The organism is Variovorax robiniae (assembly GCF_037889955.1).
Taxonomy (GTDB): Bacteria; Pseudomonadota; Gammaproteobacteria; order Burkholderiales; family Burkholderiaceae_C; genus Variovorax; species Variovorax robiniae.
In genome coordinates, this window is record NZ_JBBKZS010000031.1 from 1 (window position 1) to 50,818 (window position 50,818).

The following is a 50,818-nucleotide window of genomic DNA, read 5'->3' on the forward strand; positions in this document are numbered from 1 at the left end:
GGGCGCTTCGTATGACTTCGGGATCGTGAAGCTGTTCGGTGAAATCTCGCGCGTGAAGAACGTGTTCGACTACGTCAACCCGCCGCCCATCGGCACGGGTGACTTCAAGGGCGACGGCACGCTCCTCGGCGCGACCATCCCGGTCGGTCCGGCCCTGATCCGCATGGCCTGGTCGCGCGTCAAGCTGAACTACACCTCGGCACCCACGGTCGCTGCTGCGTTGATTCCGCCGGACCCGAAGGCCGACAAGTTCGCCCTCAGCGGTGTCTACAACCTGTCCCGGCGCACCGCGCTGTACGCCACCGCGGCCTTGATCAAGAACAAGAACGGCGCCAACTTCAACGCCAACAGCACCTTCGTGGCCGGCACGCCGGGCTTCACGAATACCTTCCTGACGACCGGGCAGGGCTACGAGGCGAAGAACGCGATGGGCTACGACTTCGGCATCCGCCACGCGTTCTAAGCGCGCGCGGGCTTTTGAGGTCTGTCGAATGATCGCCGACTTGCTGGCGTTGCGGTCGTGGGGCGACAGGTGCCCCGACATTGAGTTGCATTATTTCCGCGTTGCATGACGCGCAACGCTGCCTCTCCGTCGACTGGACCGAAGGGCAGCCATCTGGCCACGAGAGCCAAGGAGACAAGGATGAGCACTGCCGACGATAGCCGTATCCCCGCGGCTGCAACACCCATCAGCGGCCGCGCGCGCACGATGCGTGTCGAAACGCTGACTCCCACCATCGGTGCCGAGTTGCATGAGGTCGACCTGGCCGACGCGGTGCACGATGACGCCTTGTTCGCCGAGATCCGGGCGTTGCTGCTCACGCACAAGGTGCTGTTCCTGCGCGATCAGCATTTCACGCGCGAAGAGCATGTGGCCTTCGCCCGACGCTTCGGGCCTCTGGAAGACCATCCCGTGGTCGGCAGCGACCCCGATCACCCCGGGCTGGTTCGCATTTACAAGGGGCCTGACAGCCGACAGGAGCAGTACGAGAACGCCTGGCACTGCGACACCACCTGGCGCGAGTGCCCGCAGATGGGCGCAGTGCTGCGCTGCGTGGAAGGCCCGGAAGTCGGTGGCGACATGTTGTGGGCCAACATGGGCGAGGCCTACCGGCGCCTGCCCGGGCATGTCAAGGCACAGATCGCGCCCCTGCGCGCGCGCCACAGCATCGAGGCCAGCTTCGGCGCGGCCATGCCGATCGACAAGCGTCTGGCGCTGCATGCCCAGTTCCCCGATGCCGAGCATCCGGTGGTGCGCACGCACCCGGAGACCGGCGAGAAGATCCTGTTCGTGAACGCGTTCACCACGCATTTCACGAACTTCCACACGCCTGACAACGTGCGCTTCGGCCTGGACCACGCCCCCGGCGCCGGCCTGCTCCTGCACTATCTGATGAGCCAGGCCAGCGTACCCGAATACCAGGTCCGATTCCGCTGGAGGAAGAACAGCGTCGCGATCTGGGACAACCGTTGCACGCAACACTATGCGGCACAAGACTTCTGGCCGGCGGTACGCAAGCTCGAACGTGCGGGAATCGTTGGCGACAGGCCCTGCTGAGGAACCCGACGGGTCCCGCCTGCGGCGAGTCACCGGTCGTGGAAACGCCGCTGGCGCGGCGCTGCATGTCGCGGATCGTGGGCTCCTGCGGCGCGAGGTGGCTCGCGCGCAGATGATGACGCGCATGTGCGCCGGCGCCGGAATGTTCCGGCAGCGGCCAGGTGCGCCGGCTTGCCCCAGACAGCGACGTCGGCCGAACCCGAGGCCCGGACCCTGTGGCTGCTGGTAATGGCAGAGGATCCGAAGCACCTCGCGCTGTCGATCGCCGACCTGGGGGCCGCAAGCCTTCATGCTGGGGCGTTCAGGTCGAAGGCCTACTTCCGCGTTCGCGGCCAACCTGTGGACGCCAGCGGGACGCCAGCGGGCCGGGCGTGGTGTTCGGCAACGGCACCGCGCCCAACCTGGGCAAGGGCGTGAAGGTCAACGTCCACGGCGACGAAGTCGTCAACGGCGTGTTGACGGCATCGGAGGTGGTGTTTCAATGATGGGCGCCTGCGCCCCGGCAAAGCGATCGCCTGCTTCGAGCTGATCACGATCAGTGATGCGCAGAGCCGATGCCGACGGGACGGTGCTCGCGCGTGTCATCAGCGCGGAAGGCCGATCACGGTGCCTTCGCGCCGACTGTCGGCCGCCCCATACTGCTTGCCCGTGTGCGCGTCGACAATCACCGCCTGGACTGAGCCGATTTCGCCACCCGGCGCCGTGATGCCAACGGTGTAGCCCATGCCCCCCAGCCCGATGATCGTGGCCTGGGGGAATCCTGGCTCCATGCTCACGGTGCTACCGGTACTGGTCACCGAAAGCCGGGGCGCGTCGATGGCCTCCTGCAGCGACATCTTGTGGTCGATGAGATTGATCGTCACATTGAGCACCGAATTGATGATCGATGCGCCGCCCGGCGATCCGTAGGCCACCAGTGGTGTGCCGTCCGGTGAGAAGATCATCGTCGGATTCATGCTGCTGCGAGGCCGCTTGTTGGGCTGCACGTCGTTGAAGCCAGCACTTCCGGTGTACGGATTGGTACTGGGCGTGGTGTTGAAGTCGGTCAACTCGTTGTTGAGCAGGAAGCCGTGGTTTCTGAATGACCCATCGCTGCGTTTGTATCCCGCGAACACGCCAATGCCATGCGAAGACTCGATGGTGTTGGTGTAGGTGACCATGTTGCCCCACTTGTCGACCACCGAAAAGTGGGTTGTCGTCTCTCCGGGGCCCGTGACAGGCTCGGCCACCGCCAGGCGCCGCGTGGCTCTGATGCCTGCGATGTCATAAGGTCTCGGGTCACCTGCGGTCGGATTCGGTGACAGCCGCAGCCCCGGTACGATCGCCGCGCCGCGCAGGCTCACATAGCCCGGGGCGAGCAGCCCCTTGGCAGGCACCGGCACAAAATCGGCATCGCCCATCCACTGCGAGCGATCGGCGAATCCGATCCGCATCGCATCGATCATCACGTTGGTTGTCTTGAGAGAGCCGAAGCCGTAGCCCTGGCTCGCGTCGCCGATGGGAAAGCGTTCCAGCATCTTGAGCATCTGCAACATCGTCAGCCCGCCGGAACTGGGTGGCGACATGGCCTTGATCGTATAGCCGCGATAGGTCGCGACCACGGGCTGACGAACGTTGGCCTGGTAGTTCTCAAGATCAGCCAGCGTCATGCTGCCGCCCTTGCCATTGGGTGCCTGCGGCCGGTTGAACTTCTGACCTTCGACGATGCCGGCGGCGATGTCACAGCCTTTCTCGGGCATGAGCTTGTAGAAGCAGTCCGGCCCATTGGCCGCCAAGAGCCGGAAGGTATCCGCGAGGGGCTTGTTCTGCACCAGCGAGCCTAACGGCACCGGCTGTCCGCCGGGGCAGAAGTAGGCGGCCGATTCTGGCGAGTTCGTGGAGCGGCCTCCGTTGTTGCAACTGACCGCCGTATACCGCGGCGTTGCCGCAAAGCCCTCGTCGGCCAACTTGATGGCCGGCTGTATCACCTCGGCCAGCGCGAGGTTGCCGAAGCGTTCGAGAGCCATAGAAGTACCGCGCACCATGCCTGGCACGCCCACCGCGACGCCCTGCAATGTCGAACTTGGCACGCCGACGAACATGTTTGCGGTCGCAGCACCAGGTGCCTTCTCCCGGGTCTCGATCACGAACGTCTGGCCCATCCTGGCCATGTGAATCATCATGAATCCCCCGCCGCCGATGCCTGCCGACTGGGGTTCGACGACATTGAGCGCATAGGCGATGGCCACCGCTGCGTCGATGGCGTTGCCGCCTTGCTCGAGGATCTGGGCGCCGGCCTCGGCGCCATAAGGGTTGGCCACAGCGACCACACCCTGCCGGAAGGCCTTGCCTGCCCAGGAGGGGGGATGGCCCTTGGCTTGCGGCGGTCGTGGGACAGAGCTCTCGACCCCGGGTGTCTGGTCACCGCCCTCGTCAGCGTGGACGAAGGTGAACGCACTGCACGCAAGCACGGCGGCAATGCGGATGGCGATGCGGGTCGGGATCAAGTTGTATTCAGCCATGAACGAGTTCTCCACAGTCCAATTGCACTTCTCGACCAAAACAGGGCTTGCGCCGTCGCGCCATGCCGACTCGACCTTTGCGAGTCCGAAGCAACGAAGCTACAAGCAATGCTAGCCTGCCGGCCTGAATCTCGGTGCTTCTTTTGACCATCGATGCGCGAACGCTTTCATGCAGGGTCAGCGTTCTCCCTTCGGCATGCCTGACAAAATGTGGGGGACGCCCTGTGCGAGCTTCTCGTCAAAGTGCACGATGCAGCATGAACGATGAAGACGGATTGCGGTTGCTTCCTACATCTTGCCTTTGACCGGCGCGTACATTCAGTGAGCCAAATATCCAATGGCGATGGAGAGGGTCATGGGTGCATCGCTTCAGAAAGAGATAACAGGTTCGTCGGGCGTGGAGTTCGGGAAGCTTGGCGTTGTCTTGGAGATGATGTGGCGCGGCGAGCAAGGAGGATTGAAGAGGTGCGCGTTCTGTCGGACCCTGAATCACCACCGCGCCCTGCGTTGCTCGGTTTGTTCGTGCGCGCTTGTTCAGCAGGGCAGGAGTGATTCGCGAATCGTGTCGCGTGGACGGGAGGTCAGCGCCGGCAAGACAAGGTCTGGCAGCTCGATTCGACGCGTTCGCCGAGAGTTCTTGAATACGCTTTTATGGACTCTGGCCATGCCGCTTGTCCTGAGCGTCGGCTTTCTCTGTTGGTACGCGTACCGTGGCGTGCGCACGGCGCCGCCGTCGCAGTTCATCATGAAGGATGCCTCCGCGGAGCTTTTGCGCTCGAAAGCGCCTGTGGCCACGCGCGCTCCGGAAGTTCCTCAAGGTCTCGACCACCGCGCGTCCGCTGCGGGTCTTGACGATGGTGTCATCCTCCGGGGTGAGGTGCTTCCGCTCGATCCGGGACCGGCACATCCTTCCGTCCCACCGCGTTCGGCTCGAAAGCCGCAACCCAGGGCGGTGACGGCGCATTCGGCACCGACATTGGACAGGGATTCTCGCCGCAGAGGTGAAGCTCCAAGCAAAGCTTCTCCGCCAGACGTCACCGCATCCTGCCAAGGCGAAATGTTCCTCTTGCGAGCGGTGTGCATCAACGAACTGTGTGCAAAGAGCCAGAACGCCGGGCATCCGAGTTGCGCGGACGCTATCAGGCAGAGACGTATCGACGAGGCTCGACGTAATCCGATGCTCGCAGGGTGAACGCCGTCGCTCGAGTTTGTGATTGCGGCTCGAAGCTCGCTGGCGCGCACTTGAGCATGCCACGCCAGGATGCCTCTCGACGGAAGTCGGCCGAGCCGGCAGTGTCGTGCCCGATGGCCTCGTCACGAACGACGCATTCCTTACGACTACGGCGCCGCACAGGCCGTGCCCGGTCCCCCGTTTCACCTTCGCGGCTTTCCTCGAGGCGGTGATGACAGGCCCGCTGGGGGCTGGAGCGGTGGGCTGATCATTCTCGTCGCGATCCTTGTTCCCGGATTTCTGATCATCGTCGGTGCGCTGCCGTTCCGTCGGAATGTGCAATCTGGCAGACGCCGTGAGGGCATTGGGCCCGACGATTGCAGAACAGGTTGAACTGCCTACACTACCCTCATGACCAACCCCCTCATTTGCACATCCGTTGCCTTGGCTGCGCTGCACCTTGCGGCGCCCTCTGCAATTGCGGCTGCTGTGAAGGCGCGTCGTCAGCTGACGCCAGCACATTCCTAAGCCCGGCGGTCCGCTCTTTCCCTTCAGCGCAACCATCCACCGCCGGGCACAAACGGCGCGCGTAACGGATGCCGTTCTCACACGGTGTTCGCATCAGATGGAGTGCAGCTATGCATACAGTTGTTCACGGCGAGCGCACGCTTACCGACCTTGATTTCGCCCGTCTGACGAAGCTTTCAAGCCGGCAGGTTCCGCCCACTCTCGCGGATTTGCTCGCAAGCGCGGAGGTCACGAAGTCCCGTGCAATCGACACCGATGTCGTCACGATGTATTCGCGCGTCGAGATGGTCGACGTGCGCACGCGCAGGCGCCAGGTGCTCACGATCTGCTATCCCCAAGACGCGGCGCCCGCTGCCGGCTGCATCTCGGTGCTTTCGCCAGCTGGTGTCGGCATCCTCGGCCTGAGAACGGGCGACATCGCCAGATGGCTCACGCCCGCTGGCGAACAGTGCGCTGCAGAAATCGCTGCCATCCAGTACCAGCCTGAGGCTGCAGGCGACTATTCCCGGTAGCCCGTCGACCACCAGGTCGCACCCATGGCTCTCGATCGGGCCTTCCTTAGCAGCAACCCACACCCCTTGGCCGCGATCTCGCGCATTGATGGTTGGCACTCGCCGTGTCGAAAGGTTTTGCCTTGACCCCTCACTCCATTCTTGCTGTCACCGATTTCTCTGCCCAGGGGAACCACGCGCTTGCTCGCGCAGCCCTTCTTTGCGCAGAGCACGGCGCGAAGCTCAAGCTGGTCTGCCTTGCCTACCCTGGTGAGGCTGCGCCAGCAGATGCTGCCACCCGGCTAGCGCACCACGCTCTGCAGCTCAGCGAGCGCCATGGCATCCAAGTGCATGCAGCAAGTCGGCTCGCCTTCACCGTCGAGGACGTCCTGTCCGAGGTGATCTGCGCAGACCTCGTTGCCTGGGGTACAGCCCCGGTGCAGAGCTTGCGGTCCTTTTTTCTGGGGCAGCCGGTTGAAGAGCTGCTGCGAAGGGCCCGCCGGCCCGTTCTTGTCGTGCGACGTGAGGCCGAGCACAACTACCGCAGCCTGATAGTCGCCGTCGACTTCACAGAGGTGTCGGCCGGACTTGTGGACATTGGCTTTGCTCTGAGCAAGTCGGCACAGGTCGAGCTCTTCCATGCGGTGAGCTCAGTCATCGAGGGCAAGCTTCGGTACGCCGAGGTCTCAGATCACGCGATCAAGGTCTACCGCAGCGAGTGCCGGCGCTACGCGCAGGACAGGATTTTCTGGCTGACGGACTCGTATGACACGAGGCGCAATCGTGTCTCGTCCGCCGTCGGCCACGGTGACGCGGCCCGACAGACGGTCGTGCAACAGCAAACCCGTGGCGCCGAGCTCATCGTCGTCGGCAGGCACCCCTCGTCACGACTGAGCGACTTCTTCTTCGACAGTACGGCGAATCGGATTCTCGACTACTCGCACACCGACGTCCTCGTGGTACCCCACGACCACCAGCCGGCTTCCAGCGCCGTCGCCATGAAAAGGCTTTCAATGGAAGCGCCCGCAGTGCGCCGGGTGAGAGCCGGCGCACCAAATCCACCACACTTTCCCAATCCAGCAGCAGTGCTTGGCGGATCAAAGAAACCTCAGCCGAATCGGTCAGCTTCGGATAGCTGCGACTTGCCGATTCGAGTCCCGTAGAGAAGGTCGCCCGGCTCCGGGGCGCTGCTCTGGCCGATCAAGGTCTGCCATGCAATGCGCCACAGCTTCTTTGTCGCTCGCTTCGCGTTCTTCGCGACAGCTGACACGGCGTTGCGACACCGCAGGAGTGCGGTGGACGAACTTTTTCCAATGCCCAGCCGAACCAGTGCCTCACGAAGGCCAGGCTTTCGATGGGCAAGTCCCTCCTCACTCTCGGCGTTGCTGGCTTTGACGACGCTTGATTTGCAGAAGTCAACTTTCCAGTTGTCCCCTTGGGCGATGCATGGCTATGTGGATGACCAACAGGGACAACCCGCCGCAGCCGCGCCCCGCCTCGCGTTCGACAAGATGCCCGGCGAATGAGCAAGCGTGTTCGATCGCCAACACATTTGCAGAGGGCTACTTCTCGCGCCAGCTCCGCAAGTGCCGCGCGGCGGGTCACCGGTTCAGCGGCCCACGAACTCTCAGCGGCGCTTCACGTAGTACGTCTACCGTCCATGGAGGAAGCAGACTCGTAGCACCGCGCACGGGCAATGCAATAGGACCAATTCGCCAGGTGGTCGAACGTGTTGTCTTGCTTGATTGCGACAGCCAAGCCAAACCTCGCCTTGCATTCGGGGCGACGATCGACGAGTCACCGGATCACTGCGTGTGGAGCTTCCCGGTCTCGAAACCGCGGCCTGATGTCGGCGCCCTCCATTCAAGGCCGGCCGTTCTCACAACCGGAATCACTGGAATATCTCGACCAAAGCCAAGCCGTTGCCGCGCGATCCTCCCACGGCCAGCACTCGGCCGTCAGGAAGCAGCGTGACCGTGTGATCGAACCGCGCCCGCTTCAGGCTGCTGGTAGTCGACCACGCCCCCGTTGTACGGTCCCAGATCTCTGTGGATGAGAGCCGACGGTTGCGCTTGCCCAGCCCTCCGACCTCCATCAACCTGCCATCGGCCAACAGCGTGGCGCTGTGCTTGGAGCGTTCCCGGCTCAGCGTGCCGGTGGACGCCCATGCGTTGGCGGTTGGGTCGTAGAGCTCCGCGCTCGGCAGGTTGACACTCCCATTGTTGCCGCCGACCACCAGCACGCGGCCGTCCGGCAGCGCAGTGGCACTGAACGCCGTGCGGCCAGCGCCCAGGGTGCCGGTCGCTGACCACGTGCCTGTTGCCGGGTCGTACAACTCGGCAGTGGCGAGGCCGCCCCGGCCGTCGGCGGTGCTCGAGCCTCCCATGACCAGCACCTTGCCGTTCGGAAGCAGTGCTGCCCCGTGGTACACGCGTGGCTGGCCGAGGTCGCCAGTCGGGACCCAGGTGCCTGAGGACGGGTTGTACAGTTCGGCCGTCGACACGACCGTGCTGCCGACCGCGCCGCCGGTCACCAGCACCCGACCATCGAGCAGCCGCGTGGCCGTGTGACTGACACGGGCCTGGGCCAGATTCCCCCGCGACGACCAGCCGCTGGTCGCCGGGTCGTAGAGTTCGGTGGCGACTACCCCGCCTCCTGCAATGAGCACACGGCCGTCGGCCATCAGCGTTGCAGAGGCCCCTTCGTGACTCGAGCTGGTGCTGCCGGTGGAAGACCACTCTCCCGTGGCCGGTTCGAACAGGACGGCCGTGGTGAGGTTCCGGCTCCCGCCTGCGACCAGAACCTTGCCGTTGAGCAGCAAGGTGGCTGTATGGCGTGCACGTGCCTGCTTGAGCGAGTTGGCAGGCCGCCATCTGCCGGCCAGCTCGTCGTACACGGCGATGGTCACCTGTGTCGAGACGCTGCCGCCGCCGTTGCTGGCCGTAATCGTGTGGACGGTTGCTGCCTGGATCGCGGAGGGTGTGCCGCTGATCACGCCGGTGAGCGAGTCGATGCTCAAGCCAGCGGGCAAGGGTGGCGCCACCGAGAACTGCGTGACCTCTCCGTCGGAATACTCCGGCACGTTGGGCGCAATCGGATCGCCCACCGTGTAGACGACCGATTCATCTTCGAACTCGAGGCCTACGGGTGCCGACACTTGTGCGCGGACCTCGATGCTGATCTGCGCAATGGCAGCTCCCTCGGCGTTGGTGCCAGTGACTGTGTAGATCGCCTGCGGCGCCGGGTCACTCGGTAGCCCGCTGATCACGCCGGTCAGTGAATCCATGCTCAAACCCGTGGGCAGCGGCGGCGACACGACGTAGTGGGTGATGGCCCCGCCCGAACTGGCGGGCGTGTTCGGCGTGATCGCCTCATGGGTTGTGTAGACCACTGCGGGATCAAGGTAGTGAAGATCGGACGGCTCGAAAATCGTGGGCTCGACCTCGATCTGCAGGCGCGCTGTCGCGCTGCCAGCCGCGTTGCGGCCGGTCACCGCGTAGACCGTGGCGCGCGTGACAGCGGTGGGCATGCCGCTGATCACGCCAGTCGACGCGTCGAGGCTCAGGCCCGCCGGCAGCCCGGGGGACACCGAGAACAGCGTGATCTCGCCGCCGGAATAGTGAGGCAGGTCACTCACGATCGCTTCGCCGACGGTGTAGATGACGCTCGCGTCGGCATAGGTGAGCGCCGCGGGCGGCAGCACTTGCGCACGCACCTCGATGCGAAGCAGCGCGTGTGCCGCGCCGGCGCTGTTGCGGCCGGTGACGGTGTAGGTCGCCTGGGCTGGCGCGACCAGCGGGGTGCCACTGATGGCACCCGTTTGCACATCCATGCTCAGTCCCGCCGGCAGGGCCGGCGACACCGAGAACCGCGTGATCTCGCCACCAGAATATTGCGGGATGTTGGGCACGATCGCTTCGTTGGTCACATAGATCACGGCGGTGTCGAGATAGTGCAGGCCTGCCGGCGCCACCACCGTATCCATGACCTCGATCTCCAGGCGCGTGACCGAGTTGCCAGCCGCGTTGCTGCCGGTCACGATGTAGACCGCTGGCGCGGTGGCCTGGGTTGGCATGCCGCTCAGCACGCCCGTCTGTGAATCCAGGCTCAGTCCAGCGGGCAGCGCCGGCGACACTGTGTAGTGCGTGATGAGCCCGCCCGTGCTGCTGGGCGAATTGGGGATGATCGGCTCGTGGGTCACGTACGTGATCGACGCGTCGAGGTAGTGGAGACCGGCCGATGCAACGAGGGCAGGCACCACCTCGAACTGCAGGCGGGCGGTGGCATTGCCCGCGGCATTGCGGCCGGTGACCGTGTAGACGGCCAGTGGGCTTGCCGCCATGGGCGTGCCGCCGATCACGCCGGTTTGCGTGTCCAGGCTCAGTCCGGCCGGCAGCGTCGGCGAGATCGAGAACGACGTGACTTCTCCGCCTGCGTAGTGCGGCACGTTGAGCACCGCCGGGTGCCCGATGGTGTAGGCGGCGGCAGGGGCCGAGTAGACGAGTCCTGTGGGTGGCACCGCCTGTGCGCTGACCTCGATCTCCAGGCGCGCCGAGGAACTGCCGGCGGCGTTGCTGCCGGTCAAGGTGTAGACGGTCAGCGGAGTGACCACGCTTGGCGTGCCGCTGATCACGCCGGTGTGCACATCGAGCGCCAGGCCGGCCGGCAACCCCGGCGACACGTTGTAGAGCCGGATCTCGCCGCCGCTGCTGCTCGGCGTGTTGGGCACGATCGACTCGTTGGCCAAGTAGATGACGAAGCCGTCAAGATAGTGCAGGCCTTCCGGCGCCACTACGACGTTGCGCACCTCGATCTCCAGCCGTGCCGTTGCACTGCCTGCCGCGTTCCGGCCCGTCACCAGGAAGATCGCGGCAGTCGTTGCCGACGTGGGTGTGCCGCTGATCACGCCGGTCGTTGCATCAAGCGCCAGCCCAGGCGGCAACGCCGGCGACACGCTGTACTCGGCGGCGGCGCCGCCGCTGCCGATGGGCACGTTGGGCTCGATCGGCTCACCGATCACGTAGATGATCGAGGTGTCACGATAGTGCAAGCCGGTTGGCGGCGCTTGAGTCGCTTGGCCTGGGCCTATGGCTTGGCCTTGGCCATGGCCGCCGCATCCGCCGATGATGGCGGCCAGAACCAGGAAGAGCGCAGAGAGAAAGCGCCTCGTGTGCATGATCCCCCTCCGGAACAGCAACCCCGCTGAAGCGAACTGATCTTGGGCAACTCGATCTTGCTCCATCGAGTGCTGCGGCGCAAGAATATGAAAAAGGCAACCGCGCCCTTGTTCCAAGGCGAATGGTCAACCCACGGGCGCGCGCCCAATGGTCGGGCACCAGAGCAGCCATTCAATCGTGAGGACGATGCCCCACGGGCGCCGCCCACTGGCCGACGCCATCGCGCATTTGTGGCCTTGCACAACCCACTACCGGCTTCAAGCAGATCTGTCGGCAAGGGTGGAGGGTCACCTCTGCGCACGTGGCGGCTGCTCACCCGCATCGAAGCCGACATTGAAAAAAACAGTAGTTCTGGGTCGAGCGGGCCGCGATGTCGGGCGCACCAGGATTGGCTCGGGCAGTGCATGGCTTGCGCGGCGCAGCAGCGGGTGTTCGCAGCTTGCGCGCCACGACGGCCCGAGTGTGCGTCATTGACGACGCTCCTCATCGAGCGCATATTGATTGCCCGAAATTTGCGACAGAAACGGAGGTGCGGCGATGACAACGATGGCCAAGCCGACGATCGACGGTGTTCGCGAGCGCGCTCGCGGGCAGGTGATCACTCCCACCGACGAGGGCTACGAAGGGGCGCGCAAGGTCTACAACGGCATGATCGATCGCCGGCCCTTGGTAGTGATCCGTGCGGTCGACGTGGGCGACGTGATGGCCGGAGTCGACTATGCGCGTGAGAACGGCCTCGATCTGTCGGTGCGCGGCGGGTCGCACAGTGTCCCCGGATTTGGGACGTGCGACGGGGGCGTCGTGATCGACCTCTCGCAGATGAAAGGCGTGCGGATCGATCCGAATCGCAAGACGGCGCGGGCAGGCGGCGGGACCCTGTGGGCCGACTTCAATCACGCGACGTACCCGTTCGGATTGGCGACGACCGGCGGAATCATCGGCTCGACCGGCATCGCCGGGCTGACGCTTGGCGGCGGCATCGGCTACCTCACGCGCGGGTTCGGCCTGTCGCTGGACAACCTGCTCTCGGTGGATGTCGTCACGGCGGACGGACAGTTCCGCATGGCGAGTGCGGTGGAGAACGAGGATCTCTTCTGGGCGATCCGCGGCGGAGGCGGAAACTTCGGCGTGGTGACCTCGTTCGAGTTCCAGCTGCACCCGGTGAAGGACATCACGGCAGGCATCTTCTTCTATCCGATCGAGAAGGTGCGCGAGGTGTTGCAGTTCTACCGTGACTATGTGGCGAAAGCACCGGAGGAAATGGGGCTGTTCCCCGCGTTCCAGATTGCCCCGCCACTGCCCTTCATCAAAGCCGAGGACCATGGCAAGACGTTCATTGCAATCGTCTCGTGTTGGGCAGGGCCGATGGACCAGGCCGACGCGGAAATGGCAAAGATACGCGGCGCGGCGCCGGTCGTTGCGGAGATGGTCGCGCCGATGCCGTACCACGTGATCAACGGCCTTTTCGATGCACTGCTGCCTCCGGGCCTGCAACATTACTGGAAGGCCTCATTCGCGACCGAGTTGACGGATGGTGCGATCGAGGCACACGCCCGGTTCGGGCCGCAGGTGCCGGTGGTGAACTCCACGATGCACATCTACCCGATCAACGGAGCGTGCCACCGCGTGAAGCCCGACGCGACCGCATGGGGCCATCGGGACGCGAGCTTTGCGACCGTGATCGCTGGAATGTGGCCGGATCCCGCTGACAACACCAGGAACACGAAGTGGGTGAAGGACTACTACAAGGCTTTGGAGCCCCACTCGCAGGCAGGTGGCTACATCAACTTCATGGCCGAGGACGACCAGGGCCGGGTCAAGGACAATTTCGGACCGCACTACGACAAGCTGGCGTTGATCAAGCGCAAGTACGACCCGGGAAACCTGTTCCACATGAACCAGAATATCCAGCCCGTAGCATCATCTGAATCGTCCACCTCGGACTGAACTGCCGTTGAGCGGATTGCTCTGGCGCCAGCGGCGCTCGACTGCTCGTGCTTGATCGCGGGCACAGCGGCGCACGGACAGTTCATGGCCTGTCGAGGCGGGCGGGTGGCGGGCGGCGAGTTCCGAAGACCGCTGCCGCCGCGCAGCGGGGATTGGCATGCGACCATGACCGACGCAGAGACCCGTGCCCGCATGGACAACTGCCTGAGGCGCAGTACCTTTCAGCGATCGCCTCGAGGTGCCGGTGCAGCAATCGGAAAGATGGACAACACGCGCCAGGCGCCCCCGATTTCACGAGCACCTGGTTCAGGGGGAGTCGGCTATGCGGTGCCTGCCTGGCCGGACCGGTCGTGAACTTCACCGGCACATCGACCTCGGCGACGTCGTCGCCGATCGGCACGACCCGAACCCCGCCCGTACTCCGGGTCCAGCCGTCAGGTGCTCGCATTAGCTTCGCGAAATGCTGCAACGCCGCGCCTCGCCCCCAGATGACCGTTCCGCGCGTGATCCAGAGCAGCCCGGGGAGCCAACGCGATGCGATCCCCTCAGCCTGTGCAGAAGCTGACGTTCGTCAAAGCGGTTGCACGGTCAGGATCGGCCCGTCGCGAACGATCACGCGCGTACGTATCGACTTGCCGCCTCATTCCCGAAAAACGGATAACGCGGAAGATCCTCGTCGGCACTCCATGATCGCTTTCTACTGCACCCAGTTTCACGTGCCTGCGTGACTGAATACCACGGGTCCACCGTGCGCCTTTAGACTGCGAGGGCATGATCGCCACACTGCCGCCGTCACGCGGGAACGACTGCGGCGCTTCTTTTGCATCATCCGAGTAGCCGCACCCATCGGTGCCGGCCCAGGTGTGGTCTGTGAGGCGCATTTGCCGGACCAGGCGCTCGCTCGCTGCCAGGGCGGCCGCTGGAGCGACTCTCGCGAAAGGACCATGGCATGAGCGGTTATCTGAAAGATGGTCAGTGGCATGAGGGCTGGTACGACACGGGCAAGACCGCGGGCGAGTTCGTGCGCACCAACTCGAAGTTCCGCGGTTGGGTCACCGCCGACGGCGCGAACGGCTACCGTGCTGAACCCGGCCGTTACCACCTGTACGTTTCGCTCGCCTGCCCCTGGGCGCACCGAACACTCATCGCGCGCGTGCTGAAAGGGCTCGAGGGCGCGATCTCGGTATCGGTGGTCGAGCCTGTCATGACGCAGGGCTGGAGTTTCAGCGACGCGCTGCCGGACCATCTGCACGGCTTCCAGTTCCTGCACCAGCTTTACTCGGCGGCCGACCCGCGGTACACGGGCCGGATCCTGGTGCCGGCGCTCTGGGACAAGCAAACGCGCACAATCGTCAGCAACGAATCGAGCGAAATCCTGCGCATGTTCAATTCGGCTTTCGCAGCCTTCGCGCGAAATGTTGTCGATCTTTATCCCGAGGCGCTGCGGCCGCAGATCGACGAAGCCAATGCCTTCGTCTACGACAACATCAACAACGGCGTGTATCGCTGCGGGTTCGCCACCGAGCAGGCGGCGTACAAGCACGCGTTCGACCGCTTGTTCTCGGCACTTGACCGAGTTGAAGGCAACCTCGGGCAGCGGACCTGGCTGGCCGACGGCGAGCATGCCACGGAGGCGGATTGGCGGCTCTTCACCACGCTCTTGCGCTTCGATGCCGTGTACTTCGGGCACTTCAAATGCAATCGCAATCGCATCGAGGACTTTCCGCACCTCTCGCGCTATCTGCGCGCGCTGTACCGGACGCCCGGTATCGCGGCAACGGTGAACATGGACCACATAAAACGTCACTACTACATGAGCCATGCGCACATCAACCCGACGCGCATCGTACCGGCCGGACCACGGCTGAAGTTCATGGCGGACGCTGCGGACTGATCTCTTTTTCGACAAGAAACAAGCCACACGGCGTGGCGTGATACTTTGGTTCACTGTGCCGCGCCTCGACGCCGCTGTAGAGGGCTCGTGGCCTTGGGCGACGATGCCACGGCATTGCCGCTCACGTCGGCATTGCCGCCGAGATAGCCCACATGCGCACCCGCACGCCAGTTGCCGCGGGCCCACAGGTCGGTGCCGGCCTGCAGTCCGGCCACGTGGCCATCGGGGCGGACCTGGGCGACGCCCGGCCGCGGGATACCGACAAGGGCGCCGCGCGGATCAACGACGCGTTTAGCGAAATGAGTAGGTCATGCGCAACGTTGGAATTTCGGGTCCCTCCTCGGTGCCCTGCGGTCGCCACTGGATCAAATTTCCCTCCACATAGCCGTGACCGGCGTAGAAGGGCGCGGCGTTCATCGACGCCGCCACATGGACCCGTGATACGTTGCGGTCGGCGCAAATCGCATGTGCGGCGAGAAGCAAGGCCGTACCGACGCCGCGTCTTTGCCAGGCGGCGGCCGCGTACAGGCCAAGCAAATGCGCGCTGGTGCCGAACCGAAGGCATGCATAGCCGACGATCGACTGCCCTTCTTCAACGGCACAAATCGAGGTCCCGTCCTCCTGGTCGATGAAGGTGCGCAGTTCTGTCTCGTCTACGGCCTGCCGCCAGCACTTCATCTGCGCCGGCGAGTACATGCCGATGCTGCACAGCGCCGACTGACGCACCGAAATCATTGCCCGCACATCGCCGAGCCAGGACGGGCGAAGCATCATCGACTGCATGCGCGTGGGTAGCGCGACATCATTGCTTGCGCAAGACCGGACCCAGCATTTGGTCCATTTGTTGAAGCGTGTTCACCGGAATTCTGTTGCGAGGGGGCATGGCCCGCTGCTTCTTTTGCCGATGCAGAAAACTGCTGAGCCCCTTCGCCTCGGCCACGAAGCCAAGAAAGTTCAACTCGATGGTGATGAAGTGGCATGAGCGCGTGGCAATGTGCTTTTTAAGCCGGCCTTCCGCTTGCTTCAGATTCTTCGCCGTGTGAGTTCCCGAGCGCTTTTCGCGGATGTCTTTCTCCATCTTCAGGATGCTGTTGTACTCCGCCAGCATGGCACCCTGATCAAAGGTTGTGATGTAGTCGTCTTCCTCCGAGATATAGCCGACTCCGTTTAATGCCGTGAGGCAAACGTTGGGATAGCTTTCCAGGGGGCGCTTTGAGATCAAGGACTGCTTCTGCGCAAGTTCGACCAGCTTGCCGCACACATAGTCGAGCGTGCTGATTTCACCCCAGCTTTCCGCCTCAAACTTCATGCACAGCGTTTCCAGGGCCTTGCAGGAAAATGTCTGGCAGACCGTTCCATCAGAATTTCCCTTGTAATGCGCTGTCTCCCGCTTGCAAGCACTCTCGCAGCACCAGAACTCGATCTCGGTCACGCCATTGCAGATTCCATTGAAGAGCACCTCGACCACGGCGTCGAGCGGAAAGCCGCCGAGGGTGCGATTCGCCATGGGCCGGATCTTGGTGCTCGCTTCCATGAATCGCGAATGGCCGGTGACATAGACCGTGGAACCGCCAAGCTGGCACCCGGCCAACGATACGCTGCAGTCGATGCGAGCGGTCTTGCGGTTGGACTTCTCGATCCGGCTCTGGAGGAGATCGGTCATTCGCCCCATTTCGCGATCGGCTTCGTCGTCTTTCAGCAAAGCGAGAATGGTGATGGGACCCCGGCCCTTGAAGGCGTTGCCTGGCGGCTTGAAATCCATGGAAGCTCCTTGTACGAGCGCCGATGCAGCAAAGATCTGGATTGTCATCGTTCGCGCCACCGGAGGAATCGGCCAAATGGCACATGCACCCAACGGCCGTCAGCTTGCGGTGGCCGCGCCGAGTTTCTTCGTATTCGGTCCGGCCTACGTCCAGGAACGAGAGGATTCCGGGGAAATGGATTTCGTCTTTTGCCATGACCTGAATGCTGCACATCGGGGTGATCACAGTGCTATGGCGCCCGTGAGCGACCGAGCCTGCTTGCACCGATCGGGTGCGGCAGTAAGGCCGCGTTGGGGATCAGCGGCGCTGAATTCGAAACACAGCCGCACACAACGTACGGTCCGGTACTGCGAATTGGTACGGAGAATCGCGCCGCAAGCGCGCGCTCGAACGTGCGGCGCTCCATCCCATAGACTTGCGGGATTCGCTCCCAAGGATGACAAACAGATGTTGCGCGTAGTGTTCAATCAAAAAGGTGGCGTGGGCAAATCCACGATCGTTTGCAATCTCGCCAGCGTCAGCGCTTCCCAGGGGTTGCGCACGCTCGTGATCGACCTCGACCCGCAGGGAAATTCAAGCCAGTACCTGTTGGGCGAGCACGCGCAGGACGCAACGCCCAATATCGCGACCTTCTTCGAGGCGGCCCTGAGCTTCAGCTTCAAGGAGCCGCAGTTCGAGTCCTTCATCCATGAGACGGAGTTCGAAAACCTCGACATCGTCCCCGCGCATGCGGACCTCGACGCATTGACGAGCAAGCTCGAATCCCGTCACAAGATCTACAAGCTGCGCGATGCGCTCCAGAGCCTCAAGGGGTATGACGCGGTGTACATCGATACGCCGCCAGCCATGAACTTCTATGCGCGCTCGGCGCTCATCGCGGCTGCACGCTGCCTGATCCCCTTCGACTGCGACGATTTTTCGCGCCGCGCGCTGTATTCGGTGCTCGAAAACGTGAAGGAGATCAAGCACGACCACAATCGCAGCTTGACCGTCGAAGGAATCGTCATCAATCAGTTCCAGTCCCGCGCTGCGCTGCCCCAGCAACTTGTGAATGAACTCATCGGGCATCCCGTCCTGAATTCCTACCTCTCCCAATCCGTCAAGATTCGCGAGAGCCACCAGTACGCCACGCCCATGATCTACCTCGAGCCGCGCCACAAGCTGGCCCAGGAGTTCGTGGCATTGCACGAAGAGCTCAGCGTCTAGGAGAGACTGCCACTGCTCTCGGGTCCGCGGGGCGAGGAAAGAGAGGCTTTGCGCTGGGGTCCCAGGAAGCAGACGATGATTGCCCCGAAGTGTCAGGACGCGCCCTTGTCTGCAGGTCGCAAGCGCTTTCTCGTGAGCCGCGCCGGCGAGTGGTAGCGGCAAGACAGGCCAACGGTTCAGCCTCTACTCGATCCAGATGTCGAAGCTGGTGACCAGATGGCCTTTGCCCTACGGACCCACGCGATAGAAATAGTACGTGGCCTTGTATGGCACGCGCCCGAACTTCGCGGCATTCGTCGCATCGCAGCGCTCGGCAGGCGCAATTCCACCGACCGTCCTCACCCTCTGGATGCTTGCTGACAGTGCAAAGGTTCCCGTGTCACTGGACGATTTGGCTGTCAGCAGCAGCCAAGGGATTGCCGCCGGGTCTGGCCCTGGGTCGCTTGCCTTCACCTGCCCGACAACCTTGCTCCCGTCAATCGACTCCCACGTCGGCCCCGCGTAGTGCTTGCCAAGCGGGCGGCCCGATCGATCGCTGAGCGTGGCCTCGGGCGCGCGGAACGTCCAGGCAAATGACGAGGAATCACCTGCCTTGGGCGCGCATTCGTATATCTGTACGCCTGTGGCCAGGGCTTCCACGAACAGTGTCTCACCCGCGGGCGCCCTCAGCGGCGCGGGTAGGTCTGCGGGGATCGTGACCCGGCTCGTCGCACAGCCGGAAACCGCGAACAACGCCGCCGTCGAGACGAGGATCAGTGAACGGGGTGCCTGCATATTTGGTGTTCTTCGAGAACCGAGAGCTTGATCCTACTTTTCGGGAAGATGGGCGAGACGGTTGTCGGCGCGGCTGTAACAACTCTATCAAGGCGTCACTCATTCGCGTCGAGAGCGCCTGTCTCACGAGTGCCGTCGCGCCACTCGACAGGCGCAGGGATGCTGCCACTGCCACAGCGCATACTTTGGCCGCATAGGCACCTGCTACGCTGCTCGCTCGTCGGCAGGGTCGGGTACTCCTGCAGATTCGGAAACGGGAAGCGGAAAGTGAGCGCCATGTACGTGATAGACGCCCGACATTACCTCGACGACAAAGGTGACATCGGCCCCGAAAAGGGACCGTCACGCACGCTGGCCGTCTTCATCACCTCGGTGATCGCCCATGCCTCCGATTTCGACCGGCCGGAGGACACGCCCGGACCCGTCTGCTTCAAGTGCCGCAAGCGCGACAATCGCTGTGTGGACACCGGCATCGCTCGCGACGAGCTGGTGAACTGGCGCTGCCCTGCCTGCGGCTTCGAGGGGTGCATTTCGAATTGGCAGGGAACATTTTGGGACCTGCGCCACGGCACGCCATCGCACTGACATCCAAACTCACCGCGACCATGCCATCCCACCCTACCGACGACCTTGAGTCTTTCCTGAAGCGTCAGGACCCGTCGACGCTGGTAGGTGTTCTGATCGAACTGGCCAGTGACCACGAGCCGGTGCGCGAGCGGCTGGCGCGGTTGCAACTGTCCGGCCGGCCGGACATGCTCGCGGCCGGCTTTCGCAAATCGCTGAATGCGTGGCGTCGTTCGTCCAGCTTCTTCAGCTACCGCGAGTCGGGCGACTTCGGTCGTACGCTGGAGGCGTGGCTTGATCAAGTCCATCGCGAGCTCTTGCCGAAGGATCCCGCCGCCGCGCTGGCGCTCTTCGAATCGTTCATTGAAGCCGACGGCACTTTCTTCGAACGTGCCGACGATTCCGACGGTTGCATCGGCGACGCAGTGCGAGCTGCCTGCCGGTACTGGCTGCAAGCCGCCTCCCAGTGCGAGGAGGCACCGGCGAGCGAATGGTCAAGCCGACTTGTGAAGCTGTTTGGCGACGACCAGTACGGCGCCCGCGATGAACTGCTGCGCCGCGCGGAACTGCTGCTCGACGAGAAGGCGCTGCGCGCACTGGCGGCACAGTTCGAGTCCCGCATGGCCGGCGCCCTTGCCGCCCCTGCAGACGACAACGGTCATTCGCACGAGGTGTTCAGGATCTCAGCCGCCCTGTCGCTGCTGGCCGAGGCCCTGCACGACCCTGACGTCATGGTTCGGGGCGTGCTCAGTTACAGCCCGCAACCCAACGCGATGCAGCAGAAGGCGTTCGTCGACGCCTACCTCGAGGCCGATCGTCCGAGCGACGCGCTGGCCTGGCTTCAAGGATCGTGGGGGCACATGGAAGACACCCGGGAGAGGCTGGAATCAGATGCTCTGGGACGCTTGGGTCGACATGGCGAGAGCGCTCCCATCCGCCAGCGGCTGTTCGAGCGATCAATTTCCGTATTCGATCTGCACCGCTGGCTTGCACAGTTGCCCGATGCGTCCAGGCCCGAGGCACTGCAGCGCGCCCGTCGGTTGGCGTTGGGCCATGACGACCCGGCGACAGCGGCCACGCTGCTGCTGGACATCGGCGACGATGAAGCGGCCGAGGCGATGTTGCTGGGGGAACCGACCCGCATCCGCGGCGACGACTATGGGGCGCTGGTGCCGTTGGCGCAGGCATTGAGGACTCATCGGCGCCTGCGCGGCGAAGCCGCCATTTACAGGGCGCTTCTCACGGCGATCCTCGCCCGGGCCTATGCCCGTGCCTATGGACACGCGGCGAGCTACTGGATACGGCTGCGTGAGATTGCAGGCACGGGCATGGATTTGCTTCCGCTGGAATCGCACGAGGTTTTCGAGGCCGCGATCCGATCGCGACATGCGCGCAAGGTCGCGTTCTGGGCGCACGTGAACGGCAAGCGCAGCGACCACGGCGACGAGGTCGGGCGCAGGGGAAACTCTTAGCAGTGCGACGGGGCTGCCGGCGACAGAGTGCTGATCTCAATCGCACGGGACCTGGCCCTTTCTATTTGATTTGAGGTGGCGCGGGAGGTTCGGGCCATGCCTTCCGGCCTTGGAATGCCTTGAGGGCGGAGACGAGCGAGGTACGAGGCTCTTCTGACTGCTAGAACTGATCTGGGTCGAATCCAACTCGGCCACGTTCCTCGATCGATCTCAACAGCCTGCGGGGCACTCCCGCGGCAATGACACCCGCTTGTACATCTTTCGTCACTGTGCTTCCAGGCCCGATGGAGCCATCCCCGATGACAACGCCAGGGTTGATCTGCACGCCCGCCCCGATCCAAACCCGATCTCCGATTCGAACCGGGCGCGCGTGACACGTGCCGGCCGCCCGCTCCTTGGGATCGATTGCATGATGGGTCGTGTAGATGCCGCCGCGAGGAGCCAGAAGAACGTCGTCCCCGATTGAGATCCCTCCGCCATCGAGCATCACGCAATCAAGGTTTGCATGGAAGTTGTTGCCGATGTCGATGTTCTGGCCAAATTCGCACCTGAAAGTTGGCTCGGAATGTACTCGCTCGCCCACAGCACCGAGCAGCTTTTGAAGGATCGCCAGGCGAGCAGATGTCGGACGCGAGAATCGTGCGTTGTACTCGTTGGTGGGCAGGTTGGTGCTCGCGCGCGGCAATCAGTTCCGGGTTCAGGTCGTTGTAGGTTCGTCCCGAACGCATGACAAGGAATTGCTCGCGAAGATCCATGCTTTCTCCGAGGGATTCAGTGGTCGATGCGCTTCGTTTGGGTCGCCGTCGTCACGGTTTCAGTTGGCATCTGGGGATGCTTACACTCGGCGATGGTCATTCAAGGTCTCGCTTATGGATGGGTGAAGGATCCAGTGCATGCGCGGCGCATTTGAGCTGAGCAACCTTCAGCGACTCGTCGATCTTGTCGCGGAGGCTGCTTTGCGCGAAATCATGCCGCGGTTCACGCGTTTGACAGCCATCGAGGTTCGGCAAAAGACGTCGGCATTCGATGTTGTCACGGAAGCCGATGAGGCTGCCGAGAGCTTCATCACCAGGGCATTGGAGACTGACTTTCAAGGTTGCGCCGTGATCGGAGAGGAGTCGGCCGGTCGCGATCCCGCCATGCTCGACCACCTTGCTACCGCACCGCTGTGCTTTTTGGTCGATCCGCTGGATGGGACGAAGAATTTCTCGAGTGGCCTGCCCCTTTTCGGCGTGATGGTGGCGGTGATCGAGGCGGGTGAAGTCGTCGCTGGCGTCATACACGACCCCGTGTGTCGCAACACCGCAGTGGCCATGAGAGACGCGGGAGCCTGGAGCCAAGCCGAGGATGGGTCGCGGCTTCAGCTCAAGGTGGCCAACCCGGTCCCGGTCCGCGAGATGGAAGGAATCGTGGGAACGAACTTTCTCAGCGAGCCGATGAGATCGACGGTCAATGCCAATCTTGCGCGTCTTGGCATGACAAACTGGTTTCGTTGCGCGGCGCATGAGTACCGTCTGGCCGCGCAAGGTCACTGCCATGTGCTCTTCTACAACAGGTTGATGCCTTGGGATCATGCAGCGGGGTGGCTGATTCACCGCGAAGCCGGCGGCATCGGCGCCCACTTTGACGGGAGTGCGTACCTGCCGTCCCATCAGTCCGGGGGACTCTTGTATGCTCCAGATGAGAGTTCCTGGTACAAGGTGATAGAAGCCCTGCTCGGCGCGTGACCTTCATTCTGCGCACCGTCCGTGACCGACCAATGCGGTCAGGGCAGATTTCCCCAAGGCAGCAACCATCGAACGCGCCCCCACCTCGCCAACCGTCGTCGACACCCTTCTCGTACAAGGCGCGGACGTCGCCGCCAGCGTGAAGCAGTTCGCCCCGGTCGGGAAGCCTTGCAACTACGCGGCGAGAAGTCCACCACGACCTTGCCCTTCGCGTTGCCTTCGGCAACCTATTCGTGGGCCTTCGTCGCCTGCTCGATCCTGAATGTCTGCTCATCGAGGATCGGACGCAGCAGGCCGGCGTCCGCCAGCGCGGTAGCCGCACGCAGGATCTCGCCGTGACGCTCGCGGCCCTCCCCTGTCGGCATCGGACGCTGCGTGAAGACGCCCGAGTACGTGGCCGCGCGGACGGACAACGACGCCAGGCTGTGGGCGCCCAACCGAGGATGCTCAGCACGTGGCCGCCGTACTTGCGCGCGGCGCTGAACAAGGCTTCGAGCGAGGGAGGTGGCAGTCCCTTTGATTCAATAGCAGTTGTGACCCGGGGTGCCTTGCATGAACAGGTTTAGCCCCCCTCCATGATGTAGCTCCCGATCTGCTATGCCGTGTCCTGATTTGCCGCCACCACGCGACAGGTACGATGCAAGCTTGGAGGTGACGGCATGAACTCTGCCAACCTGGTGATGCTGCGCACGGGAATGTCCGCCGCGTTTCTGTGCCTGCTCGGAGCTTGCGACACTCCGAGCGGATATGGCGGTGGCTACGACAACGGATACCGTCAGCAGCCCGCGTACCCGCCGCAGCCTCCTGCTTACGGTCCGCCGCCTGGATACGGCGCACCACCTCGCTACCCGCCTCCGCAGCCTGAGTACAGGCCGCCTCCACCCGGGTATGGCCAGCGTCCGCAAAACCACAGCGAACCCGCGCCCAACTTTGGTCCTACCGCCCCTGCCATTGCCAACCAGAACTGCATCCGTGCGGCAGCTGAGGCATTCAAGAAGCCTTGGCAGACCATCGTGCTGGGTGCATCGCAGCGCATGCCGGATGGAAATTACGCTGTGCAACTCACCAGCGGCACTGACGGTCGGCGCGTGGTTTGCGTTTCAAGTGGCATGGGCAACGTCCTCGGCTTGCGATGAGGCGCTCTGCGCAAATCGATCACGTGCCCAAGTCACCGCGGACAGGGAAAGCGCGTCGTGTTCTGCGTCGCTGCATTCCGACCCGATGGCCACGGGCCTCAATCGTCCTTGCGCCTCGTACGACCGTTCAGGAACTCGAAGGCGCCTTGCCAGGTCTGCGGTGAGTTCAGGATGCCGAGATGGCCCGTGTGCAGGATGGGGTCATAGGCGCCCTGCCCGCTCAGCACGATCTCGCGCGCGCCGCGCAGGCTGGCGCTCTTGGAGAAGTCTGTCGGCCTGCCGAAAGAATCCACGGCAGGCACCGGGGCGATGGCGCCGTCCTGCACCGGGAAATAGACGAAGCTGGCATCGCCATTGCGGATCACGAGCACGCGCGTCGGACCGTCGTCCTCGCTGCGCTCGTTCCGGCCGTTGAGCAGGCGCAGAAACGGCGTGTCGGGAGAGCCCAGTTCCTGGCACACCTCGCTCGCGGGGGTGAAGCCGCCCGCCGCCGGGGCTTGGAAGTAATTCGCGGGATCGGGTGAGCAATTGATGATGCCGTGGTTGGGCCCGTCGATGGCCACGAAGCGACGCACCGTGTCTTGCGCCTCGTCCTGTCGCATCCATTCGCGCGCGAGCGTGACGCCCAGGCTGTGCCCGACGATGTCGACCCGCTTCGCGCCCGTGAAACTGAGCACCGCGCGCACGAATCGACGCAGGTCCGGCACGTTGGCCGCGTTGGTGTGCGCAATGCTCGAACGGCGTGTCGGATCCGCAGCCAGGTCGCACTGGTCCCCTTGATAGCCCACGCCCCAGAGCTCGCTGGTGGCATAGCCGTTGTCAGCGAAGTATTGCGCCATCGCCTGAACTCGCCCGAAGGGATTGCAGGCAGTGGGGAATGGGGTGTCGTTGTTGCCGTGAATGAAGATCACCGGCGTCCGCGCCAGGGGGCCGGCGGCGCCGAAGCCAATGAGCGGCCGCGCGAGCGAGGTGTCTTCGATCGCCGGAAAGCCCGGCGGCAATGTGTTGCCCACGATGCCGGCGGCTTGCACCGCGGCGGCGGCCGCAAGTACGGTGGCAAGCGCGGCGGCATGGCGAATCCACTGTCTCATCTGCAGGCTCCTTGTTCAGCGCACGCGATCATGCCAACCGAACCCATTGCTGGCAAGGTTGGCGGCGCGCTCGTGTCCGAATCCGTACTGCATGCGCGAGGTCGTCTTCCGCCAGCGTCCGCGGCAGTCATGCGACGCCGCCGCCATCCAGCGCCATCGTCCGCAGGACCGAGGCAAGGTGCGATGTGGAAGCGGCCCGGGCGGGCACCGATTCCAGTTGCCCCGCGTGTATACGACAGCACCGGCCCGCCAACGCCCGCACATCGCAGCGGATCAAGCGCGGCGCCGGCCGACACCGCGACGAGCAGGCTTTCGCCGAACCGGCTCTTTGAACGCTGCAACGGCGCGTCGAGAAACGGCCGAGGCGGTCAGCCCCATCAACATATGGGGGCACGAGTTGCCAACACCGCCCGCACCATTGCACTCCAAGCGTGCATTCGTGTGCACAACTCTCCGGACATCTCCACATGGCCGGCAAGGCCGCCGCTGCCACCTCATCAACCCACCGTGCCGCCCGATACGCGGGCACGTTGCGGTGCGCATGTCAGCATGGTCTACGTCGTTCGGCTCTGGCACTTTGCTAGCCCGCGCAAGCAGTTGCTGCGGCTGGCCGGCATTCGCGGAAGTCATACTGACTTGGGTGCCGTACGCGCCGCTCGACCTGCTCGAGACGCCGAAAGTGAGAGCGGTTCCAGCGTGACGCAAGGCTTATCTGGGAGGGTGCGCCGGAGTGCGGATTGCCACTCTGGCGCGGTCCGGTCACGGTCAAGACAGGATACGTGCGCGCCAATTGACTGGCGAGCGGCGCGACTTCGCGAGTGATCATGTAGCTATTCAGCGGGTGTCGGTGCAAATTGAAGATTCAATCTTGCATGTGCAGGCGCATCGCCGTACCCCGTACTTGTTGGAGAGTTGAGCTCTGCTGGGGGCAGATCGGGATGAGCAATGCGGGGCAGTTTGTCGTGTCGCCTCGCAGGTTGGGAGCACCACGCTTGTCGCGAGCCCTGCAGCGAACGGCTTTACAGCGACTCGGCCTTGGTGCGGCGCGAGATTTGAATGGTGGGAAGTTGGGCGCAATCGTTGCTCCAGCGTCGGCAACGGCGTAACCTGCGCCGGGGGCTGGCGACAAGGCGCGATGCCTGTGCACCGGTCCTCTCCGTATCCCGTTTCTCGAACCATTGACCCGGAACCGACCATGATCTTCGACGCGATCCGTGAAAGTCACGACCTGCAGCGCGACTTGTGTCGCAAGCTTGCTGCGTCGCGCGGCAACATGGCGGCTCGTGAAATTCTCTTCCTGCAGTTGAAGGTCGAGTTGATGGCGCATGCAGCGGCCGAGGAGCGCTTCCTGTACGCCTCTCTGTTGATGGAGGACAGCGGCCTGGACGCTTCGCGCCATGCGCTTCATGAGCATCACGAAGTAGACGAGTTGCTGGACGACTTGTCCTCGCAAGACAAGAAGCGGGACGGCTGGATCGCAACGGCGAAGCAGCTGAGCTTCAAGGTGCGCCATCATCTCAAGGAGGAGGAATCGAAGTTCTTCCAGCTCGCAGGGCGTTTGCTGCCGGAGGCGAAGAAGGAGCAGCTAGGCCGCAAGTACGCGAAAGAGATCGTGCGAATGCGCGTTCACTACGCTGCCGAGTACAAGTTGGTGGCGGTCTCTGGAGCAAGCGGCCAGGTCAAGCCCGCGAAACCCGCGTTCGACAAACCTGCAACGCGAGGTAGCGCCAGCGCCGGTGCCCAATTGCGTGGCAAGAGCAAACCGCGCCGCACACGTTGACTGGTGCATGCATTGGACTGCGCAGGCCCCGCCGAGCCGATGCGCATGGGCCTGAATCATGTCTGTTGCCACGGGAGGGCTCGTGCGCTTTCGGAAGGCTTGGCAAAGACTGAGCGAAATCGGGTATCGCGTCCCGAGCGCTCCCTGAAATGCGCCATGCCACGAACCGTTGATGCCCCGAACAGGCGGCAGTACTCGCGGCCGACTGGGGACGGACTCGCGCAGCCCACCAATTGAGCGGCGACTGCAGCATCCACGCATTGCTGAGCATGGCCTTGCGTGCTCCCAGCAACCGGATTGACGATTCGCGGCGCATGAGGCGCACGCCGCGTTCCTGCGCAAGATGTGCCGAAAATCGCGCAGCCGGGGCCCACTGCATCGAGGAGGGTTGCACCCCCGGCGGTGGATGAGTCCTTCGCTGGGTTTCTCGAGCATGGGCTGGTTGCGCTCCGCCATCTTGATCTGGCTGCCAATGGCGGGGACGACGCGGTTGCCGATCTCACCGAGCACCGCGAAGGTGTCGTCGCGACTGCTTTCGAACTCCTGTGCCCTGACGACTTGCGCGCTGCGCGAGGCCGTGAATTGCACGCTCATGTTGGTTGCTGCTGCCTGCATCGGGTCCGTGGAGGTCTTCGGGGCGACGTTTAACGCGAGTAGCCCAACCAGTACGACGTGCACCTCTCGGCATGCCGGTCTTTTGCGACGCTTCTCATCGCCTTGGCGTCAAACTTGCAGACTCCATTCAAGGGGAACTTCAGGGCTCGCATCTTCTGCATCGCCAATCAGAAGGGTGGCGTCGGCAAGACGACCACCACGGTCAATCTCGCCACCGGCTTGGCCAAGGTTGGCCAGCGCGTGCTCATGATCGACCTGCACCGCCGACAAGTGCGGCTATGACGCGCTCGGCGCCAATCGCGAGCTGGCCGGCGCCGAAGTCGAAATGGTCACCCTCGAACGCCGCGACAAGCGCCTGCGCACCGCACTCGCTGCCGTCGGCGCCAATTACGACTTCATCCTGATCGACTGCCCGCCCAGCCTGAGCCTGCTCACGCTCAACTGGCTGCGCGCCGCGCACGGCGTGATCGTGCCGATGCAGTGCGATACTTCGCGCCCGAAGGTCTGACCGACCTGGTCAACACCATCAAGCAGGTGCATGCCAACCTCAACAAGAATCTTCAGACGATCTGCCTCTTGCGCGTGATGTTCGATCCGCGCATCACGCTGCAGCAACAGGGGAGCGATCAACTCAGGCCGCACTTCGGCAGCAAGGTGTTTGACACGGCGATCTCGCGCAAGGTCCGGCTGGCCGGGGCGCCGAGCTATGGCTTGCCTGGCGTTGTTTTCGATCAGGCCGCAAGGGGCAGCCAGGTGCCAGGGCTGGCAAGATGGCGACCAGGGAGATCACTCCGGAAACGGCCGGACGATGCGCCGGGATTGGCATAGAACAAGGCTCCCGCAAAATAAGGACCTTCGGAGGCCAACTGTGTAGAGAATGCGAATGCCCGTTTCAGCCCTCGCCCCAATCGTGCGTTTGATGCGACGCGACGTGACGCTTCCATCGGGCGAGACCTTGCGCGTACCGCGGCATATCAAGCGGCTCGATACCGCGAGCAGCACCCATGGATGGCAGGTGCACTACAAGGGTCACACCAAATACTTTGCGGATAGCGGTCGTTCCAACCCAAGAGGTACGCCTCGGTCCGCGCTCGGAAGGGCATCGCGATACCTTGCCGAGATCTACTCCGGCCGCCCCTCCATGCTCCACCCATCGGAGCACATCAACAAGATACGGCCCACCGGCGTGCCCGGTGTCCGCGTCATCCACCGACTCGAGCGCAAGGGCGCGATGCGCGTTACCTACGTTGAAGTGTACGACCCACAGAAGCAGCTGCATGTGCGGCGTTTCTATGTCGGCACTGACCGCACTGTCACGCCGCAGCGCCTTGCCGACAAGTTGAAGGTGGCCAAAGCCTACCGGCGCATGCTGGTCGACGCGTATCTCGAGTGCTGCCGGCACTGCGCTTGACATTGATCTCACGCGGAAGAATCGCCAAGTTGGAAACGATCGTCCGTGCCCGCTTTCTGAGCGCTTGACCTTCTGCGCAGGTACCGGCCGATCGCACCGGGACGCAGGATCCTTGCACGCCACATCCACCGGACAGGAAACGGCAGGGAACGCGGCCCTGATCTCGGCGACCCCGTGCGGCTGGGCGCCACCTTCAAACTAACAGTCGTCCGGCGTACCGTCGCGGCGTTCCAGGCCCACCTTCTCCGCCGAGCGCACTTGCCTCGCACGATGCTTGCTCGCACGAGGATGGCCGGCCCTCGCAGGCCGGGCACATCGCGCGACCGGGTGCTCGAACCCCAAGCGCAGAGCATCTGGGTGGGCAGCCGGCAGGACGGCATCACGGAGCCCACTGGGACGGTCGTAGGCGACTCGCGCGGCAGCGGGTGGATTGGTCGACTCGGCGTTCGAACGCGCCGGACCTGAATCCACAACTGGCCTCCGATGAGATGCGCCGAGGCCTTGATCGGGCCAACCGCCGCAGAACGCACCGAAGCCGAGCTCACCCCAATCGAGTTCCAAACCTTCCGCGATTCACGCTGCGAGGAGGCTGCGGACGACTACTCCCAAGCAACGAGTCTGCCGCACTCCGCCCGTAGCGCCGCCAAGTCAAGCACGTCGATGTGCGAATTCCTGATGCGGATCAGCGCCATTTTCTCCAGTGCGCGCAATTCGATGTTGATGCTCTGTCGCGAGGCGCCGAGCAAGTCGGCCAAGTCCGCCTGGGGCAGTCGCAGAACGATTTCCCACTCCCTTCCTCGTCGCTTTCCGAACGACGTGACGAGCTGGACCAGTTGCTGCGAGAGGCGCTGGCGCAGGGAATGGAGCATTTGCTCGGCCACCATGTCGTACAGGCCACGCGCGCGCCATGCCAGTTGGACGTCGAAGGCAACGCGCAGCGAAGGGACAGTGTTGCGCTGGTGTCGCACGACGTCGGCAGCCATTTTCAGCACGACCGAAGGAATGCGTGCCACGGTATCGTGCACCATGCGGCCGTCGTCCATGCAGGGTAGCAATCCCACCATCATCCCCGGGGGGACAAATGTCAACAGATGGCGCCGACCGGTTTCGGCTTCGATGCTCGCGTGGAGCGCGCCTTGAACCAGCATGATCAGGTGCTCGCATGGGGCGCCTCGACGCACCAGCACCTCATTCCTGTCGAAGCGCGCCAGATTGCCTGCTTCAAGCAACTTGTCGATTTCGGCCTTGGAGCATTGATCAAATCCCGGCGCGCGCTCGAGCAGCCTTCGTGCGAGAACACGATGAGCGGCGTCAATTTCAAGTTCTGTGGTCAAAGCGACGGAATGTTCACATGCCATTGCGTTTTGGCAAAGCACGCGTTGCAAGTCCGATTCTTTCCGCACCGGCTGGCCAGAAGCTGCGTCGATCACAATGCGTGGATGCGACATCAGGTCCTGTCCGCGTCAGGGCAACCGGTGCACCTGACCCGTGTGCCCTCGCCTTTGCTGCGACCCATCGTGCAGCAGATGTGGGCGAGCGCGCCTGGCAGCACACGGCCAGCGATACCGAATGCACGCGAGCACGTCCTGCCGACGGGCTGCATGCATCTGGTGTTTCGCCTGTCCGGCCCGCCCTTGCGCTTGTTCACGAGCGCGGACGACGGCAGGGGCAGCCACCAGACCATCGGATACGCCATCGTGGGCGGCGCCCGTTCTTCCTTCTATGTCCGGGACGTGGCAGAGCCGACCAGCTCGGTTGGTGCGCTGCTTCGACCTGGAGCGGCACTGGCGTTGCTGGGGGCGCCAGAGGATGCTCTGGCAGGTTGCCACACACCGCTGGAACTGCTTTGGGGAAGGCCCCGTACCGGTATGGCGCTGGAGCGCCTGCACGCCGCCAAGGAGCTCGTCGGTCAACTTGGCGTCCTCGAATCGCTGCTGACCGAAGCCCTCGGATCCCGCATGCACGGCCTGCAGCCAGCCATCGCATGGGCCTTGGAGGCTCTGGCGCGGGGCGACGCGGGCATTGGCGAAGTCGCCGCGCGCAGCGGCTACAGCCATCGGCGCTTTATTGCCCTCTTTCGCGGCGCCACGGGGCTCACACCCAAGGCCTGGGCGCGTGTGAAACGACTGGACCGGGTGCTGGCGCTCGCCGGTGATCCGACGCTCGGTTGGGCCGAGATCGCCGCGCATGCGGGGTTCAGCGATCAGGCGCACCTGACGCGCGAGTTCGGTGAGCTGGCGGGTCTGCCGCCACAGGCCTGGCGACGTGCTGCGCCCGTTTCGGCGCGTCATGTGCCGCGCTGAACCGCAGGTCAATTTCCTTCAAGACAGGCGTGGTGCGGCGTGCGGAGAATCTGCGCCACTTTGCGAAAACGAGGCATCCCATCATGGCTACACGCGAAATGTTCCCCTACCTTTGTGTGCACGATGCGAACGCCGCGGTGGCGTTCTACTCGCGCGTCTTCGGCATGACGGAGAAGTTCAGGCTCACCGAACCGGGCGGCCGCGTCGGCCATGTCGAACTGGATTTCGGCGGCGCGACGCTCATGATCTGCGAGGAATTCCCCGAGTACGGCATCCGCGGTCCGAAGTCAATCGGCGCAACGCCCGTCACCATTCATCTGCATGTCGATGACGCTGACGACATTGTGGCGAAGGCCCTGGAAGCCGGTGCGACGGTCCACATGCCGCTGGCGGACCAGTTCTACGGCGAGCGCTCGGGAAGCTTCTTCGACCCCTTCGGTCATCGCTGGAACGTCGGTCATCACATCGAAGACGTATCGACCGATGAAATGCAGGAGCGCTACGACGCCGACCCGGGCTGTTCGGAGCGGGCCTGAAAGCGGTCGGTGACACGTGCTTCGCTGGCACTCGGCAACTGGCTTGCCAGCTGCGGGTGTTGCCCCCTGCAAGGGCCGGCGCGGTGTCACGAAGCGCGCGCGGGCATCGCGACGATCGCGCTGCACGGAACCGTTCCTGGGCAGCTTGCCGCCGCCGATCGGGTCACAGCCCTCGATGTGCAGCCCTCGAAGGGCTGATGCCCGCTGCCCGGTCGCCCAGGAATCTCAACGGGGCGGTTCGCCTCAATGGTCTCCCACTCCGACTCTTCAACAGGGTGCGAGCCCGCAGCGGGGCTGCGCATCGCTGTGACAACGGGAACGGGACACGGCATCCGGTCCCGCGATGCAGCGTCACCTGTTGCATGGCGGGCAGTGTTTGCGCTCCTCGGCCCTGTTCGAGGATCAGGACCTCTGTCAGCTCGTGGGATTGCATTTCTTGTCCTCTTGGAGATACGTCCATGCCCGGACTGCGCGTACCTGGTCCGGTGTTTATAAGATATATAATAGATAAATCTTCAAACGGAGAAGCCCATGCGCCCGCCTGACCTTTGCACCGAGCAGGAAATCTCGGTCCTGGTGCGCCGCTTCTATGACGCGGTGCGCCGGGACGAGCAACTCGGCCCGGTCTTCAACACCTTCGTCAATGACTGGAACGCGCACCTGTCGAAGCTGACGGACTTCTGGTCTTCGATCTTGCTGGGCAGCGGCCGGTTTCGCGGTACGCCCATGCCCAAGCATGTGGCCTTGCCTGACCTCAGTGCGCCACTGTTCGAGCGCTGGCTGGTCCTGTTTCGCGAAGCGACCGCCGCGCAGCCCAACCGCGCCCTGGGTGAACAGGCCTATGACACGGCGCAGCGCATCGCCGAAAGCCTCTGGTATGGCTACCAGATGAGTCGCCGGCCAGGGACCGCTCCGACGCAGCTCCGACTTGTCTGAACGGCATCCTTGCGTGGCACGCCCTTCCAGTCCGCCGGTGCGTCGATCCTGCTGCCGCTGCGGCGGCGCCATGCTGCGGGGGGATGGCCGATGCGGTTGACGGCAATGACCGACTACGCGTTGCGCCTGCTGATGTACGCGGCGCAGCGTCCCGATCGCCTGTGCACGATTTCAGAGATCGCCCGGGCCCATGGCATTTCGGAAGCGCATCTCATGAAAGTCACCCACCAGTTGGGCATCCAAGGGTGGATCGAGACCGTGCGTGGCAAGGGCGGCGGGTTGCGGCTGGCGCGCGGGCCCGAGGACATCAACCTGGGCGCGCTGGTGCGCGGGATCGAGGCGAACTTTGAGCTTGTGGATTGCTTCGGGACCGACAGCACCTGCGCGCTGACGGGTCGCTGTGGCCTGGCCGGCCTCCTGGACGGTGCGCTTGAACGCTTTCTCGCGCACCTGGACGGCTTCACGCTGGCCGACGCGCTGCGAGACACCCGACCCATCGGCATCTCAGCCATCCCGGTACGCGTGCATCGCCGGGCGTCGTCGTGAGTTTGGGCGAAGGGCTTCGACAAGCCTCTCGCGTTGATCAGCGCCCTCCCCTGTTCAGAGGAGCAGCCGTCACCTTCCGATGTGCGCCAGCCCCGACAATCCGGGATGTTCGTCTTTGCGTTTGCGACAGGCAAGGAGTCCGCGATGAGCATTCACAAGTCCGCGTCGGCCTACGAGGCGTGGTTGCGCGGCCAGTTGCGTGGCGCGATGGTCGATGAAGACTTGGACGAGAAGCATCGGAAGATGCGAGACAGCCCTTTCGTCTTCCTGCGCGCCACCTACTGGCGCTGGGCGGAGCGCATGCCCGATCTCTGTCCGGAACTCATGCGCAGCCCTGTCGTTCTGGCCATTGGCGACATCCACGTGGAGAATTTCGGCACCTGGCGCGACGAGGACGGACGCCTGGTCTGGGGCGTGAAATGACTTCGACGAGGCCGCCGAGATGCCCTGTGCGTTCGACCTGTTGCGCCTGGCCGTCAGCGCCTTCCTGGGACAGAGCGGCAAGGGGCGAACGGACCTCTCGGCGATCTGTGCCGACGTCCTGAAAGGCTACCGGGAAGGCTTGGACAAGCCCAGGCCGTACGTCCTCGACAAGGACCACGCCGACATGCGCGCGAAGTTCGTGGCCTCCGAGTCGGAGCGCAAGAAGTTCTGGGACAAGATGCAGCCCAAGTCCGACGAGACCCCTCACCCCTCGCTGGCGATTCGAGCGAGCCTCGATGCTGCATTGCCTCGCGATGCCGAAGAGCAGATGTACTGGCCCCGCTCGGCAGGTGTCGGCAGTCTCGGCCGACCGCGCTGGGTGGTGCGTGCGCAGTGGAAGGGCGGCCCGGTGGTCCGCGAAGCCAAGGCGCTGGTGCCGTCGGCCTGGACGTACGCCAGAAAGCACGAGAGGACGGACCTGCGCATCGCCGACATCGTCAACGGGCGCTACCGCGCCCCGGATCCCTGGTTCCGTCTCGGCGAGGAAAACCTGGCGGTGCGACGCCTGTCGCCGAACAATCACAAGATCGAGATGGAGACGCTCGGGCCGTGGCTGTTCGAGCATGACCTGCTCCGGGCCATGGGCCGGGAAATTGCGAACATTCATCTGGGCACCCCCAGCGTCGCTGCCGGGATCCTTGCCCACATCGAGCAGCAACCTGGCCAATGGCTTGCACTGGCGGCCGAACAGGCGGCGGAATGCACCAGGCAGGATTTCGAGGACTGGAAGAAGGGATGACAGAAAGGGATGACCGCAGGCCCGGGGCGAACGGCACACCGATCGGGGACCGCCGCCGCGGAAATGGGAACGCAACCAGGTCCTCGAAGGTGCAGTGCCGCGATGCCAGCTTCAAGCATGGAAACGGGCGACCTGCGCCCATCGAAATTCACGCACTTGCGCAGCGACACGCAGGCTGCGCCGTCGCCAAGCACTACAAATGCACGAAAGCCGGCGCGCGCTCGACGATGCAACGAAATGGGGGTGGACGCAGCCACTTTTCGGGCGTTCACCCCATGATCTCCCGCCCTACATTCGATGGATCGAACACACACTGAAAAGGATTGCTTCCATGCCCCGGCTGATCGTGATGTCTCCGCGCGGTGCCACCCGCCAGGTGCCGTTGGACTCACCCCAAACAACACTCGGTCGCGACAGCGCGAACCGGCTGGTGATCGAGTCGCAGCGCGCCAGTCGCCGGCACGCCGTGCTCGTCAAGGACAGCGGAGGGGTCTGGCTTCACGACCTCGGCAGCAGCAACGGCACCTTCGTCAACGAGCAGCGCGTGACCTGCCACCGGCTCCAGCATGGCGACGTGGTCGTCCTCGGCGACTGCAAGTTGCGCTTCCTGAACAACGCCCCTGCCGCAAATGCCTCGACCCTGGCGCTGCGCCTGGTGTCCTTGATGGGGGATCTGCCGGCAGCGCGACACCCACCGACTCGGCCCGGCGCCGCCATGGCCAGGCGCTGGGCGCCGCATGCGCGGTGAGGCCGGCAGTCCAAAGCAGCCTCGGCGTGGAAGGCCGGCATTGCCATCGCGGGCATCCGCGCGTCTCGCCGCAGCCTGACGGAAGGACGCGTGGCGCCTCGCATTTCCGGCCTCGAGGCTCGCACGGTTCGACTCGCTCTGCTTTGGGCAAGCGGATCAGTGAATCGCGCTGGGTGATGCGGCAGGGCGGCGGGTCGGATGCACACCCCTTGCTTCGTGAAAAGGTCGAGCGGATGGATCTACTCGGGGGCGCCTGCGGCCGCCTTCACGGCCGCCGCATGGCCAGGCGGTGGTTCGCGCAGATCGGCGTTGCGCACGCGCAAGTCTGTGCCACTTTCAGTCGAAGTCCAAAAATGGGTCCCCGTGCATTCGCTTTCCGTTCGTTGGGTCGGCGCCGGATGCGCCAGCCCATCTACTTGCACAAGGCCTCGGCCGCCTTGCGCGAGGGCTTGTGATCCATCCAGAAGGCCGGCGTGCGGTCGGCGACCAGGATCGCAACGCAAGCGTCGCCCAGAACCGTGGTCTCACGCTCGACGTCGACGACAAGACCGGTCGTTGCCGCGAGCTCGATCGCTTCGGCGTAGCTCGCCGGTGAGTCGGCCTTGAACTCCAGGTCCCATGTCGTCCGCGCCACTCATGCGGCAGTCGCTGGCGCATGCATGGCGTCTTTCGCGGATCAGGTCGCGACGACCTGGCGCGACGACACTTCGCTGGCGAGATGCGGCGGCGCAAGTCCGGCGTGGTCCGTGTCCCGCGATGCCGGTTCAGGTCTGGCAGCGAGGGGCGTGCCGTCGCGTTCGCTCGCGCGCACCCGGTGGCCAGGCTCGTTCAGGTCGGCCCTGAGGGTCATGAGCAGGTGCACGGTGTCGCTCTTCAGGGTTCTGGAGGGTGGCAAGGAACGCCGCTGCACTGGCAGGCCATTTCAACGCCGACCCAACGTGCGCGCACCTTGCATTCGATGCCGCAGCGGCCGGATCGCTACTTGCCTTTGGATCGGATCTTGAGCCACTCGGCATCGTAATCCTTGAGCAAGCGCTCGAAGTCCGCGAAACCCTGCTCGGTGATTTCCTGGCGGTGCGTCTCGAAGTCCGGCCTCAGTTCAAGGAAGCGCAGCCGGGTCTGCAACTCCCTGAGGTTGCCCGCGAAGACGGTGTCCAGCACCCACAGGTCCTTCGGGGAGTAGAACGCGCCGGCCACCGAGATGACCGTGATGAGCGCGCTGAGAAAGAGCACCACGTCGCTGGCGCCCGTGCTCAGTGACCAGGCCGACTTGAACCCGGTAATGACGGTGATGAGCCCCGACAGCACGGCGGCCGCGATCTGGTAGCCGAAGTTCACCCTGCGGTACCAGGTGGCGAGCGACGTCCGCTTGTCCATCCAGTCGCTGATGCACTGGTACAGATAGTCGAGCTGGGTGCCCTTGGCCGCCGACCGGTCGACGGCGACCCTGCGCTGCCCCTCGAGCGCGGGGTCCTGCTTCTGGACGATGGCGCCGTTGTCAGATGCCATCGCGCTGGCGGAAAAAAGGCTGTTGCCGGACGATTTCGATGTGCATCGTGACCCCTTTGCAGCCCGCGATGTTGCGCTTTCAGGACAGCTGCGCACATACTACCAAAGTAGTACAGACTAGGGGTGGCGACTTCATCCGTCAGGAACGACGCGCTCGGTTGCCACGCGACCTTTCCGCTGCTGAGAGAGCAGGCTCTTCACGCAGCGTCCATGCGATGTCGTCTCATCGAAGTCTTGTCGCCGTCGCGGGCGGCGGCGCGTTCATGTTGTCCACTCCGGTCATCCCGCGGGCTTGCGATGACGGAAGTCACCCACTCGCCTGTCGGGCTCCGCCGCGAGACCCGCAGCGCTGGCGCGCCGGGGCGCTGCCCGTAATGGTTCGGATCATTCTTGAACCAAATGTGAAAACCTTGGTATTGCTTTCATGGGCCGGGCGGTGACAATTTCTTGCATGGCAACTGCACTTCAATTCCCGCCTATAAGGGCGGAAACGCAGAACGGGCTTGGCTGGATCCGCAGCGGCACGATGGCGGACGCGTCATGCCTTGCGCTCCAGTCCATGCATGACACGCCGGAGCGGACGCCCACGCTGACGGCGCACGACCCCGGACAGGCGGCGGACTTGTCGCGCGGGCCTGGCCGGGGCGCCGGGTCGGTAGGCGCTCCGGTCGCTGCCGCACTCGATGCCCGCGCCCGTCGCCGCACGCGCGGCGACGCTTCGCGGCGGAGCGCTTTCTGTTTCCTTCATGCCTGGCTGGACGCCCGGAGAACTGCCGATGGAGGCCGTGCGCCGCCTGCCGGGGTGCTGCCACCATCGCCGATCACCAGGTCAAGCTCGTCAGGGCGATCGTTCGAATGGACCGCCGCCATGGTGCATGACGCGTTGGTCGCCGTGAATCGCGGCGAGGGCATGCCGCCCGACACCTGCCACGTCCTTGTGCAGCGCGGGTTTGTGGAATGGGTCGACGCCGACAGCGGCCTTCCGACGCATGAAAACAGCCCGCGATCGCTCCTTCAGATGACGTCGCAAGGCCGCGCGCGCCCCGAAGCGAGTGTGGCGCGGCTGGCTTCGACCTGAGACCGCACTGCGGATCGCCTTGGCAGCTTGCTTTCCCTCGATGGCCTTCCTGTGCACCGGTGCGACACGTCAGCGACATGCGATACGACGTTCGAACCCGAAGCACCGAAGGCGTCGCTTCACGCACACATCCTCCACCAAGATTTCATGGACAAGATTCGCATCGTCGCCGTTCACTCCATTGCCTCTGCCGCCGTGGGCTGGAAGTTTGAGAACGGGTTACCCGTGGCGTGTTTCGCGCTGGTGAGTGCGCAGCGATCGCAACCATCGGCCGCGCCCAGCGTGATGGTCATTCCGCTGAGCGAAACCGAGATCGGGCAGGACCTCCTGGGCATGGAGTTCGACCCCAAGGACTTGTGCACGGATTTTCATGGCAGGTAGGCAGGAGCGACCAACCGCATAGGCTGGGACAACGAAAGCCCGGAAGGGTTGGCTGACCCGCCAGCCACCCAGGTTGCAGAAACGGGCGGCTCTTTGAGGGCGGCTGTCGCGGGCGCCCGGTGCGCGATTGCGCGCGGCGTCGACGTCGACATGGGGGCCCGGAGCGGCGCGACCCACCTCACAGAGCCCGGCTGCAGATCAGGCCTGGCGCGATCAATTCTGCGGGTCGACACCCTGACCAATGGCGCCCGGCAAGCATGCGGCCGGTGACGGTTTGCCTTGGGCGCCCCGCAGAACGCGCTCGTGGTGACGGACCTGTGGCTGCGGGGATCGGGAGCGGCATGACGATGCCGTGTACCGAGTCGACGCCCGGCAACGCCGACAAGGTCAGGCCGCGCGAGCGCCGCGCGGATGGACGTCTGGCCTCCCGGGACCTTGTTTGCGGGAGGGCATCGCGGCAGCCTGCAATGACGAAGACGCGGGGTGCCTCCGATCGTGGCCTCATGCCACCGTGGATGCGCGCGTGAAGTTCCGCATCGCCCCGGCGACGCAGCGCGAAGCATGCGCCGGCGCCGGCCATTCCGATGCAGACGGGAAATGGCTCGGTGTGCCGTCATCGGACAGCAGCAACCAGCCGCGCCAAGTAAGCAGGTGTTGAACGCCAGCGCCAAGGCGAACGCCATCCTTCCCCCGGCGCCGACCCGTCCTGAAGGCGGTGGCCCCGATTGATTCCGCATGACAGGCCCAACCACCTCAGCGCCGACCGCGATGCAAGGAACGCGGCGGACAGATCGAGACGGCGGTGACAAGCGCTGCCTGCTCCAACGCGGCGGGACTTGGCAAGGCGTGACTTCGAAGATGCCACCCTGTTCGGTCGGCGAGAATGAGCCCCCATGGACGCGTATATCACCGACGCCACAAGCGTGAGAGACATCTCGGGCCTGCTGCTGGACAGCCGCGGCCGCCTTCAGGTGGTCCCCGCGCGCTCCCTTGAAGGCACCACGGCGCAGGAACGGCTGGTGTTCGGCGTGCGCCACGGCCTCTACAGCTTCCCCACCGAAGAGCTGTGTGATTTCATTCGGGCCCGCATCCGGGGCAAGATAGCCATCGAGATCGGCGCTGGACATGGCGCGCTCGCGGCAGCCCTGGCCATTCCTGCAACCGACAACCGCCAACAGGAAGATGCCGCGGTCAAGGCGCATTACCGGCAGATCGGGCAACCGACCGTGCCCTACGGTGATCACGTCGAGAAGCTGGACGCGGCATCGGCCGTGCGGAAGTACAGGCCGAACGTCGTCGTCGCGTGCTGGGTCACGCACCGGTTCGATGCGCGCCGGCCGGATGCGGAAGGGGGCATGCTCGGAGTGGACGAGGCCAAGCTCATTGCCTCGTGCGACGAATACATCTTCATTGGCAGCGAGCAGGTCCATGCGCGCAAGCCGATCTGGGCCCTCCCGCATGAGAAGCTCACGCCGTCGTGGCTCTACTCGCGCGCTGTCAACGGCAGTCGGGACTTCATCGCCATCTGGCGGCGGAAGCCTTCAGCGAATATCCCGTAGTCAAGCGGCGGCCGGAGCCGGCGAGCGAACAGCTGATGGCGCCCAGCGACGAGACCGCAAGGCCGGGATTCGACGTGCCGGACGCGTCTTTGAGCGCCCCGAGCACTGCTTTTAGCCAAGCGCACGGGTCATGAGCGTCCAGGTGCACGACGCACCGGAGACCCCGTGATCGCCGCGAGCCGCCTGCCTCTTCGCAATGGGCAGGCCGGCAGCCGGCCCGCGTCCGAAGGAAACAGGCTGGAACTGCTTTTCGACGCAGTGGTTGTCGATGGGCAGGTCGCCAAAGTCACCGATGGCGCGCGCGCGTCCGAATGGCACGGTCCGCGTTTGGACTTGACTGGGGAGGACACCCTGGATCCGCGAGAGCACCAACGTCGGGCCATGAGAGCGAGTGGCACGGCCCATGGCGAAGCCGGTCAGGCGGAGAATGCCGTCATGAAGATGCATGTTTTCCTCGTCGCATCGACGCTCCTTCCGCCCGTGGGGCTTGCACAGGCGGTCTCGGGTGACGTCGCGGCGGGTAAAGTCGCTTTCGGCGCGTGTGGCGCCTGTCATCAGGTTGGCGCCTCCGCGCGAAATGCATTCGGTCCGCAGCTCAACGGCATCGTGGGCAGACGGGCGGGCATCGAACCGGACTATCGGTATTCGGATGCCACGCGCAAGTCGCAGGTCATCTGGTCGGAGCCCGCGCTGGCAGCCTTCATCAAGCGCCCGGACCCGGTCGTACCCGGCACCAAGATGCGTTTCTCGGGTTGGGGCTATGACGACAAGAAGTTGGCGGATCTGGTCGCCTACCTGCGCACCTTCCCGAGCGCGAGGTAGCGCACCGAACCTGCAATCGTCGTTCACCAGACCGAGGCGGCGAACTCGACGCACGAAACCTGGTCAGCGCTGCGGGCGCAAAAGCAACTGCGCTGGCGTGGGCCGATCACCGGCGATCCTTCTCACTGGCGCCTTCGCTCCAGAGCGACGAAGCCGCAGTCGAGTGCCTGCTCGTAGTCCGTGAATTGCTCCGCAGCTTCCGCGATGCATTTGGCCGGATGGCCGTGCTGTCGCTCCACCAGTTTCCAGGTGAACTGGGCGGGGGCGAGTTGGTGGACGGTGACGGCCAAGTCGGGAATGGGCCACTGCGGCGTGCCGTCGTTGCGTTTCATTTGAGGCATGCGTGCTACGTTAACACTTTTGGTTACATTGTGGTTCCGTGATGTTCGGTACTTTTACCGGAAAGGTCGACCAAGACGGCCCGCGAGGGAGCGTGACCCAAATGGCTGGACCTGAAGCCGCCCATCGACGGTTCCTCGCCCGTAGCGCGCGGCGAGACGGGAGGCGGCTGGAGGACGGGAGACGAGAATCGCTGCATGCCCGACCGAGTTACCCGTGTAGAAGCGATGGCTCGGCATCGTCCCACCGGCTTTCCCATGAGCGCGCGCTCACTCGGGCGCACCGATCTGGTTTCGCGGTGGATGCGCGGAGCCGCCTTGAAGTCGCGGCCCATATGGTGGCCCGCCTGGACACCTGACCGTTGCGACTGCGATTGGTCAGGCCGTCATGGAGGAAGTTCTGGCGCCCGCGCTGAGGGCAGGAAGCGGCGCCACGCAGAAGGGAAATCAGCGCGCTCACAGCGCGGAGGGTGGCTTCGTACGGCCTTCTGAGCCGCGGACCGACATCGATAGTGCATGCCAGATCCTGTGGCAGGTGAAACCTGCTGCAGTGCGTGGTCGGCATCCGTCGGCAGCCGCAATCGCTCGCCCTCCTCCCTACAAATACGACGTCTCCGACCGACCACAAAATATACTAACGGCAAGCCATTCACAAAAACCCCTCTAAAAACCGACCATAACCACAGAAAATTTCTACCCATCAAACACGGGCGCCGTTAGTATGTTTTTATGCCCACGCTCTCCCTGTTCTCCGAGACTCCGATCCAAACCCACAGTGCTGCCTTCGAATGCTGGCTGGCCGATCAGAGTGCTGCCGGCACATTGCGCCAGTCGTCTTCGATCGTCGTCTATGAGGAAATGTGGTCCGCGTTCACGACCTGGTGCATCGGCCAGCAACCCGCCGTGACGCTCGCGTCGCTGGACACACACGACCTCGAGGCCTTCCACGCGGCGCGCTTTGGCACCAAGAGCGCTGACCTGTCACTCTCGCCTCGACATGCGCTGCGATTGATGCGCTTGATCGACAGGGTGCTTCGCCATCATGCGGCGCAAAACGACCAGCTTGCGAACACCGCGGCGACCGATTGGATCGCTTCTCATCCCGATGTTCGCTATGCCGATGCGGCGAGCGCAGACCCGCTGCCCGAGTTCCTGTCCGTTGTCGAGGCCAGGCTCCTGATCGCCTACCTCTCGGCCGCACGGCCACGGCCAAGCATGTCGGAGGCCCGTCGCAACAGCCACGCCTCGTTCACCTGGCAGGAACTGCGCAATCGCACAGCGGTCGCACTGCAGTTGGGCGGAGGGCTGACGCCGGGCGACGTACGTGTGTTGACCTTGAGGTCACCCACATCGCAGGGCGGCCGCGTACGCGAGCGACCCTGGAAGGTCTCGGTGCCTGGCAATGGCAATTCCCTTCCGCGCGAGACACCCATTGCGCCTTGGGCAGGCGAGCTGCTGCAGCACTGGATGCAGATTCGTGCGGAGGCCGGCATCGCGGGTGAAGTCTTGTTCCCATCTACACGCACGGGCAAGCCATGGAGCAAGCTGTCGCATTACCAGTGCGCGCGCCGGGTGCTCGAAGACGCCGGCCTAGACAGCACCGAAGGCGGCTCGTTCCGCTTGCGGCACACGTTTGCGATACGGCAGCTGCAACGCGGGACGGACCCGGGCCAGGTCGCACGCTGGCTTGGGATCGAACCGGAGGCAATGAGCAAGTACGACCGGGTAGTGGCCGCGCCCACCGACGTCATTTGAACTGGAGGCGTGGCTGCGAAAGCTGCTGGCCGTTCCTGAAAATGCCTTGCATTCCGCGTACCTGCTTTGCCGGCGCGCGCGACACAGGGTCCGCGGAGACCCGCAGAAAACAAGAGCAAGAAAGAAAGCTGCTCGGATCGAGCGAGATCCCGCGAACGGATAGCAAGGTGCTTTTCGCCGCGGCGTGTCTGCCGCGGGTCCCCGCCTCAGTTCGGCAGCACGGCACCTCGACGCGGAATCGATTGGATAGAGAGACAGAACACCCTGTGCGCCTGGCCAGCGATTGCATCCGGCACCTATCGTGACACGGAGGCATTGCCAGGTGCAGAGCAAATGGCCGGAGTTGTTCGGTCAGAGGCGACGCGATCGCCGCAAGGCTGTCAATCGTGGTCCACAAGTTTGCGTAGTCGACGAGCGGACCACGTGTCGATGACTGCGCGGCCCAACAGATAGGGCCTAGTCGCGAGACGCTTCCCCATGCTCGCGCATGCGCTTCCTGAAAAGCGCATGCGCTGCTTTCACGGCATCGGCGGGCCCTCTCAACGTGACTTCCGACCATCCCGCCGGTAACGCGTATACCTTCACCTGCTTGACCACCTCTGCACGGATTGCGTAGATGCGCTTGTCGAGCAAGGCGTACTCCCTCGCCAGCTTCTGGGGAGGTTCGTTGCCAAGAAACAGGCGTCTCGCGATCTCCGCCGTTCGCTGATCAAAGCGCCGCTCTCTGAGCACGCGTTCAAGAATTGGCTCGTCAACGGTCATGGCTTGGGGGGAGGGTCATGAAAAGGCTCATCAGGGCGAGGAACAGCCAGTAGAGCATCAACGTCCCGATCGAAAAGGCCAGCATGCCCCATCGCGGAAATCTCGGGTCTCCGATCAGAAAGCCGAAGATCAGCGTAACGAAGAAGCTCAAGAACGCAATGGGTACCAGCGTCGCGCGCAGCAACGGCTCGAGCATGATGAGCACTGCACAGCAGGTTAGGCGCACAACCTGCCAGACAACAAGGAGCAAGACGCCCAGCATTGACAATGGATCTTCGAGGGGTTTCAAACGCCCGATGATTTATCTGAGTGTTGGCCATGTCGTTATTCCTCCGTGGCCCAGCAAACGAGACGTAAATCCTTTAGCTTGACCATATTGCGCGAGCCATCGCCGAAGCGGACTTCTGCGGCGTCGTGATCGTGCGCCTTCAACCGCAGCGAGCCGCGTCGCCCGGCGTGCTCGACCACCAGCACCGTGCGTCCCGCGCTGGGTGCGCCACTGAGTTTGACGCCGACTGCGCCTGATGCCGGCTTGGGATTGGATGTCTCAAGTTCGCTCTGGCACCAGACCATGTCCAAACTGGATCGCGTGATGGCGCGGTCGCCGGCCAACAGGCCGCTCGCGCGCTCAGGATGCGTCCTCAACGCCAAGGCCAGCCGATAGAGCGCACGCACATCCGTACCCAGACGCCCCGACTCGAATGCCAACCGGACTTCCGAAGGTGCCTCGACCAGGCAGGCTGCTTCCGTGATGAACGAGCGCGACTTGTTGAGCCGTCGGGCGATCTCAGCGCGCGTAAACCCTTCCCTTTCACGCTCCGCAATAAAACTTGCCAGGTCGAACGGCGACATGTCCTCTCGATGCAGGTTCTCCGCCGCTTGTGCAAACGGATCGATGCGCTCATCCAGAAATGCCGGCACCTCGGTCAAGCCTGCCTCTCGCGCAGCGCGCACGCGCCGCTCTCCGCGGTTGACAATGAATCGGCTCTCACGTTCAAGATCCGTTCTCAGCGATATCGGCTCCAGCACGCCGTACGACTTGATCGAGGACGCCAACTCTTTGAGCGAACTCTCGTCGACGCTGCGCCGCGGTTGCATTGGATCGAAGCCAATCAGCGAGAGCGCAACTTGCACCGGTTTGCCGAGCGCCACGGATGGACCGTCCCGCAACAGATCACTCGCCTTGAACTGCATCAGCCCACTGAGATCGAGATCCCGGATCGCATTCATGTCACGATCTCCTCCACCGCTTGTGCAGCCTCTGAATGCATGCGCTGCATGAGCAACCGGAAGACCTCGAAGACCTCCTCGCTCGCCTCGCGGGCAGAGGTCTTGGTGAGTTGCCAGACTGGTACGCCCGCAGCCAAGGCTTCAGGAATGGCGGAGCGGGTGGAAATCTTGGCGGGCAGCACGAATTCTCCGTAGCTCCCCATCAGGTCACGCAGCGCGGCCTTTTGCCGCAACGAATGCGGATTGAACCGGTTGGCCACGACGCCAGCCAACCTCAGGCGCGGGTTGTAGCGCTTCTGCACGCCGAAGACAGTCTTGAGCATGTCCGTGACGCCGTCGATGCTGTACTCCTCCAGTTCGATCGGACACATGACGACATCAGCGGCGATCAAGGCCGCGCTCATGCGCAAGCCCAGTGCTGGCGGCGTATCGATGACGACGAAGTCATAGGTTCCGGACAACGCAGCTAGCTGCTGCCGAAACGCCGGAACGATCATGTCTGCCCGCGCCAACTCGACATCGGCCAGGCGTTTGCTGCCCTTGAGCAACGTGATGCTTCCAGGAGCCGGTGCGGCAACTGCGAGCGCATCGGTCGCGAACAGCGCGGCAGCCTCCTGAACGCCCCCGAAGCGCGCCAGCGACTTGGAGCAGTTGCATTGCGAATCAAGGTCGACGACACACACCGCGGCAGCGTGCTTGGCTGCCAGCCACTGTGCAAAAAGTACAGCAAGCGTTGATTTGCCAACGCCGCCCTTCTGGTTGCTGATCACGACAACACTCATTGAGCTCTCCTTGTCGCAGCGATGAAGTCTTTGGTTCGCTTCATACGGGCGGTTGCAAAACTTGCGCGGCGCACAACTTTGGACGTCTTGAAGGAACGGCGTCATCGTCCTAGCATTCTCTCCAAGACTGGAAGCGCACTCGCGAACCACTCCAGACGCAAAATAGCAATGCCTTTTTCGTTTGTCAACTTTCTATAGTTTTCTATAGAGCTTCTGTAACATAATTTCCAGCTTGACAACGAGCAGATTGCGTGAAACATTGCGCCCATGCAAGTCCGGGTAATTCAACGCATCGCTGCTGTGTTGAAAGGCGTGGAAGAGCCTTCCGCTACTTCCTGCTGGCTGATCGCCCTGGCAGTTTCGATCGCCCTTGGCTCGGGGGCGGCGGCAAGCCAGCCTCTTTCAACGAAGGTCAGCACGGCCGAACAGTCCTCGCGTGAGAACGACCGGCTGCTGATTCTTCGCAACGAACTCAGGAAATCCGAAGCGCTCGTCGAGTCGCTCGCCAGGCGCAGGGCCGAGAGATTCGCCGCCTCTGATGTGGCGGCCGCAGATGAGGCGGAGAACGACCGCATCCGTGTATTGAGCGACGTCGCGGGCCTCAAGCGTGAGATCGCCGGGACCCAGCCTGCTGCGGCAGCGACACCAGCAACCGCGCCTACGGGCGATGCCAGAGCCGCGGCCGTCAGACCGGCGCGGACAAGGGCCGAAAGAGTCGCCCCCTGGTGGGACGTCTACGGCAAGTCCCGGCGAGCCGACAGCGCCGGCAGTAAAGATTCTGCGCAGGCGTCCGGCGCCGCGCCGACGCGCCTCGAACCGCACCGTCGCATGGAGTAGTCCACATGGCTGTCCTCTCTATCCCTCAAAATCCTGCGCCATCGATCAATAAAAAGGACAGCCATGGCAACGACCCGTCGGGTCAGGAAGGCCGCGCCCGAACTGGAGTTGCCGGGAAACGAAGTCTCGCAGGTGGATTTCATCAGCTTGCTGCACAAGCGCGCGGTTCACGAACTGGTGATCGTGGAGTTTGCACCCAACCTGTATCGGATCGAGGCCATCATTGCTTGGAGAACGGGACGCTGGACGCTGGCAGGTTGGAGGGGGCCGCGCAACTTCAGGACCCTCGAAACGCTGGTGCGTCACCTCAAGACGATGGGCGCGACTCAAATCGTGACAAGGTTGGAGCTTTTGCCTTAGCAGCCATTTGGGCGGCCTGTGTCCATGCTTTCTGGAAGGGGCTCGCATTGCTGATCCTGATCCTGCCCGGCGTCGCGCTGGCCGGGAGTCCATTCGCCACGGGTGCCAACGCCACGCAAAGTCAGTTGGTGAGCATCCTGACACCGCTGGCCGCCGTGGCAGTGATGGTCTCCGGTGTCATGGCCTGGTTCGGACGAGTCAGCTGGTGGTGGATGGTGGGTGTCGTCCTCGGCACGGTGCTGGTCTTCGGGGGGCCCCAGATCGTGTCCTGGATCCGCGGGATGTTTGGCGTCTGATCGATCTGTCGCATGGGAACTGGCCGCCATGAACCGCAACAAGGGCATCGTCGCCGACACGCTGTTTGTCGGAATGACCCGCCCCTCGATGATCTGGGGCGTGACGTACTCGGCCATGATGTTCAACGTCGTGATCACGACCGAGTCGTTCATCGTGACGAAGAACCTGGCTTGGCTGCTCGCGTTCGTCCCGATCCACGGCGTGCTGTACCTGGTCTGCCTCTACGAGCCCCGCTTCTTCGACCTGCTGCAGCTGTGGGGCCGCACGCGACTGCCGGCGGTGCTGGCGGGCAATGTGCGCTACTGGCGTGCGAACTCGTACAGCCCGCTCGCTCTTGACCTGCCCAGATTGAACGGCCGCCGCCGGCAGGCGCCGGACCGCGTCATGCTCTGAGGAGCCGTCTCTATGGCACTCACCTTGCGCAAGGATCGAACGCTTCGGCGCGAGGCCAGTGCCGCGTCGATGATCCCGCTTCTCGCGCACGTGGACGAGCACGTCGCCAGGACGAGCGCCGGCGACTACGTCCAGGCCTTTCGCTTGGCGGGTGCCAGCTTCGAGAGCGCGGACGACGAGGACATCAACAGCTGGCACGAGCGCTTGAACGTGTTCCTGCGCAACATTGCGTCGCCCAATCACGCGGTGTGGAGCCATGTCATCCGGCACCGGGAGCCAGGCTACCCCGTCGGCCGCACCGTTCCGGGCTTTGCACAGGACCTCGAACAGCGCTACCGGCGCAAGATGGCCGGCGAGCGACTGATGGTCAACCAGCTGTACCTGTCGCTGGTGTTTCGTCCCCAGCCCACACGCATCGGCAATACAACGCTGCGCATCCTCAAGAAGGCGGACCGAGCAGGCGAGCGCAGCGAGCTCATTGACTCGCTCGACGAATGCACCAAGAAGCGGCAGGAACTGCTCGCAGCGCTGGAACGGTATGACCCTGAGCCCCTGGGAATCTACAGGCTGGAGAGCACTCCGGTGCTGTTCTCCTCCTTCCTGGAATTCCAGGCGCTGCTTATCAACGGCGAGTGGCAGCGCATGCCCCTGCCGCGCGCTCCATTGAACGAAGTACTCGCAACGACCCGCCCGTTCTTCGGCAACGAGGCCATGGAATACCGCACCGGAACGCAGACGCGCATCGGCGCGTTCCTCGGCATCAAGGAGTACCCGACGCCGACGGCACCTGGCATGTTCGGCTCGCTTCTGACGGCGCCGTTCCCGTTCGTGCTGACGCAAAGCTTCACCTTCCTCGGAAAGGGAGCAGCTACCGACATGATGACCCGCCAGCACAACCGCATGGCCGCATCCGGCGACATGGCCGTATCTCAGGCGGAAGAACTCAAGGATGCACTGGACGATCTGATGAGCAACCGGTTTGTCGTCGGCGACCACCATTTCACCCTGCACGTGCTCGCCGACGCGTACGACGGTCTCAGCGAAGCGGAGGGACGCCCACGCCTGAAGCAGTTGAATGACAACGTGGCTCGGGCCCGCTATCTGTTGGGTGATACCGGCATGGTCGTAGCGCGCGAGGACCTTGCGCTTGAAGCCGCCTTCTGGGCGCAGTTGCCTGGCAATTTCGCCTTCCGCACCCGCAAGGCTCCCATCACCAGCCGCAACTTTGCGGCGATGTCACCGTTCCACAACTTTCCGACCGGTCGTGCAAGCGGAAACTACTGGGGCGATGCGCTGACGATGTTCATGACGCGCGCCGGCTCACCCTACTTCTTCTCGCTCCACGCCAGCGATCCGCGCAGTGCCGATGGCGGCAGTCACAGGGACGTCGGGCACCTCACCAGCGTGGGCCCGGTTGGCACCGGCAAGACCACCTTCCTTGGCTTTTGCATGGTCGCGATCTGCAACCGGCTCGACGCCACCCAGGTGATCTTCGACAAGGACGAGGGATTGCACATTCTCGTGCGCGCCCTCGGCGGTCAATACCTCCCGCTCAAGAACGGCGCATCGACCGGCTGCAATCCGCTGCAACTCGACGATACGGTCTCCCACAACGTCGAGTTCATGCGTCACTGGTTGCGTCGGCTCGTGCTGCGCTCTCCCTCTGACACGCTGACGGTCCGCCAAGAAGACGACCTCGACCAGGCCCTCAGAGGCACCCTTCGACTGGATCCTCCCTTCCGGCGGCTCTCCCGCCTCGCCGCCTTCCTGGACATCACCGATCCCGAGGGCATGCATGCGCGGCTGCGCAAATGGTGCGCTTCCGAGGGCGGCGACTATGCCTGGGTGTTCGACAACGCGTACGACGAGGTGGCGCCGCTTCTGTCCCGCCATTCGCTGGTCGGCTTCGACGTCACCGATTTTCTTGACAACGAGGTGGTGCGGGCGCCCCTGACCATGTACCTCTTCCATCTGGTCAATCGCATGGTGGATGGCCGAAAACTCGTGTGCTGGATGGACGAGTTTGCCAAGCTGCTGAACGATCCGGCTTTTGCGAAGTTCGCGAAGAATGGCTTGGAGACCTGGCGCAAGATGAACGCGAACCTTGCGACCTTCACGCAGAGTACCAGCCACGTTCTCGACTCGAGCATCGCCCGATCGATCGTCGAACAGACGCCGACCAAGATCCTGTTTCCAAATCCTGAGGCCGACTACAAGGAATACACCGAAGGCTTCAACCTGACGGATCGCGAGTTCGCGCTGATCAAGCAGGAACTCGAGCCGGGCTCGCGGCAGTTCCTCATCAAGCAGAACCACGTCAGCGTGGTCGCGCAGCTCGACCTTGCGGGGTTCGATGACGCGCTGCATGTGATCTCTGGGCGCACCAGCAACGTCCGCTTGATGCAGCAGGTGGTCGATGTCCACGGGCCACACCCCGACCAGTGGCTGCCGCCGTTCCTAGCAGCCTGCTCTGCCCCGCAAGGCAGTGCCCTTTCCACGCCCTTCTCCAAGGAGAAATCCCATGCGTAACCGTCTCTTCGCAATGCTGATCGCAGCCACTGCCTTCCTTGCGCCCTTGCACGCCAACGCGGGAATTCCCGTGATCGACTTCGCCGCGCTCGGAAGCCTCATGCAACAACTCATGGCCTGGCAACAGCAGTTGCAAGGCATGGAAAGGCAGTATGAGCAGCTCAAACAGTCGAAGGACCAGCTGCAGCAGACGTACAACGCGATGACAGGCAGCCGCGGGATGGAGCAGCTGCTGCCAACTTCGGACGCGGCACGCAACTATCTGCCAACAAGTTACGGCGAATTGATGAGCACGATCAACGGCAATTCGACGAGCTACGCCGGGCTGGCAGACAAGGTCCAGTCGATCCTGAAAGCCAACAGCATCCTGTCGAACACACAGATGGACGCGCTGACACCCCAGATGCGACACGAGGTGGAACAGGGTCGACAAGCGTCAGCGATGCTCAGTGGCATGGCGCAGGCGGCGTATCAAAACACAAGCCAACGATTCTCGGCGCTCCAACAGCTGATCAGCCGAATCGGCAGCGCTCAGGATCCGAAGGCGATCCAAGACCTGCAGGCACGCATACAGGCCGAACAAGCCATGTTGACGAACGAGCAAACCAAGCTGCAAAGCCTATTTCAAATAGCCCAGTCGGAAGAACTCGCCCGTCGCCAGCGAATACGCGAGCGAGCGGCAACCGATATCGGCTCTGGTCGTTCGCTGGGTACCGTGGATTACTAGGGGTCGGTCGTGACGAAGCTTGCGTGGGTTTTCAGCCTAGCAGTCCTCGCGGTGGCAGCAGGTGGAACCGTCTTCTACTACCTCCAGCATCAGCAAGTTGAACAACCGACCGCAATCGTTCCAACCAGCCCAGTGCCGTCGGCGCCGGTACCTGAACAGAAGCGCGACGATGAAATGCAGCGTCGAAAGATCGAGGGGATTGGCAGCACCAAGAGTCTCAAACCCGTGCCTATCCCACAGGGCAACGCACGTTACTCAGCAGTCCGTAATATAGGCGACAGATGGCATCTGGAAGAACGATCGCACGAGTCGCCGGTTCTTCTGCATATTGCGCAGCTGTTGCTCGACTCGAATAGCCAGCT

General features: G+C 63.6%; 51 protein-coding genes and 1 pseudogene. 34 read left to right on the forward strand and 18 right to left on the reverse strand.

What is annotated here, in order from left to right; translation table 11 throughout:
- Both WKW79_RS33585 and WKW79_RS33590 read left to right on the forward strand, forming a co-directional pair.
- The coding region (locus WKW79_RS33585; RefSeq protein WP_340339574.1) for a porin at window positions 1-463 on the forward strand (463 nt) is incomplete at its 5' end.
- Window positions 464-709: 246 nt separating this feature from the next.
- On the forward strand, window positions 710-1,558 hold the full coding sequence (locus tag WKW79_RS33590) for a TauD/TfdA dioxygenase family protein (RefSeq protein ID WP_340339621.1): 849 nt from the start codon (window positions 710-712) through the stop codon (window positions 1,556-1,558).
- A gap of 584 nt (window positions 1,559-2,142) precedes the next feature.
- Here WKW79_RS33590 and ggt read toward each other — a convergent pair.
- Window positions 2,143-4,059, reverse strand: coding sequence for a gamma-glutamyltransferase (gene ggt, locus WKW79_RS33595; protein WP_340339575.1), 1,917 nt, complete (start codon window positions 4,057-4,059; stop codon window positions 2,143-2,145).
- A 1,809-nt stretch (window positions 4,060-5,868) separates the two neighbouring features.
- Between ggt and WKW79_RS33600 the strand changes: the two genes are divergently transcribed.
- Complete coding sequence (locus WKW79_RS33600; protein WP_340339576.1) at window positions 5,869-6,270, forward strand: GreA/GreB family elongation factor; 402 nt, start codon at window positions 5,869-5,871, stop codon at window positions 6,268-6,270.
- A gap of 92 nt (window positions 6,271-6,362) precedes the next feature.
- Window positions 6,363-7,412 (forward strand): universal stress protein, encoded by a 1,050-nt coding sequence (locus tag WKW79_RS33605; protein ID WP_340339577.1) that lies wholly within the window; start codon window positions 6,363-6,365, stop codon window positions 7,410-7,412.
- Between the two features lie 728 nt (window positions 7,413-8,140).
- Here WKW79_RS33605 and WKW79_RS33610 read toward each other — a convergent pair.
- On the reverse strand, window positions 8,141-11,299 hold the full coding sequence (locus WKW79_RS33610) for a putative Ig domain-containing protein (protein ID WP_340339578.1): 3,159 nt from the start codon (window positions 11,297-11,299) through the stop codon (window positions 8,141-8,143).
- Between the two features lie 664 nt (window positions 11,300-11,963).
- Between WKW79_RS33610 and WKW79_RS33615 the strand changes: the two genes are divergently transcribed.
- On the forward strand, window positions 11,964-13,373 hold the full coding sequence (locus WKW79_RS33615; protein WP_340339579.1) for an FAD-binding oxidoreductase: 1,410 nt from the start codon (window positions 11,964-11,966) through the stop codon (window positions 13,371-13,373).
- Window positions 13,374-14,322: 949 nt separating this feature from the next.
- Window positions 14,323-15,267, forward strand: coding sequence for a glutathione S-transferase family protein (locus tag WKW79_RS33620; protein WP_340339580.1), 945 nt, complete (start codon window positions 14,323-14,325; stop codon window positions 15,265-15,267).
- Window positions 15,268-15,317: 50 nt separating this feature from the next.
- Here WKW79_RS33620 and WKW79_RS33625 read toward each other — a convergent pair whose 3' ends face one another.
- The 3 genes from WKW79_RS33625 to WKW79_RS33635 all read right to left on the reverse strand — a co-directional run bounded on the left by WKW79_RS33625 (window position 15,318) and on the right by WKW79_RS33635 (window position 17,077).
- Window positions 15,318-15,482: a hypothetical protein gene (locus tag WKW79_RS33625; protein WP_340339581.1), complete on the reverse strand. Its 165-nt coding sequence runs from the start codon at window positions 15,480-15,482 to the stop codon at window positions 15,318-15,320.
- A 76-nt stretch (window positions 15,483-15,558) separates the two neighbouring features.
- Window positions 15,559-16,041: a GNAT family N-acetyltransferase gene (locus WKW79_RS33630; protein ID WP_340339582.1), complete on the reverse strand. Its 483-nt coding sequence runs from the start codon at window positions 16,039-16,041 to the stop codon at window positions 15,559-15,561.
- A 28-nt stretch (window positions 16,042-16,069) separates the two neighbouring features.
- Entirely contained in the window at window positions 16,070-17,077 is a 1,008-nt protein-coding gene (locus WKW79_RS33635; protein WP_340339583.1) for a hypothetical protein, read from the reverse strand.
- 400 nt (window positions 17,078-17,477) lie between these two features.
- On the opposite strand from WKW79_RS33635, the gene WKW79_RS33640 reads away from it, so the two are divergent.
- Window positions 17,478-18,236, forward strand: coding sequence for a ParA family protein (locus WKW79_RS33640; protein ID WP_340339622.1), 759 nt, complete (start codon window positions 17,478-17,480; stop codon window positions 18,234-18,236).
- Window positions 18,237-18,464: 228 nt separating this feature from the next.
- Here the strand turns inward: WKW79_RS33640 and WKW79_RS33645 are convergent, their stop codons facing one another.
- On the reverse strand, window positions 18,465-19,010 hold the full coding sequence (locus tag WKW79_RS33645) for a DUF3455 domain-containing protein (protein ID WP_340339584.1): 546 nt from the start codon (window positions 19,008-19,010) through the stop codon (window positions 18,465-18,467).
- A 267-nt stretch (window positions 19,011-19,277) separates the two neighbouring features.
- On the opposite strand from WKW79_RS33645, the gene WKW79_RS33650 reads away from it, so the two are divergent.
- Together WKW79_RS33650 and WKW79_RS33655 are read left to right on the forward strand one after the other, a co-directional pair.
- Window positions 19,278-19,595, forward strand: a complete 318-nt coding sequence (locus tag WKW79_RS33650) for a hypothetical protein (protein WP_340339585.1) — start codon at window positions 19,278-19,280, stop codon at window positions 19,593-19,595.
- A gap of 20 nt (window positions 19,596-19,615) precedes the next feature.
- Window positions 19,616-21,046: a DUF6880 family protein gene (locus WKW79_RS33655; protein WP_340339586.1), complete on the forward strand. Its 1,431-nt coding sequence runs from the start codon at window positions 19,616-19,618 to the stop codon at window positions 21,044-21,046.
- Between the two features lie 160 nt (window positions 21,047-21,206).
- On the opposite strand, the gene WKW79_RS33660 is transcribed toward WKW79_RS33655, so the two are convergent.
- On the reverse strand, window positions 21,207-21,731 hold the full coding sequence (locus WKW79_RS33660; protein ID WP_340339587.1) for a sugar O-acetyltransferase: 525 nt from the start codon (window positions 21,729-21,731) through the stop codon (window positions 21,207-21,209).
- 208 nt (window positions 21,732-21,939) lie between these two features.
- On the opposite strand from WKW79_RS33660, the gene WKW79_RS33665 reads away from it, so the two are divergent.
- Window positions 21,940-22,773, forward strand: a complete 834-nt coding sequence (locus WKW79_RS33665; RefSeq protein ID WP_340339588.1) for an inositol monophosphatase family protein — start codon at window positions 21,940-21,942, stop codon at window positions 22,771-22,773.
- A 227-nt stretch (window positions 22,774-23,000) separates the two neighbouring features.
- On the opposite strand, the gene WKW79_RS33675 is transcribed toward WKW79_RS33665, so the two are convergent.
- Window positions 23,001-23,210, reverse strand: a complete 210-nt coding sequence (locus tag WKW79_RS33675; RefSeq protein WP_340339589.1) for an MDR/zinc-dependent alcohol dehydrogenase-like family protein — start codon at window positions 23,208-23,210, stop codon at window positions 23,001-23,003.
- A 222-nt stretch (window positions 23,211-23,432) separates the two neighbouring features.
- Between WKW79_RS33675 and WKW79_RS33680 the strand changes: the two genes are divergently transcribed.
- Entirely contained in the window at window positions 23,433-23,909 is a 477-nt protein-coding gene (locus tag WKW79_RS33680; RefSeq protein WP_340339590.1) for a hypothetical protein, read from the forward strand.
- Window positions 23,910-24,007: 98 nt separating this feature from the next.
- Here the strand turns inward: WKW79_RS33680 and WKW79_RS33685 are convergent, their stop codons facing one another.
- The gene (locus WKW79_RS33685) at window positions 24,008-25,000 is read right to left on the reverse strand and encodes an alpha/beta hydrolase family protein (protein ID WP_340339591.1); all 993 of its coding nucleotides are present in this window, start codon (window positions 24,998-25,000) and stop codon (window positions 24,008-24,010) included.
- Between the two features lie 1,195 nt (window positions 25,001-26,195).
- Between WKW79_RS33685 and WKW79_RS33690 the strand changes: the two genes are divergently transcribed.
- The 4 genes and pseudogenes from WKW79_RS33690 to WKW79_RS37130 all read left to right on the forward strand — a co-directional run bounded on the left by WKW79_RS33690 (window position 26,196) and on the right by WKW79_RS37130 (window position 29,271).
- Window positions 26,196-26,780 (forward strand): hemerythrin domain-containing protein, encoded by a 585-nt coding sequence (locus WKW79_RS33690; protein WP_340339592.1) that lies wholly within the window; start codon window positions 26,196-26,198, stop codon window positions 26,778-26,780.
- Between the two features lie 729 nt (window positions 26,781-27,509).
- A pseudogene (locus WKW79_RS33695) lies at window positions 27,510-28,223 on the forward strand (ParA family protein).
- A 55-nt stretch (window positions 28,224-28,278) separates the two neighbouring features.
- Window positions 28,279-28,806, forward strand: coding sequence for a hypothetical protein (locus WKW79_RS33700; protein WP_340339593.1), 528 nt, complete (start codon window positions 28,279-28,281; stop codon window positions 28,804-28,806).
- A 288-nt stretch (window positions 28,807-29,094) separates the two neighbouring features.
- Window positions 29,095-29,271, forward strand: a complete 177-nt coding sequence (locus WKW79_RS37130) for an autotransporter outer membrane beta-barrel domain-containing protein (protein ID WP_422824010.1) — start codon at window positions 29,095-29,097, stop codon at window positions 29,269-29,271.
- A gap of 134 nt (window positions 29,272-29,405) precedes the next feature.
- Here WKW79_RS37130 and WKW79_RS33705 read toward each other — a convergent pair whose 3' ends face one another.
- Complete coding sequence (locus WKW79_RS33705; protein WP_340339594.1) at window positions 29,406-29,954, reverse strand: Crp/Fnr family transcriptional regulator; 549 nt, start codon at window positions 29,952-29,954, stop codon at window positions 29,406-29,408.
- Between WKW79_RS33705 and WKW79_RS33710 the strand changes: the two genes are divergently transcribed.
- The 7 genes from WKW79_RS33710 (at window position 29,943) to WKW79_RS33740 (ending at window position 35,097) form a co-directional block, all read left to right on the forward strand.
- Window positions 29,943-31,109: a helix-turn-helix domain-containing protein gene (locus WKW79_RS33710; protein WP_340339595.1), complete on the forward strand. Its 1,167-nt coding sequence runs from the start codon at window positions 29,943-29,945 to the stop codon at window positions 31,107-31,109. The genes WKW79_RS33705 and WKW79_RS33710 overlap by 12 nt on opposite strands.
- Before the next feature lie 83 nt (window positions 31,110-31,192).
- Entirely contained in the window at window positions 31,193-31,645 is a 453-nt protein-coding gene (locus tag WKW79_RS33715; protein WP_340339596.1) for a VOC family protein, read from the forward strand.
- Between the two features lie 531 nt (window positions 31,646-32,176).
- Window positions 32,177-32,581 carry a group III truncated hemoglobin gene (locus tag WKW79_RS33720; protein ID WP_340339597.1) on the forward strand — a complete coding sequence of 135 codons (405 nt, stop codon included), beginning with the start codon at window positions 32,177-32,179 and terminating at the stop codon, window positions 32,579-32,581.
- A 90-nt stretch (window positions 32,582-32,671) separates the two neighbouring features.
- Window positions 32,672-33,127, forward strand: coding sequence for an RrF2 family transcriptional regulator (locus WKW79_RS33725; RefSeq protein ID WP_340339623.1), 456 nt, complete (start codon window positions 32,672-32,674; stop codon window positions 33,125-33,127).
- A gap of 144 nt (window positions 33,128-33,271) precedes the next feature.
- Complete coding sequence (locus WKW79_RS33730; protein WP_340339598.1) at window positions 33,272-33,550, forward strand: DUF2252 family protein; 279 nt, start codon at window positions 33,272-33,274, stop codon at window positions 33,548-33,550.
- A 19-nt stretch (window positions 33,551-33,569) separates the two neighbouring features.
- Entirely contained in the window at window positions 33,570-34,349 is a 780-nt protein-coding gene (locus WKW79_RS33735) for a DUF2252 family protein (RefSeq protein WP_340339599.1), read from the forward strand.
- Window positions 34,350-34,680: 331 nt separating this feature from the next.
- Window positions 34,681-35,097 (forward strand): FHA domain-containing protein, encoded by a 417-nt coding sequence (locus WKW79_RS33740; protein ID WP_340339600.1) that lies wholly within the window; start codon window positions 34,681-34,683, stop codon window positions 35,095-35,097.
- Between the two features lie 412 nt (window positions 35,098-35,509).
- Here the strand turns inward: WKW79_RS33740 and WKW79_RS33745 are convergent, their stop codons facing one another.
- The 3 genes from WKW79_RS33745 to WKW79_RS33755 form a co-directional block, all read right to left on the reverse strand.
- Window positions 35,510-35,731: a hypothetical protein gene (locus tag WKW79_RS33745; RefSeq protein ID WP_340339601.1), complete on the reverse strand. Its 222-nt coding sequence runs from the start codon at window positions 35,729-35,731 to the stop codon at window positions 35,510-35,512.
- Between the two features lie 42 nt (window positions 35,732-35,773).
- Window positions 35,774-35,992: a hypothetical protein gene (locus tag WKW79_RS33750; protein ID WP_340339602.1), complete on the reverse strand. Its 219-nt coding sequence runs from the start codon at window positions 35,990-35,992 to the stop codon at window positions 35,774-35,776.
- A gap of 83 nt (window positions 35,993-36,075) precedes the next feature.
- Entirely contained in the window at window positions 36,076-36,606 is a 531-nt protein-coding gene (locus tag WKW79_RS33755) for an SLATT domain-containing protein (RefSeq protein ID WP_340339603.1), read from the reverse strand.
- 868 nt (window positions 36,607-37,474) lie between these two features.
- Here WKW79_RS33755 and WKW79_RS33760 point away from each other — a divergent pair.
- The 4 genes from WKW79_RS33760 to WKW79_RS33775 all read left to right on the forward strand — a co-directional run bounded on the left by WKW79_RS33760 (window position 37,475) and on the right by WKW79_RS33775 (window position 40,446).
- The gene (locus WKW79_RS33760) at window positions 37,475-37,684 is read left to right on the forward strand and encodes a hypothetical protein (RefSeq protein ID WP_340339604.1); all 210 of its coding nucleotides are present in this window, start codon (window positions 37,475-37,477) and stop codon (window positions 37,682-37,684) included.
- Window positions 37,685-37,831: 147 nt separating this feature from the next.
- The gene (locus WKW79_RS33765) at window positions 37,832-38,065 is read left to right on the forward strand and encodes a hypothetical protein (RefSeq protein ID WP_340339605.1); all 234 of its coding nucleotides are present in this window, start codon (window positions 37,832-37,834) and stop codon (window positions 38,063-38,065) included.
- Between the two features lie 893 nt (window positions 38,066-38,958).
- Window positions 38,959-39,624, forward strand: a complete 666-nt coding sequence (locus WKW79_RS33770; RefSeq protein ID WP_340339606.1) for a hypothetical protein — start codon at window positions 38,959-38,961, stop codon at window positions 39,622-39,624.
- Window positions 39,625-39,789: 165 nt separating this feature from the next.
- Window positions 39,790-40,446 carry a c-type cytochrome gene (locus tag WKW79_RS33775; protein WP_340339607.1) on the forward strand — a complete coding sequence of 219 codons (657 nt, stop codon included), beginning with the start codon at window positions 39,790-39,792 and terminating at the stop codon, window positions 40,444-40,446.
- Window positions 40,447-40,568: 122 nt separating this feature from the next.
- Here the strand turns inward: WKW79_RS33775 and WKW79_RS33780 are convergent, their stop codons facing one another.
- Entirely contained in the window at window positions 40,569-40,778 is a 210-nt protein-coding gene (locus WKW79_RS33780) for a hypothetical protein (protein WP_340339608.1), read from the reverse strand.
- Between the two features lie 735 nt (window positions 40,779-41,513).
- Here WKW79_RS33780 and WKW79_RS33785 point away from each other — a divergent pair.
- On the forward strand, window positions 41,514-42,539 hold the full coding sequence (locus WKW79_RS33785; RefSeq protein WP_340339609.1) for a tyrosine-type recombinase/integrase: 1,026 nt from the start codon (window positions 41,514-41,516) through the stop codon (window positions 42,537-42,539).
- A 456-nt stretch (window positions 42,540-42,995) separates the two neighbouring features.
- On the opposite strand, the gene WKW79_RS33790 is transcribed toward WKW79_RS33785, so the two are convergent.
- The 4 genes from WKW79_RS33790 to WKW79_RS33805 form a co-directional block, all read right to left on the reverse strand.
- Complete coding sequence (locus tag WKW79_RS33790) at window positions 42,996-43,301, reverse strand: hypothetical protein (RefSeq protein WP_340339610.1); 306 nt, start codon at window positions 43,299-43,301, stop codon at window positions 42,996-42,998.
- Window positions 43,291-43,563 (reverse strand): hypothetical protein, encoded by a 273-nt coding sequence (locus WKW79_RS33795; protein WP_340339611.1) that lies wholly within the window; start codon window positions 43,561-43,563, stop codon window positions 43,291-43,293. The genes WKW79_RS33790 and WKW79_RS33795 overlap by 11 nt, the downstream gene beginning before the upstream one ends.
- Window positions 43,564-43,625: 62 nt before the next feature.
- On the reverse strand, window positions 43,626-44,531 hold the full coding sequence (locus tag WKW79_RS33800; RefSeq protein ID WP_340339612.1) for a ParB/RepB/Spo0J family partition protein: 906 nt from the start codon (window positions 44,529-44,531) through the stop codon (window positions 43,626-43,628).
- On the reverse strand, window positions 44,528-45,313 hold the full coding sequence (locus tag WKW79_RS33805) for a ParA family protein (RefSeq protein ID WP_340339613.1): 786 nt from the start codon (window positions 45,311-45,313) through the stop codon (window positions 44,528-44,530). Before WKW79_RS33805 ends, WKW79_RS33800 begins: the two co-directional genes overlap by 4 nt.
- 267 nt (window positions 45,314-45,580) lie before the next feature.
- Here WKW79_RS33805 and WKW79_RS33810 point away from each other — a divergent pair, with 267 nt between their 5' ends.
- The 7 genes from WKW79_RS33810 to WKW79_RS33840 form a co-directional block, all read left to right on the forward strand.
- Entirely contained in the window at window positions 45,581-46,150 is a 570-nt protein-coding gene (locus tag WKW79_RS33810; protein WP_340339614.1) for a hypothetical protein, read from the forward strand.
- Window positions 46,151-46,213: 63 nt separating this feature from the next.
- Window positions 46,214-46,510, forward strand: a complete 297-nt coding sequence (locus WKW79_RS33815) for a hypothetical protein (RefSeq protein WP_340339615.1) — start codon at window positions 46,214-46,216, stop codon at window positions 46,508-46,510.
- A gap of 47 nt (window positions 46,511-46,557) precedes the next feature.
- The gene (locus WKW79_RS33820; RefSeq protein ID WP_340339616.1) at window positions 46,558-46,806 is read left to right on the forward strand and encodes a TrbC/VirB2 family protein; all 249 of its coding nucleotides are present in this window, start codon (window positions 46,558-46,560) and stop codon (window positions 46,804-46,806) included.
- A gap of 28 nt (window positions 46,807-46,834) precedes the next feature.
- A complete protein-coding gene (locus WKW79_RS33825; protein WP_340339617.1) occupies window positions 46,835-47,200 on the forward strand; it encodes a VirB3 family type IV secretion system protein in 366 nt (121 codons plus the stop codon).
- Between the two features lie 12 nt (window positions 47,201-47,212).
- Window positions 47,213-49,729, forward strand: a complete 2,517-nt coding sequence (locus WKW79_RS33830; protein ID WP_340339618.1) for a VirB4 family type IV secretion/conjugal transfer ATPase — start codon at window positions 47,213-47,215, stop codon at window positions 49,727-49,729.
- Window positions 49,722-50,456, forward strand: a complete 735-nt coding sequence (locus WKW79_RS33835) for a TrbJ/VirB5 family protein (RefSeq protein WP_340339619.1) — start codon at window positions 49,722-49,724, stop codon at window positions 50,454-50,456. Before WKW79_RS33830 ends, WKW79_RS33835 begins: the two co-directional genes overlap by 8 nt.
- Before the next feature lie 9 nt (window positions 50,457-50,465).
- A partial coding sequence (locus WKW79_RS33840) for a hypothetical protein (RefSeq protein WP_340339620.1) occupies window positions 50,466-50,818 on the forward strand: 353 nt, incomplete at its 3' end.

Bases quoted from the DNA above. Each gene is read 5' to 3' on its own strand.
- WKW79_RS33770 (WP_340339606.1), top strand. From the start codon at position 38,959: ATGGACGCGTATATCACCGACGCCACAAGCGTGAGAGACATCTCGGGC.
- WKW79_RS33810 (WP_340339614.1), top strand. From the start codon at position 45,581: ATGCAAGTCCGGGTAATTCAACGCATCGCTGCTGTGTTGAAAGGCGTG.
- WKW79_RS33630 (WP_340339582.1), bottom strand. From the start codon at position 16,041: ATGATGCTTCGCCCGTCCTGGCTCGGCGATGTGCGGGCAATGATTTCG.
- WKW79_RS33830 (WP_340339618.1), top strand. From the start codon at position 47,213: ATGGCACTCACCTTGCGCAAGGATCGAACGCTTCGGCGCGAGGCCAGT.
- WKW79_RS33615 (WP_340339579.1), top strand. From the start codon at position 11,964: ATGACAACGATGGCCAAGCCGACGATCGACGGTGTTCGCGAGCGCGCT.
- WKW79_RS33795 (WP_340339611.1), bottom strand. From the start codon at position 43,563: ATGCTGGGCGTCTTGCTCCTTGTTGTCTGGCAGGTTGTGCGCCTAACC.
- WKW79_RS33720 (WP_340339597.1), top strand. From the start codon at position 32,177: ATGCGCCCGCCTGACCTTTGCACCGAGCAGGAAATCTCGGTCCTGGTG.
- WKW79_RS33715 (WP_340339596.1), top strand. From the start codon at position 31,193: ATGGCTACACGCGAAATGTTCCCCTACCTTTGTGTGCACGATGCGAAC.
- WKW79_RS33780 (WP_340339608.1), bottom strand. From the start codon at position 40,778: ATGAAACGCAACGACGGCACGCCGCAGTGGCCCATTCCCGACTTGGCC.
- WKW79_RS33790 (WP_340339610.1), bottom strand. From the start codon at position 43,301: ATGACCGTTGACGAGCCAATTCTTGAACGCGTGCTCAGAGAGCGGCGC.
- WKW79_RS33590 (WP_340339621.1), top strand. From the start codon at position 710: ATGCGTGTCGAAACGCTGACTCCCACCATCGGTGCCGAGTTGCATGAG.
- WKW79_RS33690 (WP_340339592.1), top strand. From the start codon at position 26,196: ATGATCTTCGACGCGATCCGTGAAAGTCACGACCTGCAGCGCGACTTG.
- WKW79_RS37130 (WP_422824010.1), top strand. From the start codon at position 29,095: ATGGCCGGCCCTCGCAGGCCGGGCACATCGCGCGACCGGGTGCTCGAA.
- WKW79_RS33600 (WP_340339576.1), top strand. From the start codon at position 5,869: ATGCATACAGTTGTTCACGGCGAGCGCACGCTTACCGACCTTGATTTC.
- WKW79_RS33735 (WP_340339599.1), top strand. From the start codon at position 33,570: ATGCCCTGTGCGTTCGACCTGTTGCGCCTGGCCGTCAGCGCCTTCCTG.
- WKW79_RS33765 (WP_340339605.1), top strand. From the start codon at position 37,832: ATGGACAAGATTCGCATCGTCGCCGTTCACTCCATTGCCTCTGCCGCC.
- WKW79_RS33835 (WP_340339619.1), top strand. From the start codon at position 49,722: ATGCGTAACCGTCTCTTCGCAATGCTGATCGCAGCCACTGCCTTCCTT.
- WKW79_RS33640 (WP_340339622.1), top strand. From the start codon at position 17,478: ATGTTGCGCGTAGTGTTCAATCAAAAAGGTGGCGTGGGCAAATCCACG.
- WKW79_RS33700 (WP_340339593.1), top strand. From the start codon at position 28,279: ATGCCCGTTTCAGCCCTCGCCCCAATCGTGCGTTTGATGCGACGCGAC.
- WKW79_RS33665 (WP_340339588.1), top strand. From the start codon at position 21,940: ATGCGCGGCGCATTTGAGCTGAGCAACCTTCAGCGACTCGTCGATCTT.
- WKW79_RS33655 (WP_340339586.1), top strand. From the start codon at position 19,616: ATGCCATCCCACCCTACCGACGACCTTGAGTCTTTCCTGAAGCGTCAG.
- WKW79_RS33815 (WP_340339615.1), top strand. From the start codon at position 46,214: ATGGCAACGACCCGTCGGGTCAGGAAGGCCGCGCCCGAACTGGAGTTG.
- WKW79_RS33785 (WP_340339609.1), top strand. From the start codon at position 41,514: ATGCCCACGCTCTCCCTGTTCTCCGAGACTCCGATCCAAACCCACAGT.
- WKW79_RS33645 (WP_340339584.1), bottom strand. From the start codon at position 19,010: ATGCAGGCACCCCGTTCACTGATCCTCGTCTCGACGGCGGCGTTGTTC.
- WKW79_RS33705 (WP_340339594.1), bottom strand. From the start codon at position 29,954: ATGCTGGTTCAAGGCGCGCTCCACGCGAGCATCGAAGCCGAAACCGGT.
- WKW79_RS33755 (WP_340339603.1), bottom strand. From the start codon at position 36,606: ATGGCATCTGACAACGGCGCCATCGTCCAGAAGCAGGACCCCGCGCTC.
- WKW79_RS33760 (WP_340339604.1), top strand. From the start codon at position 37,475: ATGGTGCATGACGCGTTGGTCGCCGTGAATCGCGGCGAGGGCATGCCG.
- WKW79_RS33805 (WP_340339613.1), bottom strand. From the start codon at position 45,313: ATGAGTGTTGTCGTGATCAGCAACCAGAAGGGCGGCGTTGGCAAATCA.
- WKW79_RS33680 (WP_340339590.1), top strand. From the start codon at position 23,433: ATGAACTCTGCCAACCTGGTGATGCTGCGCACGGGAATGTCCGCCGCG.
- ggt (WP_340339575.1), bottom strand. From the start codon at position 4,059: ATGGCTGAATACAACTTGATCCCGACCCGCATCGCCATCCGCATTGCC.
- WKW79_RS33635 (WP_340339583.1), bottom strand. From the start codon at position 17,077: ATGACAATCCAGATCTTTGCTGCATCGGCGCTCGTACAAGGAGCTTCC.
- WKW79_RS33730 (WP_340339598.1), top strand. From the start codon at position 33,272: ATGAGCATTCACAAGTCCGCGTCGGCCTACGAGGCGTGGTTGCGCGGC.
- WKW79_RS33685 (WP_340339591.1), bottom strand. From the start codon at position 25,000: ATGAGACAGTGGATTCGCCATGCCGCCGCGCTTGCCACCGTACTTGCG.
- WKW79_RS33740 (WP_340339600.1), top strand. From the start codon at position 34,681: ATGCCCCGGCTGATCGTGATGTCTCCGCGCGGTGCCACCCGCCAGGTG.
- WKW79_RS33825 (WP_340339617.1), top strand. From the start codon at position 46,835: ATGAACCGCAACAAGGGCATCGTCGCCGACACGCTGTTTGTCGGAATG.
- WKW79_RS33800 (WP_340339612.1), bottom strand. From the start codon at position 44,531: ATGAATGCGATCCGGGATCTCGATCTCAGTGGGCTGATGCAGTTCAAG.
- WKW79_RS33620 (WP_340339580.1), top strand. From the start codon at position 14,323: ATGAGCGGTTATCTGAAAGATGGTCAGTGGCATGAGGGCTGGTACGAC.
- WKW79_RS33725 (WP_340339623.1), top strand. From the start codon at position 32,672: ATGCGGTTGACGGCAATGACCGACTACGCGTTGCGCCTGCTGATGTAC.